This window comes from Nocardioides litoris, from assembly GCF_006346315.1.
Lineage (GTDB): Bacteria > Actinomycetota > Actinomycetes > Propionibacteriales > Nocardioidaceae > Nocardioides > Nocardioides litoris.
On the sequence record NZ_VDMR01000001.1, the window covers coordinates 733,180 to 790,209 of the forward strand.

General features: G+C 74.8%; 49 protein-coding genes and 2 tRNA genes (2 of these 51 cut by a window edge). 34 read left to right on the plus strand and 17 right to left on the minus strand.

Annotation, left to right across the window (positions count from 1 at the left end; translation table 11 throughout):
* On the plus strand, positions 1–168 hold the final stretch of the coding sequence (locus tag FJQ57_RS03640; RefSeq protein ID WP_246081570.1) for a DUF3626 domain-containing protein. The gene continues 597 nt to the left of window position 1, outside the view; 168 of the gene's 765 nt are visible here — the last part of the coding sequence; its start codon lies off the left edge, out of view; it ends in the stop codon at positions 166–168.
* A gap of 511 nt (positions 169–679) precedes the next feature.
* On the opposite strand, the gene FJQ57_RS03645 is transcribed toward FJQ57_RS03640, so the two are convergent.
* Positions 680–1,966 (minus strand): HNH endonuclease signature motif containing protein, encoded by a 1,287-nt coding sequence (locus FJQ57_RS03645; protein ID WP_139977846.1) that lies wholly within the window; start codon positions 1,964–1,966, stop codon positions 680–682.
* A gap of 107 nt (positions 1,967–2,073) precedes the next feature.
* The gene (locus tag FJQ57_RS03650; protein ID WP_139977847.1) at positions 2,074–2,343 is read right to left on the minus strand and encodes a putative quinol monooxygenase; all 270 of its coding nucleotides are present in this window, start codon (positions 2,341–2,343) and stop codon (positions 2,074–2,076) included.
* Positions 2,344–2,418: 75 nt separating this feature from the next.
* Between FJQ57_RS03650 and FJQ57_RS03655 the strand changes: the two genes are divergently transcribed.
* The gene (locus FJQ57_RS03655; RefSeq protein WP_139977848.1) at positions 2,419–3,333 is read left to right on the plus strand and encodes an alpha/beta hydrolase fold domain-containing protein; all 915 of its coding nucleotides are present in this window, start codon (positions 2,419–2,421) and stop codon (positions 3,331–3,333) included.
* On the opposite strand, the gene FJQ57_RS03660 is transcribed toward FJQ57_RS03655, so the two are convergent.
* Positions 3,321–4,637, minus strand: a complete 1,317-nt coding sequence (locus tag FJQ57_RS03660) for a gluzincin family metallopeptidase (protein WP_139977849.1) — start codon at positions 4,635–4,637, stop codon at positions 3,321–3,323. The two genes, FJQ57_RS03655 and FJQ57_RS03660, sit on opposite strands and share 13 nt — an antisense overlap.
* A gap of 56 nt (positions 4,638–4,693) precedes the next feature.
* Between FJQ57_RS03660 and FJQ57_RS03665 the strand changes: the two genes are divergently transcribed.
* The 7 genes from FJQ57_RS03665 (at position 4,694) to FJQ57_RS03695 (ending at position 10,792) form a co-directional block, all read left to right on the plus strand.
* Positions 4,694–5,206, plus strand: coding sequence for a ribose-5-phosphate isomerase (locus FJQ57_RS03665; protein ID WP_139977850.1), 513 nt, complete (start codon positions 4,694–4,696; stop codon positions 5,204–5,206).
* A gap of 16 nt (positions 5,207–5,222) precedes the next feature.
* Positions 5,223–6,077, plus strand: coding sequence for an Fpg/Nei family DNA glycosylase (locus FJQ57_RS03670; protein ID WP_139977851.1), 855 nt, complete (start codon positions 5,223–5,225; stop codon positions 6,075–6,077).
* 34 nt (positions 6,078–6,111) lie between these two features.
* Positions 6,112–7,218 carry a PP2C family protein-serine/threonine phosphatase gene (locus tag FJQ57_RS03675; protein ID WP_246081571.1) on the plus strand — a complete coding sequence of 369 codons (1,107 nt, stop codon included), beginning with the start codon at positions 6,112–6,114 and terminating at the stop codon, positions 7,216–7,218.
* 75 nt (positions 7,219–7,293) lie between these two features.
* Positions 7,294–7,367, plus strand: a tRNA-Gly gene (locus FJQ57_RS03680).
* A 47-nt stretch (positions 7,368–7,414) separates the two neighbouring features.
* A tRNA-Pro gene (locus FJQ57_RS03685) sits at positions 7,415–7,487 on the plus strand.
* A gap of 67 nt (positions 7,488–7,554) precedes the next feature.
* Complete coding sequence (gene tig / locus FJQ57_RS03690) at positions 7,555–9,024, plus strand: trigger factor (RefSeq protein WP_139977852.1); 1,470 nt, start codon at positions 7,555–7,557, stop codon at positions 9,022–9,024.
* 64 nt (positions 9,025–9,088) lie between these two features.
* A complete protein-coding gene (locus FJQ57_RS03695; protein WP_139977853.1) occupies positions 9,089–10,792 on the plus strand; it encodes a serine/threonine-protein kinase in 1,704 nt (567 codons plus the stop codon).
* 3 nt (positions 10,793–10,795) lie between these two features.
* Here the strand turns inward: FJQ57_RS03695 and FJQ57_RS22240 are convergent, their stop codons facing one another.
* The 9 genes from FJQ57_RS22240 to FJQ57_RS03740 form a co-directional block, all read right to left on the minus strand.
* Entirely contained in the window at positions 10,796–12,898 is a 2,103-nt protein-coding gene (locus FJQ57_RS22240) for a transglutaminase TgpA family protein (protein WP_170219261.1), read from the minus strand.
* A complete protein-coding gene (locus FJQ57_RS03705; protein ID WP_139977854.1) occupies positions 12,895–14,067 on the minus strand; it encodes a DUF58 domain-containing protein in 1,173 nt (390 codons plus the stop codon). Before FJQ57_RS03705 ends, FJQ57_RS22240 begins: the two co-directional genes overlap by 4 nt.
* A gap of 10 nt (positions 14,068–14,077) precedes the next feature.
* The gene (locus FJQ57_RS03710; protein ID WP_139977855.1) at positions 14,078–15,067 is read right to left on the minus strand and encodes an AAA family ATPase; all 990 of its coding nucleotides are present in this window, start codon (positions 15,065–15,067) and stop codon (positions 14,078–14,080) included.
* 21 nt (positions 15,068–15,088) lie between these two features.
* On the minus strand, positions 15,089–17,695 hold the full coding sequence (locus FJQ57_RS03715) for an NHL repeat-containing protein (protein ID WP_139977856.1): 2,607 nt from the start codon (positions 17,693–17,695) through the stop codon (positions 15,089–15,091).
* 57 nt (positions 17,696–17,752) lie between these two features.
* Entirely contained in the window at positions 17,753–22,036 is a 4,284-nt protein-coding gene (locus tag FJQ57_RS03720; protein ID WP_139977857.1) for a type VII secretion EssC family protein, read from the minus strand.
* 118 nt (positions 22,037–22,154) lie between these two features.
* On the minus strand, positions 22,155–22,418 hold the full coding sequence (locus tag FJQ57_RS03725) for a hypothetical protein (protein WP_139977858.1): 264 nt from the start codon (positions 22,416–22,418) through the stop codon (positions 22,155–22,157).
* A 53-nt stretch (positions 22,419–22,471) separates the two neighbouring features.
* Positions 22,472–24,244, minus strand: a complete 1,773-nt coding sequence (locus FJQ57_RS03730) for a peptidoglycan-binding domain-containing protein (protein WP_139977859.1) — start codon at positions 24,242–24,244, stop codon at positions 22,472–22,474.
* Between the two features lie 196 nt (positions 24,245–24,440).
* Entirely contained in the window at positions 24,441–24,710 is a 270-nt protein-coding gene (locus FJQ57_RS03735) for a hypothetical protein (protein ID WP_139977860.1), read from the minus strand.
* An 84-nt stretch (positions 24,711–24,794) separates the two neighbouring features.
* Positions 24,795–25,640, minus strand: coding sequence for a hypothetical protein (locus FJQ57_RS03740; protein ID WP_139977861.1), 846 nt, complete (start codon positions 25,638–25,640; stop codon positions 24,795–24,797).
* 123 nt (positions 25,641–25,763) lie between these two features.
* Here FJQ57_RS03740 and FJQ57_RS03745 point away from each other — a divergent pair, with 123 nt between their 5' ends.
* The 5 genes from FJQ57_RS03745 to clpX all read left to right on the plus strand — a co-directional run bounded on the left by FJQ57_RS03745 (position 25,764) and on the right by clpX (position 30,193).
* Positions 25,764–26,963 (plus strand): esterase/lipase family protein, encoded by a 1,200-nt coding sequence (locus FJQ57_RS03745; RefSeq protein WP_139977862.1) that lies wholly within the window; start codon positions 25,764–25,766, stop codon positions 26,961–26,963.
* Positions 26,960–27,433 (plus strand): SRPBCC family protein, encoded by a 474-nt coding sequence (locus FJQ57_RS03750; protein ID WP_139977863.1) that lies wholly within the window; start codon positions 26,960–26,962, stop codon positions 27,431–27,433. The genes FJQ57_RS03745 and FJQ57_RS03750 overlap by 4 nt, the downstream gene beginning before the upstream one ends.
* Before the next feature lie 82 nt (positions 27,434–27,515).
* Complete coding sequence (locus FJQ57_RS03755) at positions 27,516–28,151, plus strand: ATP-dependent Clp protease proteolytic subunit (protein WP_139977864.1); 636 nt, start codon at positions 27,516–27,518, stop codon at positions 28,149–28,151.
* 8 nt (positions 28,152–28,159) lie between these two features.
* Positions 28,160–28,765, plus strand: a complete 606-nt coding sequence (locus tag FJQ57_RS03760; RefSeq protein WP_139977865.1) for an ATP-dependent Clp protease proteolytic subunit — start codon at positions 28,160–28,162, stop codon at positions 28,763–28,765.
* Between the two features lie 135 nt (positions 28,766–28,900).
* Positions 28,901–30,193 (plus strand): ATP-dependent Clp protease ATP-binding subunit ClpX, encoded by a 1,293-nt coding sequence (gene clpX, locus FJQ57_RS03765; RefSeq protein ID WP_139977866.1) that lies wholly within the window; start codon positions 28,901–28,903, stop codon positions 30,191–30,193.
* Between the two features lie 106 nt (positions 30,194–30,299).
* Here the strand turns inward: clpX and valS are convergent, their stop codons facing one another.
* The 4 genes from valS to FJQ57_RS03785 are packed head-to-tail and all read right to left on the minus strand — an operon-like array spanning position 30,300 to position 34,560.
* Positions 30,300–32,915 carry a valine--tRNA ligase gene (valS, locus tag FJQ57_RS03770; protein ID WP_139977867.1) on the minus strand — a complete coding sequence of 872 codons (2,616 nt, stop codon included), beginning with the start codon at positions 32,913–32,915 and terminating at the stop codon, positions 30,300–30,302.
* 54 nt (positions 32,916–32,969) lie between these two features.
* Complete coding sequence (locus FJQ57_RS03775; RefSeq protein ID WP_139977868.1) at positions 32,970–33,338, minus strand: Rieske (2Fe-2S) protein; 369 nt, start codon at positions 33,336–33,338, stop codon at positions 32,970–32,972.
* Positions 33,339–33,373: 35 nt separating this feature from the next.
* Entirely contained in the window at positions 33,374–34,024 is a 651-nt protein-coding gene (locus tag FJQ57_RS03780; protein WP_139977869.1) for a hypothetical protein, read from the minus strand.
* The gene (locus tag FJQ57_RS03785; RefSeq protein WP_139977870.1) at positions 34,021–34,560 is read right to left on the minus strand and encodes a SigE family RNA polymerase sigma factor; all 540 of its coding nucleotides are present in this window, start codon (positions 34,558–34,560) and stop codon (positions 34,021–34,023) included. The genes FJQ57_RS03780 and FJQ57_RS03785 overlap by 4 nt, the downstream gene beginning before the upstream one ends.
* Before the next feature lie 92 nt (positions 34,561–34,652).
* On the opposite strand from FJQ57_RS03785, the gene folC reads away from it, so the two are divergent.
* Together folC and FJQ57_RS03795 are read left to right on the plus strand one after the other, a co-directional pair.
* The gene (gene folC, locus FJQ57_RS03790; protein ID WP_139977871.1) at positions 34,653–36,029 is read left to right on the plus strand and encodes a bifunctional tetrahydrofolate synthase/dihydrofolate synthase; all 1,377 of its coding nucleotides are present in this window, start codon (positions 34,653–34,655) and stop codon (positions 36,027–36,029) included.
* Positions 36,026–36,469, plus strand: coding sequence for a DUF4233 domain-containing protein (locus tag FJQ57_RS03795; protein ID WP_246081572.1), 444 nt, complete (start codon positions 36,026–36,028; stop codon positions 36,467–36,469). The genes folC and FJQ57_RS03795 overlap by 4 nt, the downstream gene beginning before the upstream one ends.
* 24 nt (positions 36,470–36,493) lie before the next feature.
* Here the strand turns inward: FJQ57_RS03795 and FJQ57_RS03800 are convergent, their stop codons facing one another.
* Positions 36,494–37,834, minus strand: coding sequence for an aminotransferase-like domain-containing protein (locus FJQ57_RS03800; protein ID WP_139977872.1), 1,341 nt, complete (start codon positions 37,832–37,834; stop codon positions 36,494–36,496).
* Positions 37,835–37,904: 70 nt separating this feature from the next.
* Between FJQ57_RS03800 and FJQ57_RS03805 the strand changes: the two genes are divergently transcribed.
* The 18 genes from FJQ57_RS03805 to FJQ57_RS03890 form a co-directional block, all read left to right on the plus strand.
* Positions 37,905–38,624 (plus strand): pyridoxamine 5'-phosphate oxidase family protein, encoded by a 720-nt coding sequence (locus FJQ57_RS03805; RefSeq protein WP_139977873.1) that lies wholly within the window; start codon positions 37,905–37,907, stop codon positions 38,622–38,624.
* A 10-nt stretch (positions 38,625–38,634) separates the two neighbouring features.
* On the plus strand, positions 38,635–38,841 hold the full coding sequence (locus FJQ57_RS03810) for a hypothetical protein (RefSeq protein WP_139977874.1): 207 nt from the start codon (positions 38,635–38,637) through the stop codon (positions 38,839–38,841).
* A gap of 10 nt (positions 38,842–38,851) precedes the next feature.
* Positions 38,852–39,262, plus strand: a complete 411-nt coding sequence (gene ndk, locus FJQ57_RS03815; protein ID WP_139977875.1) for a nucleoside-diphosphate kinase — start codon at positions 38,852–38,854, stop codon at positions 39,260–39,262.
* A gap of 52 nt (positions 39,263–39,314) precedes the next feature.
* Complete coding sequence (locus tag FJQ57_RS03820) at positions 39,315–39,830, plus strand: hypothetical protein (RefSeq protein WP_139977876.1); 516 nt, start codon at positions 39,315–39,317, stop codon at positions 39,828–39,830.
* On the plus strand, positions 39,830–40,129 hold the full coding sequence (locus FJQ57_RS03825) for a hypothetical protein (protein WP_139977877.1): 300 nt from the start codon (positions 39,830–39,832) through the stop codon (positions 40,127–40,129). The genes FJQ57_RS03820 and FJQ57_RS03825 overlap by 1 nt, the downstream gene beginning before the upstream one ends.
* A gap of 3 nt (positions 40,130–40,132) precedes the next feature.
* Positions 40,133–41,899: an alpha/beta hydrolase gene (locus tag FJQ57_RS03830; protein ID WP_139977878.1), complete on the plus strand. Its 1,767-nt coding sequence runs from the start codon at positions 40,133–40,135 to the stop codon at positions 41,897–41,899.
* Between the two features lie 220 nt (positions 41,900–42,119).
* Complete coding sequence (locus FJQ57_RS03835) at positions 42,120–43,166, plus strand: rod shape-determining protein (protein WP_139977879.1); 1,047 nt, start codon at positions 42,120–42,122, stop codon at positions 43,164–43,166.
* A 10-nt stretch (positions 43,167–43,176) separates the two neighbouring features.
* The gene (mreC, locus tag FJQ57_RS03840; protein ID WP_246081573.1) at positions 43,177–44,118 is read left to right on the plus strand and encodes a rod shape-determining protein MreC; all 942 of its coding nucleotides are present in this window, start codon (positions 43,177–43,179) and stop codon (positions 44,116–44,118) included.
* Complete coding sequence (mreD, locus tag FJQ57_RS03845) at positions 44,115–44,702, plus strand: rod shape-determining protein MreD (RefSeq protein ID WP_139977880.1); 588 nt, start codon at positions 44,115–44,117, stop codon at positions 44,700–44,702. The genes mreC and mreD overlap by 4 nt, the downstream gene beginning before the upstream one ends.
* The gene (gene mrdA, locus FJQ57_RS03850) at positions 44,699–46,855 is read left to right on the plus strand and encodes a penicillin-binding protein 2 (protein ID WP_139977881.1); all 2,157 of its coding nucleotides are present in this window, start codon (positions 44,699–44,701) and stop codon (positions 46,853–46,855) included. Before mreD ends, mrdA begins: the two co-directional genes overlap by 4 nt.
* 1 nt (position 46,856) lies before the next feature.
* Positions 46,857–48,041 (plus strand): rod shape-determining protein RodA, encoded by a 1,185-nt coding sequence (gene rodA, locus FJQ57_RS03855; RefSeq protein ID WP_139977882.1) that lies wholly within the window; start codon positions 46,857–46,859, stop codon positions 48,039–48,041.
* A gap of 226 nt (positions 48,042–48,267) precedes the next feature.
* Positions 48,268–48,840 carry a hypothetical protein gene (locus tag FJQ57_RS03860; RefSeq protein WP_139977883.1) on the plus strand — a complete coding sequence of 191 codons (573 nt, stop codon included), beginning with the start codon at positions 48,268–48,270 and terminating at the stop codon, positions 48,838–48,840.
* Between the two features lie 78 nt (positions 48,841–48,918).
* Positions 48,919–49,689: a YcnI family copper-binding membrane protein gene (locus FJQ57_RS03865; protein WP_139977884.1), complete on the plus strand. Its 771-nt coding sequence runs from the start codon at positions 48,919–48,921 to the stop codon at positions 49,687–49,689.
* 26 nt (positions 49,690–49,715) lie between these two features.
* Positions 49,716–51,407, plus strand: coding sequence for a copper resistance CopC/CopD family protein (locus FJQ57_RS03870; RefSeq protein ID WP_139977885.1), 1,692 nt, complete (start codon positions 49,716–49,718; stop codon positions 51,405–51,407).
* Position 51,408: 1 nt separating this feature from the next.
* Positions 51,409–52,278 (plus strand): hypothetical protein, encoded by an 870-nt coding sequence (locus tag FJQ57_RS03875; RefSeq protein WP_139977886.1) that lies wholly within the window; start codon positions 51,409–51,411, stop codon positions 52,276–52,278.
* A gap of 235 nt (positions 52,279–52,513) precedes the next feature.
* Positions 52,514–55,528 carry a Na+/H+ antiporter subunit A gene (locus FJQ57_RS03880; protein ID WP_211348731.1) on the plus strand — a complete coding sequence of 1,005 codons (3,015 nt, stop codon included), beginning with the start codon at positions 52,514–52,516 and terminating at the stop codon, positions 55,526–55,528.
* Entirely contained in the window at positions 55,528–55,962 is a 435-nt protein-coding gene (locus tag FJQ57_RS03885) for a Na(+)/H(+) antiporter subunit C (protein WP_139977887.1), read from the plus strand. The genes FJQ57_RS03880 and FJQ57_RS03885 overlap by 1 nt, the downstream gene beginning before the upstream one ends.
* Positions 55,959–57,030, plus strand: partial view of a Na+/H+ antiporter subunit D gene (locus tag FJQ57_RS03890; RefSeq protein WP_139977888.1) — the 5' portion only. 617 nt of this gene lie beyond the right edge of the window; 1,072 of the gene's 1,689 nt are visible here — the first part of the coding sequence; it begins with the start codon at positions 55,959–55,961; its stop codon lies beyond the right edge, outside the window. Before FJQ57_RS03885 ends, FJQ57_RS03890 begins: the two co-directional genes overlap by 4 nt.

The window sequence follows — 57,030 nt, forward strand, 5'->3', positions numbered from 1 at the left end:
GAGGACTACCGCGGGCCGGCGCCCCTCGCCCTCGCCCGCTCTCTCGGCGCCGTGCTCGACCCCGCCGTCCTCGGCGCCGCCGCCCGGACCGGCGACCACGACCCGCAGGTCCTGAAGCAGACCTGGCACCTCCTCGCCCGCTTCGGCCGTCGACCGCACGTCGGCTGAGGGGCCCCGGTCGGCAGGGGTCGGCCTGGACGGTGGTCGAGGAGGGACGGAGTCCCGTCTTGAGGCCACGTGGCCCGCAGCGGTGGGGCGGGTCTCGAGACAGGCCGCCGGGAGGCCTTGCCCCGCCACCGTGGGGTGCGGCCGGGCGTGCCGGAGGGTCCCACGCGCTGACGGGGGTCGGGCCGGACGGTGGTCGAGGAGGGACGGAGTCCCGTCTCGAGGCCACGTGGCCCGCAGCGGTGGGGTGCGGCCGGGCGTGCCGGGTGGTCCCGCGCGCTGACGGGGGTCGGGCCGGACGGTGGTCGAGGAGGGACGGAGTCCCGTCTCGAGGCCACGTGGCCCGCAGCGGTGGGGCGGGTCTCTAGGCAGGCCGCCGGGCGGCCTTGCCTCGCCACCGTGGGGTGCGGTGTGAGACGGGCCGCCACCCGGCGTGCCGGCCACGGCGGGGAGCGGTCGGTACGTGCCGGTGGCCCCGCGAACCGGATGGTGGCCGGGGTGTGGGGCTCGGTGGTCAGGGCTCCGCGCTGCGGTCGACGGTGTGCGTCGCGCCGGCGGGGGAGCGCCACGCGAACACGCCAGGTCTGAGTTGCTGGTAGGTCCAGGCCGAGTGGGTCTTGGCGCGATGGTGCGTCCGGCAGAGCCGGGCGAGGTTGCTGGACCTGGTCTCGCCGCCTGAGTCGTAGGCGCGGATGTGGTCACGGTCGGTGCGACGGCGGTTGCAGTAGGGGAACACGCAGCGCCGGTCGCGGAGGTCGACCTGCTCGGCCAGGCGCGGTGACGGCGTGTAGCCGCTGCTGGCGTGGTCGGCGGCGAGGTCGATGACGGGCCGGACATGGGCCTCGGCGGCCAGCCAGGCCGCGACCCGCTCAGCGAGGGCCTGAGCGGCGGCGGGGTCGCCGCCGGGGAGGTCGACGACCGGCTTGATGGTGACCGTCGTGCCGGGTGCGCGGCACCATGCTGCGAGGTGCTCGGCCGTGATCGTGGTGCCAGCGGTCTCGATGAGGTCGGAGTCCGAGCGCAGGTGCGCGTAGACAGTCACGCCACGACCGGGAGGCATCTCGAGGTCGAGGACGAGCTGTGCGCGGGCGATCTCGCCCACCGCGAGGGCCCGACGGGCGTCCCAGGACTCCGTCGACCCGAGGTCGCCGAGCTGTGCCGCGACGCCGGCGACCGCTGTGTCGAGGTCGACCGCGTCGGCCAGGTCGAGCGTCCCCGTCACCTCGACCGTGCCGTCGATCGAGCGGACGTGGTCGAGGTGGACGTCGAACCGCCGGTGCTCCAACGCCGCCAACCGCCGGCGCTCCACCTCCTCGGGACAGTGCGCGGCCAGCGCGGAGGCGACGGTGCGCTCGACCTGCGCGAACGTGCAGGAGTGCGCCGTCGGCGCCAGCGCCCGGTCCACCTCTGCCGCACCCGCGGGCGGGAGCTGCTGGGTCTGCTCAGCGATCCGGAACGCCTTCCACACCGGCACCTCCAACCCGACGACCCGGGCCCACAGGCGGGGCAGGCGGTGGCGCAGCTCGAGCGCGTTGCCGACGTACGCAGCGCACGAGTCGGGGGAGCGGCCGAGGACGCAGGCCAGGTCGTGGGTGTCGAACTCGCTGACCCACGGACACCCCGGCCCGCCGAGCTGCAGACCGGGCGTCATGGTGTGGATCGACGCCTCGGCCTCGGACACCTCGTGAGCTGTGCACCAGTCGAGCACCGCGACCAGCTCGCTCACCTCCACACGCCGCTTCTCGCGGTGCGCATCGGCCACGGCGGCGAGGGCCGGTTCGAGGAGGCGGCTGCTGGTCATGTGATCAGACTAGACGCGACCACCGACAATTATCGACGATGTGTTCGATGCCGTGGATCCTCCTCGACCCCCGGTAGGGGCCAGTGCGGGTGCTTCCTCGACGGCCGTCAGGGGACCTCGTGCTCGCCGACGTCGGCTGCGAGGATCGTGGCCTGCTGGTCGCCGGACGGCCCGGAGCCGCGGAAGGCCTCGAGCTCGGCCCGCGAGGCCCACCGCTCCAGGACGTTGACGCGGCCGGGATCGACGAGGTCGGCGCCGAGCGCGAAGTCGAGGCAGCCGGGGGCGGCGCGGGCGAGGCGGACGACCTCGACGCACCCGGCGAGGTAGGCGGTGCGAGCAGCGGGATCGACGAGGAGGTGGCCGGCGACGATGAGCATGCCGGTCAGACTGCGGTGCTGGCCACGACTCATCGCCGAGTAGCGTCGCGGGCAGCCCCGAACCCGAGGAGAGCCGTGGGCCTCTACCCCGACGCCCGCGCCGCCGTCGCGGCGTCCGCCGACGACGTGCCGGTGCACGACCCCCGCTTCGACGTGGCCGCGGCGCGCGCCGAGGGGCGGGCGCAGGCGGCGCAGGAGCCGCGCGAGGACGTCGCAGAGGTGGCCGACGTCGACCTCGGCGGCGTCCCGTGCCGCCGCTACCGTCCCGCCGGCGCCCGTCCCGGCACGGTGGTCCACCTGCACGGGGGTGGCTTCGTGCTCAACGACGTCGAGGTGCACGACGCCGCGGCCCGGCGGCTGGCCGACCGGGCCGGCCGAGCCGTCGTCTCGGTCGACTACCGGCTCGCGCCCGAGCACCCCTACCCGGCTGCCGTCCACGACGTCGACGCGGTCGTCGCCGCGCTCGGGTCCGGCGAGCCGGTGGTCCTGCACGGCGACAGCGCGGGCGCCAACCTCGCCCTCGGGGCCGCGCTGCGGCACCCGGGCCGCTTCGTCGGCCTGGCGCTGACCTACCCGTTCCTCGACCCCGCCGCCGCGGGCGCCTCCCACCGCACCGAGACCGACGGCCTCGGCGCCGCGGAGGTCGCGTGGTACTGGCGCCAGTACGCCGGCGATGCGCCCGACCTCGCCGACCCCGACCTCGCGCCCCTCGCGGCGACCGACGAGGCGCTGGCCGGCCTGCCGACGACCCTGGTCGCCACCGCCGAGCACGACCCGGCGCGCGACGAGGGCGAGCTGCTGGCGGCCCGGCTGGCCGAGGCCGGGGTGCGGGTGAGCGCGACGAGGTGGCTCGGGCAGCCCCACGGCTTCTGGCGCCACCCCCGGGCGTACGCCGCCTCGGCGCCCCTCACCGGGCTGCTGGCGGCCTTCCTCGACGACGCCCTGGCCGGTGCCCCGGTGAGCCTCGAGCCCGGCGCTCAACCCTCGTAGAGGCTCTCGACCAGGTCGAAGGACTCGCGCGCCAGCTCGTCGGGCACCAGGCCGTAGACCTCGCGCAGGACGGCGCGCACGCGGCCCTGGCCGTAGGGCTGGTCGGCGCGCTCGAAGGCGTCCATGAGGTCGTAGAAGCGGTCGAGCCCGTAGGTCTGCACGAGGTGCTCGACGCAGGCCTCGGCGAGCAGGTAGTCCAGGGACGGCTGGTCGCCCCACCGCGACTGCGGGGTGAGCTCGACCGGCCGCGCGGCCAGCTCGTCGCGCAGGTCGTCGGTGGTGGCCACGGAGGTGGCGAGGAGGCCGGGGTAGTAGGCGACGTACTCGGCGATGCCCTCGGCGACCCACAGCGGCAACGAGCGGCCGTACCCGTCGAGGAGGAAGTGCACGAGCTCGTGGCGCATGGTGCGGTCGCTGTCGACGAGCAGGTCGACGTCGTCGGGGTTGGCCTTGACCACCCCGACCGCGACCCCGCGGGAGCGCTCGCCGAGGCGGGTGCGCGACAACGCGTCGTAGGAGATCGCGGCCGCCTCCTCGGCGGACCCCTTGGCCACGGGGACGGCCTCGCCGTTGGTGGTGGCGTCGAGCAGCAGCGAGCGGTCCTCGGGCTGGCCGAGCACCTCGGCGACGTCGTCGAGGGCGGACCGGGCGGTGTCGAGGACGGCCTCGGGCCCGACGTCGGCGCCCTGATCGGTCAGCACCAGCACCCGGTCGTCGCGCGCGACCTCGAGCCGTCCGCCGTACCAGGGCCGGGTGCCGGGGAGTGCCCGCTCGGCACCGACCAGCCACTGCCCGTCGCGGTCGACGAAGGTGACGCCGACCTCGTTGGAGACCGGCTTGTCGGTGATGCCCGCGAGCTGCACGTGCTCCCACACCACCGGCCGCAAGGTGCGGTCGTCGCCGCGGACGTCGGCCGGGGGCCGGACGGTCCGGGTGAGGCCGAAGGCGAGGCGGTCGACCGGGAGCCGCTGGAGGTTGTCGAAGTAGGCCAGCTGGCTGCGCCGCAGCCGCTTGGCGCCCGGGTCGAGGGTCGCCAGGAACCCCGCGCGGTCGCCGGTGCGCAGCGTCCGGGCCCGCCGGTCGAGCAGTGCCTCGATGGCGTCGACGTCGGACTCGGTGATCGCGTCGGGGTCGGCCACCGACGTCGGCGGCTCGTCGGGCCCGCCGAGGGCACCGAGGCCGTCGACGACCGAGCAGCCGGAGGCGAGCGTCGTCGCGGACCCCAGCACGAGCAGCGCGGCCAGCCTGGCCAGCCCGGCCGGCACCGTCGCGGCGCGTCGCCACGGCCCCCGAGGTGTCTGCACGCGCACAGGGTAGGTGGCCCGAGGCCTGCCGGAGACGTTCTGCCAGACTCGCCGCCATGCGCGTGCACCTGGGCAGCGACCACGCCGGCCTCGAGCTCAAGGACCACCTCGCCCGCTGGCTCCTCGACCACGGCTACGAGCCGGTCGACCACGGCCCGTTCGTCCACGACGCCCTCGACGACTACCCCGTCTTCTGCCTCCGCGCGGCCGAGGCCGTGGTGCGCGAGCAGGCCGAGGGCCGCGACAGCCTGGGCGTCGTGATCGGCGGGTCCGGCAACGGCGAGCAGATCGCGGCCAACAAGGTCGAGGGCGTCCGCTCCGCGCTGGCCTGGTCGGAGGAGACCGCCGCGCTGGCCCGCCAGCACAACGACGCCAACGTCGTCTCGGTCGGCGGCCGGATGCACCCGATCGACGACATGGTCCGGTTCGTCGAGGTCTTCCTGACCACCGACTTCAGCGGCGACGAGCGGCACGTGCGCCGCATCGGCCAGCTCTCGACGTACGAGACGGGCGGGGGTCTGCCCCCGCTGCCCGACTCCGCCCGCGTGCCGCAGAACCCCGACGCCTGACCGCGGAGCGCCCGCGATGCCCGAGGGCCACACCCTCCACCGCCTGGCCCGTGACCTCACCGTCGCCTTCGGCGGCAGCGCGGTCGCGATCAGCAGCCCGCAGGGCCGGTTCGCCGACGGCGCCGCCCAGCTCGACGGCTCGGTGCTCGAGGACGCCGAGGCCTGGGGCAAGCAGCTGTTCGTCCGGTTCGGCGGCGACCGCTTCGTGCACGTGCACCTCGGCCTCATCGGCACCTTCGCCGTGCACCGCGACGTCGACGCCGTGCCCGACCCGGTCGGCGCCGTCCGGCTGCGCATCGCCCGGCCCGCCGGACCGACCGGCCCCGCGGCGTACGCCGACCTGCGCGGCGCCATCACCTGCGCACTCGTCACCGCCGCCGAGCGCGACGCCGTCGTGGCCCGCTCCGGGCCCGACCCGCTGCGCCCCGACGCCGACCCGGGCCGGGCCTGGGACCGCATCCGGCGCAGCCGCAAGCCCATCGGTGCGCTGCTCATGGACCAGCGCGTCCTGGCCGGCGTCGGCAACGTCTACCGCGCCGAGCTGCTCTTCCGGCACCGCCTGCACCCGCTGCGCCCCGGCAGCACCCTGCGGGTCTCGCAGTGGCAGACGATGTGGGACGACCTGGTCGAGCTGATGGCCGACGGCGTGCTCACCGGCCGCATCGACACCGTGCGCCCCGAGCACACCCCCGAGGCCATGGGGCGCGAGGCCCGCCGCGACGACCACGGCGGCGAGGTGTACGTCTACCGGCGCACCGGCCAGCCGTGCCACGTGTGCGGCCGCACGGTCCGCACCGCCGAGCTCGAGGGACGCAACCTGTTCTGGTGCTCGCGCTGCCAGCCCGTGTTCCGCTCGCGCGCCGTAGGGTGACCCTCGCTCCCCCCGACCACCCCCGAGGTCTTCTGTGACCAGCGCTCCCCAGCCGCTGCCGCGCGCGCCGCGCACCCCGCCGCTGCAGCGCGCCCTGACCCGGGTCCGGCGACCGCTGGAGTCGCTCGAGACGCGGGTGGCGATCGGCCTGGCGGTGTTCTCGGTGACCGTGGCCGTGCTCGTCTCCTACTACCCCGACCGCACGCCGTTCACGACGCTCGTGCTGCCGGTCGTGCTCGGCAGCATCCTGCTCGGGCCCCGCACCCTGCCCTGGTTCGTGGTGCTCAGCGTCGCGCTGCTCAGCTACTGCCTGACCCAGCAGGACCAGATCACCCCGCGCACGGTCGGCGCCGCCGCCGTGCAGTACGCCGTCGCGCTGGTCGTCCTGGCCAGCAGCTTCCGCCGCACGCGGCTCGGCGTCGCCGGGCTGCGGGGCGAGACGATGTTCGTCGACCTGCGCGACCGGATCCTGCGGCAGGGCACGCTGCCCGACCTGCCGGAGCCGTGGCTGGTCGAGTCGTCGCTGCGCTCGGCCGGCGGCACGGCGTTCGCCGGTGACTTCGTGGTCGCGGCCCGCAGCCCCGACCGGACCACGCTGCAGGTCGGGCTCGTCGACGTCTCGGGCAAGGGGGAGGAGGCCGGCACCCGGGCGCTGCTGCTCTCCGGCGCCTTCGGCGGCCTCCTCGGTGCGGTGCCGCCCGCGGAGTTCCTGCCCGCCTGCAACACCTACCTCATGCGTCAGGACTGGGAGGAGGGGTTCGCCACCGCCGCCCACCTGTGGCTCGACCTCGTCGGGGGGCGCTTCGAGGTCCGCACGGCCGGCCACCCGCCGGTGGTGCTGCGCACGGCCGGCGACGGGCAGTGGCGCCGGCTCGACAGCGGCGGCCCGGTCATCGGCCTGGTCGACGAGGTCGACTACCACCACGCCGAGGGCGTCCTGGGGGCCGGCGACGCGCTGCTGCTCTACACCGACGGCATGGTCGAGGAGCCGCGGCACGACATCGAGGTCGGCATCGACCGGCTGGTGGGGGAGGCCGAGGCGGCCCTGCTGCGCGGGCCGGAGGGCACGGCCGAACAACTGACCACGCTGGTCGGTTCGCGCAACGACGACCGCGCCGTCGTGCTGGTGCACCGGCGCTGACCGCTCACGAGGCGTTTGGCCCTGGCCACCGCCCCTGTGGGAGACTCCCGGGTGGTGCGGGCCTGGCCCGTGCACGCGGATGTAGCTCAATGGTAGAGCCCCAGTCTTCCAAACTGGCCACGCGGGTTCGATTCCCGTCATCCGCTCCAGGCAGGCCCCGCGGTGCACCCGACGCCGCGCGCAGGGGGCTGCTTGGCGGGGCGTAGCGTAGTGGCTAGCGCGCCTGCTTTGGGAGCAGGAGATCGCAGGTTCGAGTCCTGTCGCCCCGACCGTCCGCCCGACAGATCGAACGACACCCACCGGCCACCGGCGTGGCCACGCTGAAGGAGAACACCTGTGAAGAGCGCCGTCGAGACGCTGAGCCCCACCCGGGTCAAGCTCACCGTCGAGGTTCCCTTCGACGAGCTCAAGCCGAGCCTCGATGCGGCCTACCAGCAGATCGCCAAGCAGATCAACGTGCCCGGCTTCCGCCGCGGCAAGGTGCCCCCGATGGTCATCGACCGCCAGGTCGGGCGCGGCGCCGTCCTCGAGCAGGCGATCAACGACACCCTGCCGACCAAGTACCGCGAGGCCCTCGAGGCCAACGACCTGACCCCGATCGCACAGCCCGAGATCGACGGCCTCGAGATCGGCGACGACGAGGGCTTCGGGTTCACCGTCGAGGTCGACGTCAAGCCGGAGATCGAGCTGCCGTCGTACGAGGGGCTGACCGCCGAGGTCGCCGACGTCGAGATCACCGACGCCGACGTCGACGAGCAGGTCGAGGCGCTGCGCGAGCGGTTCGCGACGCTCAACGACGTCGAGCGCCCCGCCGCCGACGGTGACTTCGTCGTCATCGACCTCAAGGCCACCCAGGACGGCGAGGTCGTCGACGGGGCCGAGGTCACCGGCATGTCCTACAAGGTCGGCCGCGGCGGCATGATCGAGGGCCTCGACGAGGCGCTCGTCGGCCTCTCGGCCGGCGACGACACCACCTTCGACAGCGAGCTGGTCGGCGGCGACCTCGTCGGCCAGGCCGTCCAGGTCAACGTCACCGTCACCCAGGTCCAGGAGCAGGAGCTCCCCGAGCTCGACGACGAGTTCGCCCAGATGGCCTCGGAGTTCGACACCATCGAGGACCTCGTCGCCGACGTGCGCGAGCGCCTGGGCCGCGGCAAGCGGCTCGAGCAGGCCGCCGAGGCCCGCGACGCCGTCCTGGAGTCGCTGCTCGACAAGGTCGAGGTCCCGCTGCCCGAGTCGATGGTCGCCGAGGAGCTCACCGCCCGTCGCCAGAACGTCGAGCAGCAGCTCGCCATGGCCGGCATCACGATGGAGAAGTACCTCGAGGACGAGGAGCAGACCGTCGAGGAGTTCGAGGCCGACCTCGAGCGCCGCGTCCGCGACGCCGTCGCCGCGCAGTTCCTCCTCGACGAGATCGCCAAGAAGGAGGAGTTCGGCATCGACCAGGCCGAGCTCTCCCAGCACCTCGTCCGGCGCGCCCAGCAGTCCGGCCAGGACCCGCAGGAGTTCGCCAACCACATGTTCGAGCACAACCACATCCCCGACCTCGTGCAGGAGATCCTGCGCGGCAAGGCGCTGGCGGTCGTGGTCGAGTCGGCGACGGTCACCGACGCCTCCGGCAACGTGGTCGAGCTGAAGAACCTTCGCCCCGACGGCACCATCGGTGAGCCCGAGGACGAGGCCGCCGAGGCCGCCACCGACGAGCCCACCGACGAGCCCACCGACGAGGCCACCGACGAGGCCACCGACGAGGCCACCGACGAGGCTGCCGACGAGGCTGCCGACGAGGGCACCGAGAAGGACTGAGGCCACGAGGCCCGGTCGTCGTGCGCGGCGGCCGGGCCCCGTCGTCATCTCCTAGGCTGACGCCATGACCGACGGCGCGGACGACGCCGCCTGGCGTCCACCCCCCACGCCGGCCGCCCCCACCGAGCAGCTCCCGGGGTACGCCGACCTCGAGGAGATCGGCCGCGGCGGCGACTCCGTGGTCTACCGCGCCCGCGAGGTCGCGCTCGGGCGCGAGGTCGCGATCAAGGTGCTCAGCCTCGACACCGCCGGCGACCCGGCTCGCGCCGCGCGCTTCGCCCGCGAGATCGAGATCACCGTCCAGCTCGGCCGCCAGCACCCCAACATCGTCACCGTCCTGGCGACCGGCACCACGGCGTCGGGCCGCCCGGCGGTCGTCATGGACTTCTTCGACCTCGGCACGCTGCACGACCGGCTGCGCGCCCACGGTCCGCTGGCCCCCGAGGAGGTCGGCCGCATCGGGGAGGTACTGGCCGACGCGCTGTCCTTCGCCCACGAGCGGGGGGTGCTGCACCGCGACGTCAAGCCGCAGAACGTGCTCGTCCTGCCGACCTCGTGGGTCCTCGCCGACTTCGGCATCGCCCGGCTGGTCGACGCCGAGCACACCTCGTCGGCCGAGACCTTCACCTACCGCCACGCCGCCCCGCAGATCCTCGACGGCCACCCGCCGACCGCCGCCGACGACATCTGGTCGCTCGGGTCGACGCTGTTCACCCTGCTCGACGGACGGCCGCCGTTCGCCAGCGACGACCCCGACGACGACTCCGCCCTGGCCTACCTGCGCCGGGCCCGCACCGAGGAGCCGCGGCCGCTGCAGGTGCCCGGCGCCGAGCGGGTCGCGCCGGTCATCATGCGCTGCCTGAGCAAGGACGTCGCCGCCCGGTGGACCTCGGCCGCGGAGCTGCGCGACGCCCTGCACGCGCTCCGAGCCTCGGCCTGGGAGCCGAGCGGCGCGGGGAGCCCCGGTGCGGCCACCGCCGCACCGCTCACCCTCGACAAGCCCCCGACCCCGGACCCGGTCCCCTCGGCCCACACCCCCACGCCGACCCCGACGCGCGAGCAGACCCCGACGCCGCTGCAGGCGCCCTCGGCCGCCGACGCGGCCCCCGCCGAGCCCGCCCCCGTGGCCCTCTCGGCGGTCTCCCACGAGCTGCGGGGCCACGATGCCGCCCCCACCGGCACGGGCCTGCCCGACCCGACCGGACCGCCGCCCGACGCCGCCCGTCCGGCCGCGCCGGGCCCGGAGGCGCCGGCCGACGAGGCGCCGCGCCGTCGGCGACTGCCCCTGGTGCTGGGCGCCGTGGCCCTGGCCCTCGGGCTCGTGCTCGGCGTGGTCGGTGCCGCGCTGCGGGGCGGGGGCGACCCGGTGCCGGTGGCGCGGACGCTCGGGCCCACCACCACGGTCGTCGACCCGGGTGAGCAGCCGACCCTGGAGGGGCGTCCCGACCTGCCGGTCGTGCTGCAGAACATCGAGTGGGACGGCGCGACGATGGTCGTGCAGTTCACCGATCCCACCGACGGCGAGGGCCGCTTCCAGCTGCTGCTGCTCCGGGACGGCGTCGAGCTGCCGGTGCCGGTGGCGCGGTTCCCCCCGGGCTCGGGCCAGCCCGAGGAGCGCTTCCCGGTCTCCGAGCTCCCGACGGGACGCGGGTGCTTCTACGTCGTGGTCTACCTGCCCTCGGGCCGGTACGGCGTCAGCGACCGCTCCGCCCGGTGCTTCGACATCACGCCGTTCTCCCTCGACCTGCCGGCGGCTCCCGGCGGCTGACGGTCAGCGGCGCAGGACGCGCGGGTCGAGCCACCACGTCCAGCGTCGCCACCACGGCAGCTCGCGGCGCAGCCGGGACCGGACCGCGCGGACCTCGCCGCGCAGGGCCGCTCGATCGGCCTCGGAGGCGGGGTCGTCGGCCGGGCCGAACGCCGACCGCTCGGCGCGGGCCGCGACGAGCGCCGAGCGGGTGCCCAGGCGCGCGTCGAGCCGGGCTGCCACCAGGTCGGCGGGCTCGTGCCCGGCCGGGCGCAGGCCGGCGAGCCGCAGCGCGTCGACGACCTCGGCCCAGGCGCCGGGCGCCCCGCGGCGCCCGTGCCGCAGCTGCCGGGCGGCGCGCAGCGCGACCAGGGCCAGCAGGGCCAGTCCGAGCAGGGCGCCGACGAGCACGCCGGTCGGCATCGACCCGGAGCCGCCGGCGCGGGGGGGTGCGGCCGCCTCGTCGTCGCCCTCGGGTGCAGCCGTGGCGTCGTCGGTCGGCACCTCCGGCTGCGGCGAACCGGTGTCGGCCGGCTCGGGCAGCTCGTCCTGGGTGGCCTCGACGGCGCCCGACCGCGCGAACGTGTCGTCGTCGGGCGTGGGGGAGAACGGCACCCAGCCGAGGTCGTCGAAGTACACCTCGGCCCAGGCGAAGGCGTCCTGGCCGCGCACCAGCCGCACCCCGTCGTCGGTCGGCTGCCCGGGGCGGAACCCCACCACGACCCGGGTCGGCAGGCCGTTGTAGCGGGCCAGCACCGCGAACGCCGACGCGAACTGCTCGGAGGTGCCGACGCCGCCGCCGGGCGTGTCGGTGCCGCGCAGCAGGAACCGGTCGAGCCGCCACAGGGCCGAGCCCGAGATGGCCGTGGCCGACTGGTCGTACTCGTCGCGCACCAGGGCCTCGATGGCCGAGGCCCGCTGGTAGGGCGTCGCGCCGCGCTCGCCCACCCGCCGCGCGAAGTCGGCGAGGGGCTCGGGCAGCGGGGGCAGCGCGGTCCAGCGCTCGGTGTCGCGGGTCGTCTGGTCGGGCAGCCGTGCTCCGTCGAGCGCGTCGTCGGGGGGCGCGTCGAAGGCGCCGGCCACCTCGTAGACCGCGCCGGCGGTGTCGTCGGGGGAGAACAGGGTGCCGGTGCGCGGGTCGACCAGGGTGCCGTCGCGGCCCACCTCGAGGGGCAGGCCGGGGCTGGGCAGCCAGCTGCCGCCGAGCCCGTCGAGCTGCACCTGCACGGTGGCGTCGGAGCGGTAGCGGCCCGGGTCGAGCCCGGTCGTGCCGTCGCTGCGCAGCGAGCGGTACGTCGTGGCGGAGGTCCACTGGGTGCCGTCGTAGTCCTCGAGCACCACGAGCCGCAGCGGCACCGCCGGCCCCCGCACCCGCAGCAGCACCTCGTCGGGGTTGTTGGCCCACGCGCCGAGCTGCGTGAGCGGGTTGGCCGCGGCCACCTCGGTCGTCGGCGGGGTGACGAGCTCGCGCGGCTGGAAGGCGCCCGCGACCGGCAGCGTCGCCGCCGCGGCCACCAGGCCCACGCCCACCACCGCCACCGGGCCGGTGACCGACAGGCGGCGCCGGACGGGCTCGCCGTGCTCGTCGAGCAGGACCCAGCCGAGCAGGGCGACCACGAGCAGCAGGACGGCGACCAGGCCGATCGGGTCGGCCGCGCCCGCGGTGAGCAGGACGCCGGCGAGGTAGAGCACCGCGGCGCCGGCGACCGGCTCGACGCGCAGCCGGCTGTCGACGCGCAGGCCGACCAGCAGCGAGACCAGCGCGGTGAGCAGCAGCGGGCCGACGAGGAGGTCGGGCGCGGCGGCGTACGGCAGGGGGGCGGTGAGGAGGCGGGGGACGGCGTCGCGCACGGTCGCCTCGAGCGACAGGCCGGCCCCGGAGGTGGCCAGGTAGGCGCCCATGACGGCGAGCAGCACGAGCATCGAGGTGGCGAACCAGCGCGACATGCCCACGCGCAGCGCGCCCCGCAGGGCCAGCAGCGGGACGCCCGCGGCGAGGGCGAAGAGCAGCGAGACGACCCAGCCCTGCCACGCCGAGGCCAGGACGAGGGCGCCGAGGAGCACCAGGGCGAGCGGCCACACCACGCGGCCGACCCGGGCCAGCAGCGGCGCGCCCGCGGCGCTCACCGGAGCACCGCCGCGTCCCAGGTGCCGGCCAGCGAGACCGAGGTGGCGCCGCGCAGCACGAGCAGGCCCGCCTCCTGGCTGGCCCCGACGAGGGGCGCGGGGTCGACCACGGCGACGACCCGGGTGGACGCCTCGCCGAGGGCCAGCGCCAGCTCCCGCAGGTCGGCGCCGGGGCCGGTGACGGCGACCGCGACGTCGAGGTCGCGGCTGCGCAGCAGCCCGGGCCGGCCGCTCGCGGCCAGGTCGACCTCCGTGAGCAGCACCTCGAGGTCGTCGTGCTCCTGCATCGGGCGCCGGCTCACCGACGCCGGCACGACGACCTCGCGCCGGTCGCTCACGGTGTGCACCCGCAGCGGGAGGCCCTCGTCGGTGCAGCTGTGCGCGATGGCCGCCGCGACCTCGACGGCCTCCTCGAACAGGTCGGCGTCGCCGAGGTAGGCCGAGGCCCGGTCGTCGAGGAGGACGCACACGTGGGCCTGGGACGGCTCGGCGTCCTCGCGCACCATCAGGGTGCCGGTGCGGGCGCTGGTGGCCCAGTGCAGGCGCCGCAGGTCGTCGCCGACGACGTACTCGTGCAGGCCGACGAGGTCGGTGCCGCCGAGCTCCTGGGCCTCGTCGCCGCCCGCGCTGGCCCGCCGGTGGCCCGGGAGCATGCCGGCGAGCGGGACGCGTCGGGGCAGCACCCGCACGAGGTCGAGCCGTCCGGACTCCGTCGACCGGGCCGCCATGCCAGTCAGCCCGACCAGCCGCACCTGGACCGGGCCGACCTCGACCAGGCCGCGCCGCGGGGTCGGCACCGGGTAGGCGACCTCGGACGCCTCCTCGGCCGCACCCCCCGGGTCGTCGGGCAGCGCGACCGGCACGAGGCGGCCCTGCACCCGGTCGGCCACGTCGAGGCGGACGAGGCCGCGCCGTCGACGTCCGAGGACGCGGAGCCGGCCCTCGCAGCGGCCCTGGCGCACGACGACCCGGGGGGCCACCTCGCGCTCGACCTCGACCGTCGAGGCCAGCAGGACGGCGGCCAGCTCGGCCGCGACCAGCGCGACCAGGCAGGCGCCGAGGGCGGCGACGAGGGGGTAGTGCCAGGCCAGGCCGGCCCCGAGCAGCGCGACGCCGAGCACGGCCACCGCGCGGCCGCGCCCGGTCGTGCTGTGCCACCCCCGGCGCACGCGGCCCGCCTCAGCCGGCGTCGGGCTGCGGCGGCTGCACGGTCTCGAGCACCTCGTGCACCACCGTCTCGCTGGTGTGGCCGGCCAGCACCGCGTCGCGGGCCAGCACCGTGCGGTGGGCCAGCACCGGCTCGGCGAGCCGCTGGACGTCGCTGGGCACCACGTAGTGGCGGCCCCGCGCGGCGGCGTACACCTGCAGGCAGCCGACGAGGGCCTTCAGGCCGCGGGTGCTGACCCCGATGCGCACCCGCGGGTCTCGGCGGATCGTGGCCCCGACCTCGCGGACGTAGCGCAGGATCGGGTCGGCGACGTGGAGCCGGGTCAGCTGCTCGGCCACCGCGGCCACCTCCTGGGGCGTCGTCACCGCCGGGACGTCGTCGACGTGGCCGGCGCCGCTGCCCGGGCGCAGCACCTCGATCTCGTGCTCGGCGTCGGGGTAGCCGAGCGAGGTGCGCAGCAGGAACCGGTCGAGCTGGGCCTCCGGGAGCCGGTAGGTGCCCTCGAGGTCGATCGGGTTCTGGGTGGCGATGACCATGAACGGGCGGGGGACGGGGTGGCCGACGCCGTCGACGGTGACGGTCTGCTCCTGCATCACCTCGAGCAGCGCCGACTGGGTCTTGGCCGCGGCCCGGTTGATCTCGTCGGCCAGCACGACGTGGGTGAACACGGGCCCCTGGCGGAAGCGGACCTGGCCGTCGCGCGGGTCGAAGACCGTGGTGCCGGTGACGTCGGAGGGCAGCAGGTCGGGGGTGAACTGGATGCGGCCGACCGACCCGCCCACGGCCCGGGCGACCGCCCGGGCCAGGGTCGTCTTGCCGGTCCCCGGGACGTCTTCCAGCAGGACGTGGCCGCCGGCGAACAGCGCGACCAGGGTCAGGTCGACCACGGCGCGCTTGCCGTGCACCGCGGTCTCGACGGCGTCGCCGATGCGTTGCTGGAGGCGGCCGAAGGCCGCGATGTCCTGCTCACCCGGCGCGGCCGGGTTGATGAGGGCGGTCATGGGACCTTCCTGTGCTCCCGCTCAGGGGATGTCGGGGCAGACGCCGTCGGTCGGGTAGCACGGGGGCTGCTGCGGGCCCGGGTCCGGCTGCGGGTCCGGCTGGGGGTCCGGCTCCACCGGCGGCGCCTGCGGGGTCTGCTGCGTCTGGAACGTGAACGTGGCGCTGGTGACCTTGCCACGAGCGTTCTCGGCCGTGAAGACCACGGCGTGGTCACGCGTGCCGTCGTCGGGGGTGTAGATGACCTGGTTGGCGTAGGCGATGGAGACGGCGGCGGCGTTGCACGCCACCGGCGTCGGGGATCCGCCGTCGAGGACGTAGTGGCAGGTGCCGGGGAAGCGCGCCCAGTCGGCGGGCGGGCGCAGCCGCAGGTCGATCGAACCGGCACCGTCGTCGCCGGCCTGGTCGGTGCGCGGGGCGCTGCGGTCGACCACGGCCTTGCCGGCCGCGGGCAGCCGCGCCGGCGGCTGGGCGGGGGCCTTGCCCTTGGTCACCCCGGCCGCGCCCGCGCCGAGCGAGCTGCGTGGCGTGACGGTGGCCGTCCAGTCACCGCCGACCGTGCAGGCGGGGTCGACCACCACGTCGCAGGACCAGGAGAGCTGGAGGCTGGACTGGGTGCCCGCGACCTGGGCGGCCCGGGGCCCGTCGGGGGTGGTGACCGACACGTCGTAGTTGGTGATGGCCTGGCCGTTGGCGGCCGCGCCGCTCCAGGCGACCTCGACGACGAAGACGACCTCGTTGCCGCGCTCGACGTAGCCGGCGCGGCTGGTGACCTGGGGGGCACCGGGCCGCGCGGTCGAGGTCACCGGCGCCGTGCTGGCCGAGACCGCCTGCCGGTCGCCCAGCACGGCGGTGACGGTGAAGCTGGTGGCCTCGCCCGGGGTGACCTCGACGAAGCCCTGGCGGACCCAGCCCTTGAAGGCGGGGTAGGTGCGGCCGGTGCTGGCGCGCACGACGAACGCGTCGGCCGGCGGGAGCGCCGAGTGGCGCCAGGTCAGCTGCACCTGGCCCTCGGCCATGGGGGTGGCGACGACGTCGGTCGGCGCCGTCACCGGTTCGCCCGCGCTGCCGGTGCCGCCGGAGCCGGACCCACCGGAGCCCGATCCGCCGGAGCCCGACCCGCCCGAGCCCGGGGTGCACGAGGTCGTGCCGGACCCGCCGGTGCCCTTGGCGCCCTTGTCGACGCCCTTCGCGCCCTTGGCCCCCTTGCCCCCCTGGGTGCCCTGGGCACCGGGACCCGCCGAGGACGAGGTGCCGGGGTCGTCGCAGCGGTCGCCGCCGCCCCCGACGAGGCCCTGGGGGCCGGGAGGCGTGCTGCCGGGGGAGGACGGGGGCGTGGGCGTGGGCCGGTCGTCCTGCTCGTCGTCGCCGTCGAGGTCGAGCACGTCGTCGAGCAGCTGCTCGACGGGGTTGGGCGGCGGGGTGCCGGCGTCGGTCAGGCCGTTGGCGGGCACCTCGGCGTCCTCGCGGACGATGGTCGTGGTGGAGCCGTCACCGTGGACCACGAGCCCCCGCGGGGCGCCGGGGGCGTTGACGACCAGGTTGTCGTCGTCGAGCACCAGCTCGGGGTCGTCGCTGCCCGGCGTCTCGAGGTCGCGACCGGCGCGGCGGCCGTCGCCGTCGAGGCGGACCACGCGGCCCTCGCCGCGGCACGGGACGAAGACCTCGCCCCGGAACACCTCGGGCGTGCCGGGCTCGTCGCAGCCGACGGCGCCCATGTCGACCTCGCGGACCCCGCCCGGGGTCAGCAGGACGACGTAGCCGTTGTCGGCGGCCACCGGCACGAGGTCGTAGGGCGACCGCTCGGGGGCGAGCAGGTCGCCGCTGACCTTGGGGGCGTCGCTGGTGCGGTCGTCGCCGGTGCCCACCTGGGCGACCATGCCGAGGTCGGGGCCGAAGACGGTGACGCCGCGGTCGTGGGCGACCAGGACGGACCCGTCGGCGCTGCCCTCGACGGCGTCCTCCTCGTCGTCGAAGGCGAGCTCGTCGGTGGACCAGTCGAGCCGGTGCAGCGTGCCGTCGTCCTCCACGGCCCAGATGACGCCGTCGCCGTCGACGGCGGCGTCGGCGAGGCCGGAGGGGGCGACCCAGATGGTGCCGACGGCCTGCGTCGACTGCGGGTCCATCGCGGCGATCGTCGACTGCTCCCGGTCGACCAGGAACACGCCGTCGTCGTTGGTCAGGGTGTCGACCACGCCGCCGGCGCTGACCCGACGCTGGCCCGAGACCAGGATGCTGCTGAGGTCGAAGGCCACCAGGCGGCCGGTGGTGTGGTCGGTGACGTAGAGCTGGCCGTCGTGCTCGCCGCTGACCTCGATGTCGTCGCCGGGGTTGCCGACGACCTGCTTGACCTCGAGCGCGCCGGTCGCCGGGTTGACCTGGATGACCTGGCCCTGCTCGTCGTCGGAGAGCCAGGTCAGGCCGTCGACCACGTCGACCGCGGTGTCGCTGATGCCCTGGCCGAAGAAGACGCCCGCGACGAGCGAGCCGGTGACGGCGAGGACGGAGAGCTCGGCGGCCCCGCGGGAGCGGTTGCGGCCGCTGCGGCGGCGGTCGCGGGCCGCTGGGGCCCAGGCCCGCAGCCGGGCGCGCCAGCCCTCGGTCGTCGGTCGCGAGCCCTGGCTCGTCATGACACCTCCCGTGTCGTCACAGCATCGCTGTCCTCGGTCGTGCGGTGGTCGTCGTGCTCACTGGCCGTGGACCAGCTGCGCGACCCACGCGGTGCCGCCGTCGCACCACACCCCGCGTCCGGGACCGGTGAGCGGCTCGGTGGTCTTGGTCGGTACCGAGGCCCCCAGCGCGTCACCGTCGGCCCACTCCGGCTGGAGGAGGAACCCACGCCGTCCGCGGCGGGCGGTCTCGACCAGGCCCTCCGGGCCACCCCGGGCCTTCGCCTGCGTGGTCTCGGCCGTGACGACCAGCGCGATGCGGTGGGCGTGGGCGCCGAGATCACCCAGGAGACGGTCCCGCGCGGCTCGTCGTGCGTCGTCGACTCCGACCCCAGCATCCCAGAGATGGGCGTCGTCGACCATGACCAGCGCCCAACCACCTGCGGAACCTTCCGTGCCGGACCCGCTGTCCTGCTCCTCCAGCCACCGGGTGACCGCCGCCGCGGTGGCGGCGTAGTCGGCCTCGCGGACGACCGTCGGCGGCCGGTCGCTGCGGGCCACCAGGGCCTGCAGGCCGTCGAGCGCACCGGTGCGGCCCGACCGCGCCCGACCGGCCACCAGCACCGGTCCGGCGAGCAGGTCGACCTCGAGCACCGAGACCGCGTCGGCGTCGACCGCCACCGCCACCCGCGAGCCCCGGGGCGCGGGCAGGGCGGCCTGGTCGAGCCGCGACGGCATCGGCGGCACCGGTGCACCCGGCCGGCCGTCGACCCGCGGGCGCAGCCGCTGGTTGACGGTCTCGATGCGCTCGGCCTGCAGCGGGGTGCCGGCGCCGCCGGTGGTCTGCACCTGGACGCTCCGCTTGCCGAGCAGGCCGGCGCCGGGCGCGCTGTCGGCGTCGAGCACGTTCGAGGGCACGCCGAGCATGAGGTAGTCGTCGGAGGTCGTCATCCGCAGCACCAGGCGCCGTCCGAACGTCGCCCCGAGCGCCGTGGGCACGCCGGTGCGACCGGGGGCGGTGGCGACCACGTGGATGCCGACGCGGCGGCCGTTCTGCAGCACGGTCTGCAGCCTCTCCACGTGCGCCGGGGCCACACCTCCGCCCGACTCCAGGCTCTCGACGAGGGCCGGGAGGTTGTCGACGAGCACGTAGACCCGCGGCAGCGGGGCGCCCTGGCGGGCCAGGTCGTCGAGGTCGGCGCAGCCGCGGGAGGCCAGGGCCTGCGCCCGCTCGTCCATCGTGCGCTTGAGCAGCCGGACGAGCCGCATGACCCGACCGAGGTCGGCCTCGGTCACCACGGCCTCCACCGTCGGCACCCCGGCGATCGCGGCCAGCCCGCCACCGGCGTAGTCGATGCCGTAGACGTAGGGCGCGGCGGCGTAGGTGCTGGACGTGTCGCCGAGCGAGGCGCTCAGCGCGACCGTGCGCAGCAGCTCGGTCTTGCCCGACCCGGACGCGCCGTGGACGAGCAGGTGGCCGATCGTGGCCAGGTCGAAGCCGAGCTCGGGCTGGCGCTGGGCCTCGGGCTCGTCGATGCGGCCGAGCACGACGTGCCCGCTGCGCCGACCCTCGGCGGCGGCCACGGTCGCCTCCACGTCGAGCAGGAGCTCCGACGGCAGGGCCGGCAGCCACGGCCGCTTGGGGGGCTCGGCGCCCGAGACCATGAACGCCGTCGTGATCGTCTGCACGCAGCGCTCGAGGTCGGTGCTGGGGTTGAGGCGCTGCTCGGCGCCGCCGGTCGACTCCGACTCGCCCGTGACCGCGCTGAACGGGTGCACCAGCACCGGCGCCTCGGACCCGGCGACCGGCTCGCGGGCGCCCGTCCAGGCCGACTGCACCAGCTCGGCGGTGCCGTGGCCCGTGCGCCGGATCCACGCGCGGCCCGGCGTACGACGGGAGATGCGGGCGGCCTCGGGGGTGTCGATGACGTCGCGGGAGTCGTCGGGGGAGGACACGCGCAGCGAGATGCGCAGGTCGGCGTTGGCCTTGATGTTGCCGGTGACGACGCCCTGGGGGCGTTGGGTCGCCAGCAGCACGTGCATGCCGAGGGAGCGACCGCGCTGGGCGATGTTGACCATGCCGTCGACGAACTCGGGCACCTCGGCGGTCAGGGCCGCGAACTCGTCGACGCAGATGAGCAGGCTGGGCGGCGCGACCTCGGGGCGCTCGCGCTCGAGCTGGACGAGGTCCTTGACGCCGTGCTCGCCGAGCAGGTGCTCGCGGTAGGTGATCTCGGCGCCGATCGAGGTCAGCGCCCGCTGCACGAGCGCCGGGGTGAGGTCGGTGATGTAGCCGACCGTGTGGGGCAGGTCGGCGCACTCGCGGAACGCGGCACCGCCCTTGTAGTCGACGAGCAGGAAGTTCATCCGGCTCGGCGGGTTGTTGAGCGCGAGCGAGCACAGCAGTGACTGGAGGAGCTCGCTCTTGCCCGACCCGGTGGTGCCGGCGACGAGGCCGTGCGGGCCGTCCTCGCGCAGGTCGATGGTGGTCACGCCGTCGACGCCCAGGCCGATCTGGGCGCGCAGGCCGCGCGAGGCGAGCCAGCGGCGGGTGACGGCGTCGACGGCGTCGAGGTCCTCGAAGTCCGAGGACAGCTCGGGCAGGCGGACCATCGAGGGGATCGCGGTGCTCGGCGGCAGGACCGCCGCCTCGTCGACGTACGCCGTCATCAGGCGGGCCGCGCGCCAGGCCTGGTCGAGCGAGACCTGGTCGGGGTGGTCGAGGTGGGAGACGCCGCCGCGGTCGGCGCGGCCGACCTCGCCGGTGGCCAGGTCGACGCGCAGCGACGTGGCGGCGGGGACCTCGCTGGCGTTGCGGCCGAGCCAGACCAGGTGCAGGCCCCGTTCGGCGGCGGACGCGGCGACGGCCTCGACGGTGCGGCGGGCGATGCCGGCGTCCTCGTCGACGAAGCAGACGGTGTGGCCGCGGCCGGTGTCCTCGGTGACGAGGTGGTCGAGCAGCGCGGTGGCGGCGCGGGCACCGACGGCGACGGGGGGCTCGCCGCCGACCCGGGCCGTGGCGTGGGGCAACCACCGCAGCCAGGCCTCGTGGCCGGCCCGCCCGCGGCCGAAGCACCCGGCGACCGAGAGGTCGGTGGGGGAGTGGTCGAAGGCCAGGCGCAGCATCATCGAGCGCACCAGGGCGTCGACGGCGGCCGGGTCGCCGGTGATCGCGACGAGCGGGTGCTCGGCCAGGTCGGCCAGCACCGGCATGTCGGGCAGGGTGTCGCGCTCGGCGAGCTCCTCGACCACGACGCGCCGGCTGGCCCGGTCGCCGCCGTCGGTGACGGTGCCGCGCAGCATCGCCGGGACGGTGCCGATGCCGAGGCGGGTGACCAGGAAGGCCTGGCGGCTCTCGGAGCGGGCCCACAGGTAGGGGTCGCGGTTGGCGGCCCGGGTGCGGAGCACCTCGGCGTCGGGGAAGTCGTCGTGCAGCTGCTCGCGCTGGCGGCGGGCGTGGTCGTCGATCTGCGTCAGGAACCCGTCGACGTCGGTGCGCCAGTCGGCGAGGTCCTCGGCGAACTGCTTCTCGGCGGCCCGCTTCTGCTGGCGCCAGCCGAGGTAGCCGAGGATCGGCCAGGCCAGCATGTAGATGACGGCGTAGGCGCTGCGGGCCCGGGCGAACAGCGCGACGCCCATGACCATGGGCAGCATCAGCATCGCCCACGGCATCGGCGAGGGCCGGGTCTTGCTCGGCGGCGACGGGATCTCGAGGACGTCCTCGAGCAGCGGGTCGCCGAACCGCGGCGGGCGGAAGACCGAGGCCGCCGGCGGGTCGTGCGGCACCTCGCCGGGGTCGACGACGAGGGTGCTGCGGCCGAGTCGGATCGGGGTGCCCCAGTCGACCTCGCGGCCGGTCGTGATGCGCTCGCCGGCCACGACCGTGCCGTTGGCCGAGCCCTCGTCGTACACCACGGGGCGGGTGCCGAGGACGATGCGCGCGTGCTGCTGGCTGACGAGCGGGTCGGTCAGCCGCAGGGTGCACGACGGGCCACGGCCGAGGGTGAGGGAGCTGCCGCGCACGTGGAGGCGCTGCCCGCGGTCGGGGCCGTCGGTGACCCGGAGGACGGCGCGGGGCCGGGCGCTGCTGGAGACGCGGGTCAACCAGGAGGTCGGCGCGGTGACGACGTCGAGCAGGTCGCCGGTGCGCAGGCCGCACTCGGAGACGAGGCGGTCGGCCGGCCAGGGGTGCCCGCCGTCGACGGGCACCAGCAGCAGGTGCGGCTGGTCGGGCGCGACGTGGTGGCCGATGGCCCGGGCGAGGTCGGCGACGGTCGCCTCCCCGCGCGCCCGCACCGCGACGTCGACCGAGGGCAGGCCGGTCTCGGCCGCGGTGCGCAACGACAGGGTCCACGTCTGCACGGGGTGCCTCCGGATCGGTTGGGGTGGGGGCTGGGACGGTCGACGGCCGCCGAGGACGCGGAGGTCCTCAGCGGCCGTCGGGCGGCGCCGCTCGGGCGCCGGGCGCGTGGTGCGCCGGTCAGGCGCTGACGGACTCCTGCTCCTGCGCCTGGTTGTTGATCAGGGTGGAGAACTCCTGGAGCGACTGGGCGACCCGCTGGAGCTGGGTGACGAAGTCGGAGCTCCAGGTGTCGCGGGTGCGGTCGGCGTCGGGGCCGATCCAGTCGAAGCCCTGGATGACCTGCGTCATCTTGCCCGTGAGGGCCTCGAGCTCCTGCGAGCCCTGCGTGATCTGCTGGGACGCCTGGCGGCCGGCCTCGACGTCCATCCCCTTCATGGCCATGGTGCTGCTCCTTCTGTTGGGTGGTGCTCGGTGTGGGTGGTGGCGGTGGTGCGTCAGTTGCCGCCGGCGCCCATGCGGGCCCGGACGTGTGCGGTGGCCTCGGCGGCCGTGATGACGCCGTCGTGGTCGACGTCGAGCTCGCGGTTGGGCCGGTAGGCCCGCTCGCCCTGGGTGAAGAGGGCGTCGTCGCCGGAGTGGGGCCGGCCCGCGAGGATGGAGGTGTAGACCGACTCGAGGTCGCCGAGGCGGCCTCGGTGGGGCTCGAAGTAGCGCTCGACGTAGCGCAGCTGCTCGGTGGGCGACATCCGGGCGAGGTCGCCGGTGGTCGTGCCGAGCCCGCGGGCGGTCGAGTCCATGAACTGGATGAGCCCGGTGGCGCTGCTGCGCGGGTTGCGCACGTCGCTGGCGAAGGTGCCGCCGGTCTCGAAGCTCATCGCGGCCATGATGTGCTCGGGTCGCGCGCCGAGGCGCTGGCTCATGCCCTCGACCTGGCGCAGGAACTCGGGGGTGACGTTGGCGTTGCCGCGCACGCCGGTGATCTGCTGGTAGTCGTAGCCGGTGGGCGAGGTGTAGCCCTGGCCGGCCTGCACCGGCAGCGGGTGCTCGGTGCGGTAGGCGTCGTAGGCGGCCTGGGTGTCCTTGCCCCACACGCCGTCGGCGCCCTTCGTGTCGTAGCCCGCGGCGGTCAGGCGCTGCTGCAGCTCCTTGACGCCCTCGCCGCGGGAGCCGCGGCCGTTGCTGGAGGCGAGCTGGTCGATCTTGGCGTCGGTGCCGCCGCCGCGGCTCGCCAGCGCGGCGCCACCGAGCCCGAGGGCGGCCGCACCGCCCGCGATGCCCGCCGCGGCGCCGTACGACGGACCGCCGCCGGTCGAGGACTCGCCGGTGGGGGTCGCCTGGCCCATGCCGCCCGATGAGCCGAGGCTCTCCGCGCCGGGCACGGCGCCGCCCAGGCCGCCGTCGGCCACCGGCGTCGAGGAGAGCGTCGAGGAGGGCACGGGGTCGGCGCCGATGCGCGCCGCGCCGAGGCCGTCGCCCGACCCGATGCTGCTGCTGCCCAGCGGGCTGCCCGTGGAGCCGCCGGACCCGCCGCCGGTGCCGCCGCCCGAGCCGCCGCCGGTGCCGCCGCCCGAGCCGCCGCCGATGGTGCCGCTGCCGATGCCGTGGGCCGGCTGGCCGTCGGTCCTGGGGTTGAAGGGCTCGCCGGTGATCGTCGGCGTGCCGGCGCTCGACCCGGAGGCGGGGAGGCCACCGCTGAAGCTGCCCGAGCCGATGCTGCTGGTGCCGAGCGGGGTGCCGGTGTCGCCCGGAGTGACCACGGAGCCCGTGTCGCCGTCGAGGTCGATGCCGGTGTCGATCATCAGGTGGCCGTTGTCGCCGATGGTCAGGCGCGGCCCGGACTGCGTGGTGGCGGGGGCGCCGGCGCCGGCGTCGGGGACCTGCGGGGCGGTGGTGCCGGGCGTGCCGCCGAGCGGTGCGCCCTGGTAGGGCGTGATCGGCGCGGGCAGCTGCGGCGTCTGGTAGCTCGGGACCTTGCTGTAGTCGACCGAGCCGCCGTCGCTGGCGTCGTCCTGCGCCTGGGCCTGGGTCCCGAGCATCCTCGCGATCAGGCCGAGGGCCTGGGAGATCTTCTCCAGCCACGGCACCACCGTGGTCTCGAGGTAGGTGGCGTAGGCGGCGCTGGCCCCGCCGGAGAAGAAGGAGGCCGCGCGCAGGATCGCGATCAGGGCCTTGAGGTAGGTGATGACCTGGTCGGTCGTCTCCTTGCCCTCCTCGAAGGCCTGGCCGACCTCGCGCAGCTCGTCGGTGTCGGCTCCCAGAAACGCCATGGTGCTGCTCCTCGTCAGGTCGGTGCGGGTGACGGTGGGCCCGGCGGGAGCCCCGAGATGTGGTGCTGCGTCGTGCTGGCTGGTGCTGGCTGCTGCTGGCTGGTGCTGGCTCGTTGGTGCTGCGGGAGGAACCTAGGCACGGCTCCTGAGGGGGGTCGAGGGGCCGGCGGGTGGAAGGTTCCTCCCGGGCGGGCCGTCAGGAGCTCGCGGCGTCCTGCTCGTCGGCCTTGGAGCGCAGGTAGGTCGCCTGCTCGTTGATGGACTCGCAGGCGGCGTTGGCGTTGGGCAGGAAGGAGCCCTCGATGTCGCCGAGGATCCGCTCGCGGTCGGGGCCGACGAAGCCCGCGGCGCTGAAGCGCTGCAGCAGCGCCGAGCAGACCCCTGCCACGGCGCCGGCGTGCGACCCCATCTGGCCGGAGACCTCGCGGGCGTGGTCGGTGTCCATCCCCTGCATGTTGCTGGCCATGTCGTCCTCCTGGTGGCTGCGTGGCGGGCCGGGCGTCCGCCCGGCGTGGGCGGGCCGACCGTAGGCAGCGGTGGAGGCGGCGGGCTAGGAGACGGCCGGTGGAACCTTCCGGGCCGCCGCGGCCCGCTCGACGCCCTCGAGGTCCTCGACGGTCACGATGCGGACCTCGGCGGTGCGCCGACCGATGGCGAAGCGGACGTTCTGGGCCCGCCCGCGGCCGGCGTTGAACGGGTCGTCCTTGGGCCCGAAGGCCAGCGCGGAGATGGTGCGGATCGCGTCGTCGACCCGCTGCGCGCGCTCGAGGTTCCAGGCGTAGCCGTGCCAGTGCAGCACGCGCTCGTAGATCTCGCGGTTGGACGGCGGCCGGGGGTAGTCGTCGGTGCCGGTCAGCCACGGCTCGGCCAGGGCCAGGGCGACGTACCACTCGCGCGAGAGGGCGGGCAGCCGCGGGGCGGGGGCCGTGGCGGTGGCGTCGAGCTCGGCCGGGTCGTCGGCGCGCGGGCGCGCGGCCGGTGGCGGCTCGGAGGTCGCCACGTCGACGACGATCGAGAGGTCGTCGTACGTCGCGGGGCCGGTCTGGCGTCCGCGCATGACGACGAGCTGGTTCTCGCCCTCGTCGAGCAGCAGCGACATGCCCTCGGCGACGGTGACCCGGCGGGCACCGCCCGGGGCGTCGAAGAGGGAGGAGACCTGGGTCTCGCCGGAGCCGTGCCAGCGCAGCCGGGCGATCTCGTCGCCGACGACGAGCTCGCCGAGCAGGCGGCTGACGTGGGGCGCGCAGCGCGGGAGGGCGATGGCGGTGACGCGGAGGGCGTCGGCGGGGTCGTCGTCGGGGACGGCGTGGTGGGGGGAGCGGCCGAAGAGCAGGGTCTCGCCGGAGCCGAGGGTGACGGTCGGGAGCCCGGAGCCGCGCAGGGTCACCCTGAGCATCGCACCTCCGGCAGCATGCTCCGATCCAACCACAGCGACGCCCGCCGCGAGCCGCTCCGGACCAGCCGGTCCCACCCCCACGACTGAGTGCACGACCGTTCACCGAGCGCTACGATCCCGGCCATGACCACGACGGCCACCGCGACCACGCCCCCGGGCCCGACGCTGCTCGACTCGGCCAGCCTGCTCGCCCAGGTCGCCGACGAGCTCGTGGTCCGCAGCGTGCGCGACACCCACCTCGCGGTCGCCGACCGCGTCCACGGCCTGCTGCGCCGGGCCACCGGCGGCGCGAGCAGCCCGACGGTGGTGCCCGAGATGGTCCACCGGGGCGTGGCCGCCGCGGTCTACGAGGGTCTCGGCCTCGGCCTGCGCGCGGCGTCCAGGGGCCTCGACAAGGTGGCCGCCACCGGCGTCGGCCCGCGCCTGGAGGAGACGCCGCAGGGGCGGTTCGTCTCCTCGGCGGTCAACGGGCTGATCGGCGACAAGCTGCTCGAGGAGCGGCCGCACATGGCCATCCCGATGGGCATCCGCCGCGACGGCGTCGACGTCGAGCCCGACGCCGACGCCCTCGCCGCGGCGTTCCCGGCCGCCACCGGCCGGGTCGTCCTGTTCCTCCACGGCCTCTGCGAGAACGAGTCCTACTGGGACCTCCACCGCGACCGCACCGGCACGACGTACGGCGAGGCGCTGGCCGCCGACGGCTGGACCCCGGTCTTCCTGCGCGTCAACACCGGCCTGCCGCTGCGCGCCAACGGCGTCGCGCTCACCGCCCTGGTGCAGCGGCTCGTCGAGGCGTGGCCGGTCGAGGTGACCCGGATCGCGCTGGTCGGCCACTCCCTCGGGGGGCTCGTCATCCGGGCCGCGGGTGCCGTCGCCGCCGATCCCGCCGCGCCCGACTGGAACGCGATGGTCACCGACGTCGTCACCCTCGGCACGCCCCACCTGGGCGCGCCGATCGCCTGGGGGGTCGGCCAGGGCAGCCGCGGGCTGTCGGTGCTGCCGGAGACCGCGGCGTTCGGCCGCATCCTCGACTGGCGCTCGGTCGGCGTGCGCGACCTCGTGCTCGGGCTCACCGAGGACGTACCCCCGCTGCCCCACGCGCGCTACCGCCTCGTCTCGGCCACCCTCACCGAGTCCGAGCGCCACCCGGTCGGCGACGTCGTCGGCGACCTGCTGGTGCGGCCGCGCTCGGCGTACGGGCGCGACCGGCGGGGCCGCGAGCTGTTCCCCGGCGCGGAGGTGCTCCACGTCGGCCGCACCGACCACTTCGGGCTCCTCAACCACCCCGAGGTCCTGCGCCGGCTGCGAGGGTGGCTGTCATGACCTCCGCGCCCGACCGCGAGCTGCGCGTCGAGACCACCGTCGCCGCGCCGCCCGACCGGGTCTGGGCGGCGGTCATCGACTTCACCCGGATGCCGCGGTGGAGCCCCGAGCTGGTCGCGATGCGGCCCCTGCTGCCCGGCGGCCTCCGCCTCGGCCAGCAGTACGTCGGCCTCAACCGTCGCGGCGCCGTCGTCTGGCCCACGCGGTCGGTGGTGGCCGAGCTCGATCCCGGTCGCCGGGTCGCCTGGGACACCCGGTCGAGCGGGGCGCGGTGGATCTGGGAGGTCGAGCCGGCTGCCGGCGGCACCCGCGTGGTCCAGCGGCGGCCGGTGCCGCGGCGGTTGACCCGGCTCAGCGGGCTGTTCGCCGGGGTGCTCCTCGGCGGCGCGGCGGGCCACGCCGACGAGCTCGAGGCCGGCATGCGCACCACGCTGGAGCGGCTGCGCGACGAGGTCGAGCGAGGCTCCTGAACGGGTGCGAGGGGCGCTGCTTCTGCTGATGGCGAACAGCACCCCTTTGCCCCTGGAACTGTCCTCGCCCACGGCTACTGTCATGGACGTGAACCACATCAACGACCACACGATGGGTGGGGCGGCCGGGCTCAACGTGCTCGACGACCACATCTACCAGCGGCTGCTGCGCGAGCGCATCGTGTTCCTCGGCTCCGAGGTGCGCGACCAGAACGCCAACGCGATCTGCGCCCAGCTCCTCCTGCTCTCCGCGGAGGACCCCGAGGCCGACATCTTCCTCCACATCAACAGCCCCGGTGGCTCGGTCGACGCCGGCATGGCGATCTACGACACCATGAACTACATCCCCAACGACGTGGCCACGGTCGGCATGGGCCTGGCCGCCTCGATGGGCCAGTTCCTGCTGTGCGCCGGCACCAAGGGCAAGCGCTACGCCCTGCCGCACGCGCGGATCATGATGCACCAGCCGTCCTCGGGCATGGGTGGCTCGGCCTCCGACATCAAGATCCAGGCCCAGCAGTCGCTGCACATCAAGAAGGTGCTGCTCGACCTCATCGCCGAGCACACCGGCCAGCCGGTCGAGCAGGTCGTGGCCGACGCCGACCGCGACCGCTGGTTCACCGCCGACCAGGCGCTGGAGTACGGCCTGGTCGACCAGGTCATCACGAGCGCCCGCGAGGCCGCTGACGACGGCCGGCCCGCCCGGCAGAAGGACTGAGGCACACCATGACGTACCACATCCCGCAGTGGGAGGAGCGGACGTCGTACGGCTTCCGCCGCATCGACCCGTTCGGCAAGCTGTTCGAGGAGCGCATCATCTACCTCGGCACCCCGATCTCCGACGACGTGGCCAACGCCGTCATCGCCCAGTTGCTGTGCCTGCAGTCGATGAACCCCGACCAGGACATCAGCATCTACATCAACAGCCCGGGTGGCTCGTTCACCGCGCTGACGGCGATCTACGACACGATGATGTTCATCAAGCCCGAGGTGCAGACGGTGTGCGTCGGCCAGGCGGCCTCCGCGGCAGCGATCCTGCTCGCCGCCGGCGCCAAGGGCAAGCGCCTGGCGCTGCCCAACAGCCGCATCCTCATCCACCAGCCCTACACCGAGGGCACGTTCGGCCAGACCTCCGACATCGAGATCCAGGCCAACGAGATCCTCCGGATGCGCGAGCTGCTGGAGAAGATGATCAGCGAGCACTCGGGCAAGTCCATCGAGGAGGTCAGCCGCGACATCGAGCGCGACAAGATCCTCACCGCCGAGCAGGCCGTCGACTACGGCCTCATCGACTCGGTCTTCGCCTCGCTCAAGACCCCGGCCCTGGCCTGAGTCCGTCCACGGTCCGCCGTGTCCGCCCCCCGACCGGGGGCGGCACGGGGTACCGTCGGGTGTTGGCTAGCCGGCCACCCGGCTGCCCCCCCACCGTTCATCTCATGACCCGTTCCAGCTCTGGAGGACCCGCCCGTGGCACGCATCGGTGACGGAGGAGACCTGTTGAAGTGCTCCTTCTGCGGGAAGAGCCAGAAGCAGGTCAAGAAGCTCATCGCCGGCCCCGGGGTCTACATCTGCGACGAGTGCATCGACCTGTGCAACGAGATCATCGAGGAGGAGCTCAGCGAGGGCACCGAGGTCAGCCTCGACGAGCTGCCCAAGCCGCGCGAGATCTTCGAGTTCCTCAACTCCTACGTGATCGGCCAGGAGCAGGCCAAGAAGTCGCTCGCCGTCGCGGTCTACAACCACTACAAGCGGGTCCAGGCGGGCCTGCAGCCCGGCTCGAGCGGCAGTGGCAAGCACAGCAAGGACGAGGTCGTCGAGGTCGCCAAGTCCAACATCCTCGTCATCGGCCCCACCGGCTGCGGCAAGACCTACCTGGCCCAGACCCTGGCCCGCATGCTCAACGTGCCGTTCGCCATCGCCGACGCCACCGCGCTCACCGAGGCGGGCTACGTCGGCGAGGACGTCGAGAACATCCTCCTCAAGCTGATCCAGGCCGCCGACTACGACGTCAAGAAGGCCGAGACCGGCATCATCTACATCGACGAGATCGACAAGGTGGCCCGCAAGGCGGAGAACCCCTCGATCACGCGCGACGTCTCCGGTGAGGGCGTGCAGCAGGCGCTGCTGAAGATCATCGAGGGCACCACCGCCTCGGTGCCGCCGCAGGGCGGGCGCAAGCACCCGCACCAGGAGTTCATCCAGATCGACACCACCAACATCCTGTTCGTGGTAGGCGGCGCGTTCGCCGGCCTGGAGCACATCATCGAGCAGCGGGTCGGCAAGAAGACCCTCGGCTTCACCGCCGAGGTGCGCGGTGCGGAGGAGAAGGCGCAGGACGACCTGCTCGCCCTCGTCCGCCCCGAGGACCTCACCAAGTTCGGCCTGATCCCCGAGTTCATCGGCCGCCTGCCCCTGATCGCGAGCGTGACCAAGCTCGACCAGGAGGCCCTGGTGCAGATCCTCACCGAGCCCCGCAACGCGCTGACCAAGCAGTACCGCAAGCTCTTCGAGCTCGACGGCGTCGACCTCGAGTTCAGCGACGACGCCATCAAGGCGATCGCCGACAAGGCCCTCGAGCGCGGCACCGGTGCCCGCGGCCTGCGCGCCATCATCGAGGAGGTCCTCCTCCACGTGATGTACGACGTCCCCTCGCGCGGCGACGTCGCCAAGGTCGTCGTCACCGGCGACGTCGTCATGGGCGAGGCCGCCCCCGAGCTCGTCGTCCGCGAGCCCGAGGCCAAGAAGAAGAAGTCGGCCTAGCCGGCGCTGCTGCGGGGGCTTCGAGGCTCGTCGCCAGGGCTCCTCGCACCTCAGCCACCTCCACGCTGACCCGTCGTGGATCCACGACGGGTCAGCGTGTCGTTGCTCAGTCCGTGGGGGCGAGCTCGGCGGTGACCCGCAGGTCGCCGTCGGCGGGGGTGTAGACCAGGTCGCCGGTGATCCGGCCGACGGCGCGGAGATCGGCCTCGGCCCGGCGCACGGCGTCGAGGGTGGCCGCGGGGCCGGTGAGCTCGACGCGGGACAGGGCGGCCTTCATGCCGACTCCTGCCTTCGACTTGGTGCCGCGGATGCCCGAGAGGGCGGCCGCGACGGCGTCGACGAGCGAGGGGTCGGCCGCGGCGGCGGAGCCGAGCTCGGTCGGGGTCGGCCACGGGGACCGGTGGATCGAGCCCTCCTGCCACCACGACCAGACCTCCTCGGTCACGTAGGGCAGGAACGGCGCCAGCAGCCGCAGCTGCACCTGCAGGGCGAGGGTCAGGGTGGCCCGGGCGGACTCGCGCGCGGTGGAGGCGTCCTCGGCGTACGCGCGCTCCTTGACCAGCTCGAGGTAGTCGTCGCAGAACTCCCAGAAGAACTTCTCGGTGACCTCGAGGGCGGTGGTGTAGTCGTAGGCCTCGAACGCCTCGGTGGCGCGGGTGACGACGCCGGCGAGGCGGCCGAGCAGGGCGCAGTCGACCGGCTCGGTGACCCGGACCGGGTCGAGGGCGGTCGCGCCGACGTTGCCGAGCACGAACTTGGAGGCGTTGAGGACCTTCATGGCCAGCCGGCGGCCGACCTTCATCTGCGACTCGTCGAACGGCGAGTCGAGGCCCGGGCGCGCGATGGCGGCGCGCCAGCGGACGGCGTCGGCGCCGAACTTCTCCAGGATCTCGGTCGGGACGACGACGTTGCCCTTGGACTTCGACATCTTCTTGCGGTCGGGGTCGACGATGAAGCCCGAGATCAGGGCGTGCGACCACGGCGCGACGCCGTTCTCGAAGTGGGACCGCACGACCCGCGAGAACAGCCAGGTGCGGATGATGTCGTGGGCGTGGGTGCACAGGTCCATGGGGAAGACCCGGCCCCAGAGGTCCTCGTCGCCCAGCCAGCCGCCCGCGATGTGGGGCGTGAGGGACGACGTGGCCCAGGTGTCCATGACGTCGGGGTCGCCGATGAAGCCACCGGGCTTGCCGCGCTGGCCCTCGTCGTACCCGCGGGGGGCGTCGGTCGACGGGTCGACCGGCAGCTCGGCCTCGCTCGGCATGAGCGGGTGGGCGTAGTCGGGCTCGCCCTCGTCGTCGAGCGGGTACCACGCCGGGAACGGGATGCCGAAGAACCGCTGCCGCGAGATGAGCCAGTCGCCGTTGAGGCCGCCGACCCAGTTGTCGTAGCGGTGGTGCATGTGCGGCGGGTACCAGCGGACCTCGCGCCCGCGGTCGAGCATCTCGCTGCGCAGGCCGGCGTTGCGGCCGCCGTTGGTGAGGTACCACTGGCGGGTGGCCACGATCTCGAGCGGCTTGTCGCCCTTCTCGTAGAAGTTGGCCATCCGCTGGGTCGGCTTGGGCTCGCCGTCGAGGTCGCCGGACGCGCGGAGCTTCTCGACCATGGCCTCGCGGGCGGAGAACGTGGTCTTGCCCGCCAGGTCGGCGTACGCCGCCGCGGCGGTCTCGGAGGAGAGCCACTCGGGCGTCTCGCGGGTCAGTCGGCCGTCGCGGCCGATGACGGTGCGGACGGGCAGCGACAGCTCGCGCCACCAGGTGACGTCGGTCAGGTCGCCGAAGGTGCAGCACATGACCAGGCCGGAGCCCTTGTCCATCTCGGCCGCGGGGTGGGCCACGACCGGGACCTCGACGCCGAAGACGGGCGAGGTGGCGGTGGTGCCGAACAGCGGCTGGTAGCGCTCGTCGTCGGGGTGGGCGATGAGCGCGACCACGCTGGCGATCAGCTCGGGCCGGGTGGTCTCGATGTAGAGGGGTTCGCCGGACGCGCCGTGGAAGGAGACCCGGTGGTAGGCGCCGGCGTACTCGCGGGCCTCGAGCTCGGCCTGGGCGACGGCGGTCTGGAAGGTGACGTCCCACAGGGTCGGCGCCTCCTGCAGGTAGGCCTCACCGCGGGCGAAGTTGCGCAGGAACGCGGTCTGGCTGACCTTCTGGGCGTGCTTGCCGATGGTCGTGTAGGTCTGCTTCCAGTCGACCGAGAGGCCGAGGGTGCGCCACAGCTCCTCGAACTTCTGCTCGTCCTCGACGACCAGCTGGTTGCACAGCGCGATGAAGTTGGGCCGGCTGATCGGCACCTGCTTCTTGGCGTCGGGCTTCGCGGGCGGGGTGAAGTCGGGGTCGTAGGGCAGCGAGGGGTCACAGCGGACGCCGTAGTAGTTCTGCACCCGGCGCTCGGTGGGCAGGCCGTTGTCGTCCCAGCCCATCGGGTAGAAGACCGCCTTGCCGCGCATCCGCCAGAAGCGCGCGACGAGGTCGGTGTGGGTGTAGGAGAAGACGTGGCCCACGTGCAGGCTGCCGCTCACCGTGGGCGGCGGCGTGTCGATGGAGTAGACGTTGTCGCGGGGCTGGGTGCGGTCGAAGGCGTAGGTGTCGTCGGCCTTCCACCGCTCCGACCAGGTCGCCTCGAGGCCCTCGAGCTTGGGCTTGTCGGGTACGACGAGCGCGCGGTCGCCTGAGGGACCTGCGCTCGTCGTGTCCGGGGCCTGCTCGACTGTCTCGGTCATGGCTCCAAGCCTATGGCCGGGCGCGCCGGGACGACGCACCGGCAACGCCGCAGGTCAGCGGCGCTGCACCACGACCTCGGCTCCGCGGCGCACGGCGCGGGCGACCCGGAGGCGGAGCAGCTTGCTGTAGCCGAGGACGAGCTGGGTGTAGCCGGGGGTGCGGCCGTGGTAGCCCAGGAACCCCCGCGGCCCCTCGACCATCGCGCCCGTGGTGACGTCGTAGCGGGCCTGGTGCCAGGGGCAGACCAGGCACCCGTCGGCGTCGACGTGCCCGTCGGAGAGGTCGCCCAGCTGGTGGCGGCAGCGGCGGGAGACCGCGAACAGTTCACCGTCGCGGTTGCCCACCGCCCACCGGCCGGCGCGGGTGACGGCGCCGGGCGGGAGGTCGGTCGCGGGGACGGCGGGGTCGGTGCTCTCGGCCATGCCGCCCGGTGCCCAGCCGGGTGCCGGTCAGGCGGTCAGCCGGTGACGGCCTGGCCGACCAGGGCGAGGGTCGCACCCACGTCGACCGGCGTGCCGTCGACGGTGACCGAGGAGCAGGCCTGCGAACCGGAGCCGACCGAGACGGTCGAGCCGTCGGGGTAGCCGGCGACGAGGATCCACGGCTCGAGCGCGAGCGTCGTGAAGGCGCACTCCGGGTCGGACCCGGTGTACGCCGGCTGCGCGGCGACCTCGTCGAGCAGGGCGTCGACGCCGTCGGTCAGCGGCTCGGTCGGCAGCCGGAACTGCTGCGTCGTGGCGGTCGGGGCGCCGGCATCGGACCGCCCCGGGCACAGCCGCAGCGACGTGGCGCCGACCGGGAACTCGGCCTCGGTCGGCACCTCCGTGTAGACGGGTGCGGGGTCGGGGCACGCCACGGGGGCGGCGGGCGCGGGCGGGTCCTGGGCGACGGGCGCCGGGCCGTCGTCGGAGCCGCCGAGCACGGCCCACCCGACCCCGCCGGCCACCACCGCGAGCACGGCCGCGGCGGCGAGCCCCTGCCGTCGTCGTACGACGCGGGCGCGGTGGGTCACCGCGGCGACCCGCTCCGCGGGCGCGAGGTCGGGTCGGGCGGGGGCGGTGCGCTGCAGCAGGTCCTTGACCTGGTCGGTCTCGCGGTCGTCGGTCACGACGGCTCCTCCTCGGTGGCGGGGTGGTCGTGGTCGGTCAGGGCGGGGGAGGAGCGCAGGGCGGCGAGGGCGCGCGAGGCCTGGCTCTTGACGGTGCCGCGGCTGACGCCCAGCACGTCGGCGGTCTGCTGCTCGGTGAGGTCGTCGAAGTAGCGCAGCACCAGCACGGCCCGCTGGCCGCGGCTGAGGCCGGCGAGGGCGGTGAGCACGTCGCGGCGCACGTCGACCGCACCGGGCCCGTCGCGGCCGGTGGTCGGCCGCTCGGGCAGCTCGCCGGTGGGCACCTCGCCGCGCCAGCGCCGCCGCCACCAGTCGGTGTAGGTGGTCACCAGTGCGCGTCGTACGTAGGCCTCGGCCGGCTCGACGCCGCCCGTGAGCCGGTCCCACCGGCGCCAGGTCTTGACCAGCGCCACCTGCAGCAGGTCCTCGGCCTTGTGCCGGTCACCGGTCAGCAGGAAGGCGCTGCGCCACAGCGCGGTCGACCGCGCGGCCACGAAGTCGTCGAACGTGGTCCCGGCGGCGGATCGGTCGGTCATCGTCTCCACACTCGCTCACCCCTCCACCCCCACGACGAGGCGGCGGCCGCGGATGGTTGTCACCGCGCGTCGCTCCCTAGACTCGGAGGGCCATGACCGAGACCCCCGACGCGCCCCGACTCGCCCAGACCTACGACGAGGTCGAGGACGCGCTGCTCTCGCGCTGGCCCGAGACCCGGCTCGAGCCCTCGCTCGACCGCATCCAGGCCTTCTGCGAGCTGCTGGGCGACCCGCAGCGCACCTTCCGCTCGATCCACCTCACCGGCACCAACGGCAAGACGTCGACCGCGCGGATGATCGACGCGCTGCTGCGGTCGCTCGAGCTGCGCACCGGCCGGTTCACCTCCCCGCACGTGCAGCGGATGACCGAGCGCATCAGCATCGACGGCGAGCCGATGGACGACGAGGCCTTCGTGCGCGCGTTCAACGACGTCGCGCCCTACACCCACCTCGTCGACGCCGACCAGCCCCACCCGCTGAGCTTCTTCGAGACGGTCGTCGGCATGGCGTACGCCGCCTTCGCCGACGCCCCGGTCGACGTGGCCGTGGTCGAGGTCGGCATGGGCGGCAGCTGGGACGCCACCAACGTCATCGACGCCGACGTCGCGGTGCTGCTGCCGATCGCGGTCGACCACGCCCGCTACCTCGGCGAGACGCCGGCGCAGGTCGCCCGGGAGAAGGTCGGCATCATCAAGCCCGGCGCCACCGTCGTCGTGGCCCAGCAGGAGCCCGACGTGGCCGCGGTCATCGTCGAGCGGGCCGTCGAGGTCGGCGCCACCATCGCCCGGGAGGGCCTCGAGCTCGGCGTGGTCGCGCGCAGCCCCGCCGTCGGCGGCCAGCTGGTCTCGCTGCAGGGCCTGCGCGCCCGCTACGACGACCTGTTCCTGCCGCTCTTCGGGGCCCACCAGGCCCAGAACGCCGCCCTCGCGCTCGCCGCCGTCGAGGCCTTCGTGGGCGAGCTGCCGCTGGGCGACGAGGTCGTGCGCGAGGCGTTCGCCGCGGTCACCTCGCCCGGGCGGCTCGAGATCGTGCGCCGCAGCCCCACCATCGTGCTCGACGCCGCCCACAACCCGCACGGCGCCGAGGCCACGGCCGCGGCGCTCGAGGACTCCTTCCAGCTCGACCCCGTCGTGGGCGTCATCGGGGTCATGGGCGACAAGGACGCCGAGGGCCTGCTCGTCGCCTTCGAGCCCCACCTCGCCCACGTGGTGGTCACCCAGAGCTCCTCCGGCCGCGCCACCCCCGCGGCCGAGCTGGCGCGGGTCGCGGTCGAGGTCTTCGGCGAGGACCGGGTCACCGTCGAGCCCCGCCTGGCCGACGCCATCGACACCGCCGCCGCGCTCGCCGAGGCCGGCGAGGCGCTCGCCGGCAGCTCGCTGAGCTCCGGCGCCGTGCTCGTCACCGGCTCGGTCGTCACCGTCGGCGAGGCCCGCTCGCTGCTCGTCCGCCCCGGGGAGGCCGCCGGATGAGCGGCACCGCACCCGACCCGACCGCGTCCGGCCCCGGCCGGCCCGACCGGCCCGACCCCGACGAGCGCGAGCGCCAGAAGTCGCCGCGCCGCGGCATGTGCGCGGCCGTGCTCACCCTCGAGGCCATCACGCTGGCCCTGTCGACCCCGGTCATGATCGCCGTCGCCGACATCCGCCCCGCCGTCGCGCTGCCGGCGGGGCTCGGCGTCGCCCTGGTCTGCCTGCTCGCGGCCGGGACGCTCCGCTCCGAGCGCGGGTACGCCGTGGGCTGGGCCGTGCAGGTCGCGGCCGTCGCGCTGGGGTTCCTGGTCACCACGATGTTCTTCCTCGGCGCGATCTTCGCGCTGCTGTGGGGCACCGCCGACCGGCTCGGCCGCAGGATCGAGCGCGAGCGCGCCGAGGCCTTCGCCCGGTACGACGCCGAGCGCGGCGAGGCCTGAGCCGCCGGTCCGCGCCGACGCCGGTCAGCCCAGGGCCGAGACCAGCGCCGCGAGCGCCCGGTCGAGCTCGGCGTCGGTGACCCCGCCGAAGCCCACGACGAGCCCGGTCAGCCCCGCCGACCGGCTGTAGTCGGCCAGCAGCGGCACGTCGAACCCGGCCCGCCGGGCCGCGGCCCGGGCGGCCCGCGCGCGCTCGTCGTCGAGCAGCCAGGTCGAGTACATGCCCGCGCTCGGGCCCGCCGCGGTCGCGTGCGGTGACAGGGCCGCGGCCACGCGCGGCGCGCGGTCGGCGTACACCCGGCGCGCGGAGCGGACCACCTTGTCGACGTACCCGTCGCGGAGCAGGGCGAGGAACGCCCGCTGCACCGGCCAGGCCGCGGCGTCGTGGCGCACCGCGCGGTCGCGGTGGACCGCGTCGAGCAGCGCGGGTGGCGGCACCAGCCAGCCCAGCCGCAGGCTCGGGGCCACCGACTTCGAGGCGGTGCCGAGGTAGGCGACCCGGGTGCGGTCGAGCGCGGCCAGCGCCGGCACGGGCGCGACGTCCCAGCGGAACTCGCTGTCGTAGTCGTCCTCCACCACCACGCACCCCGACCGCCCGGCGGCGTCGAGCAGCGCGAGCCGCTCGGGTGCGGTCATCACGCGGCCGAGCGGGTGCTGGTGCGCCGGCGTGACGTACGCCGCCGCGAGCCCGGCCAGGTCGTCGCCGGACGGCGGGGTGGCGGCCGGCAGGTCGACCACCGCCCGGCCGGTGCCGTGCACGGTGGCGACGGCGGCCCGGTAGCCCGGGTCCTCCACGCCGACCGGGCCCGGCCGCAGGTGGGGGAGCAGCTGGCGCAGGCCGTCGGTCGTGCCGGTGGTGACCACGACCTCGTCGGGCCCGACCTCGACGCCGCGCTGGCGCGTGAGCCGCTCGGCCAGCACGACCCGGAGCTCCGGGAGGCCGCGGGGGTCGTCGTACCCGCGCGGGGGGACGGCGGCCGAGACCTCGCGCCAGGCGCGCCGCCAGCCGGCCCGGTGGCGCGGGTCGACGAACGGGGTGCCGGTGTCGAGGCGCACGAGCGGCGGCCCGTCGTCGGGCGCCGCGGCAGGAGCGCCGCGACGGGGCGCGGCCGGGAGCGCCGGCGAGGCGACGTAGGTGCCGGAGCCGTGCCGCGCGACCAGCCACCCCTCGGCCAGCAGCTGGTCGTAGGCCTGCTCGACCACGGCGCGCGAGACGCCGAGGTCGGCGGCCAGGGCGCGCGAGCTCGGCACCCGGTCGCCCAGGTGCAGGGTGCCCCCGCTGACCAGCCGCCGCACGCCGCCGGCGAGCTGGGCGTGCAGCGGCTCGGGGGCGGTGCGGTCGAGGGCGAGGGGGAGCGCGGTCACGGAGTGTCCTGTCCGACTGGGGGAGAAGTGGCCCGGGTGCGCAGGCCACTTCCGGGCCAGGCTAGTCGCCATGAGCACGTGCCAGCCCCTGTCCCCGACCGAGCGCACCACCGTCCGCCGTGGCCGCGTCCGTGCCCGCAGCGACCGGGCCGACCTGCACGCCCTGCTCGACGACGCGCTCGTCGCCCACCTCGGCGTCGTGGTCGAGGACCACCCCGTCGTGCTGCCGGTCGCGTTCGCCGTCGACCTCGACGGGCCCGACGACGGCGGCACGCTGTACGTCCACGGCTCCGTCGCCGCCCGCTGGCTGGTCCGCGCGGCCAGCCGCACCGTGTGCGTCACGGTGACCGAGCTCGACGGCCTCGTGCTGGCGCGCTCCGGGTTCCACCACTCGGTCAACTACCGCTCGGCGGTCGTCATCGGCGAGGCCCGCACGGTCACCGACCCCGACGAGCTCGCGCGCGCCCTCGACCTCACCGTCGACCACGTCGTCCCCGGCCGCTCGGCCACGCTGCGCCGGCCGACCCGCAAGGAGGTCGCGGCCACCTCGGTGCTGGCCGTGCCGCTGCGCGAGGCGTCGGTGAAGATCCGCACCGGTGACCCCGTCGACGAGCCCGACGACGTGGCCACCGGCACCTGGGCCGGGGTCGTCCCGCTGGCCCGGGTGGCCGGGTCGCCCGTCACCGCGGCCGACGCCGCGGGCGACGCCCCGCCCGACGTCGTGTGCCGGGCGGTGGGGCTGGGCGCACCGGGCGCACCGGGCGCACCGGGTGCGCCGGCGGGCCCGTAGGCTCCCGGCCGTGTCCGCCGGTGCTGTCGTCCTGACCTCGGTGCTGGTGCTGCACCTCCTGGCCATCGTCGTGCTGATGGTGCTCGTCGTCCTGGAGCGGCTGCGGGTGCCGCGGGGCGCGGTGTGGATCGCGCTGCTGCTCCTCGTGCCGGTGCTCGGCCCGCTCATGGTGCTCCTCGCCGGACGGGACCGCGGCGCGGCCGACGGCCCTGAGTAGGGTGCGCGCCATGACGCAGCGCACCCTCGTCCTCCTCAAGCCCGACACCGTCCGCCGCGGGCTGGTGGGCGCGGTGCTGGGCCGGTTCGAGGCCAAGGGCCTGACCATCGTGGCGATGGAGCACCGCCTCATCGACGGCGAGATGGCCGACCAGCACTACGCCGAGCACGTCGAGCGCGACTTCTACCCGCCGCTGCGCGCCTTCGCCACCAGCGGCCCGCTGGTGGCACTCGTGCTCGAGGGCGACGAGGCCATCGACGTCGTGCGCGCGCTCAACGGCGCCACCGACGGCCGCAAGGCCGCCCCCGGCACCATCCGGGGCGACTACTCGCTGTCCAACCGCGAGAACCTCGTGCACGCCTCCGACTCCGAGGAGTCCGCCGCGCGCGAGATCGCGCTCTGGTTCCCCGGGCTCGTCTGACCGACCCCGCGATGGCCGTTTCCCGCTCCGCGGGGCGGGCACGCTGGCCCCCATGGCTGGACCGGACCACCTGTTCGCCGAGCTGCACCGGCGCCACCCCGACGTCGACCTCGTGCTGCTCCCGCCCGAGCCCCCGCGCACCGACCCCGACGAGGCAGCCACCGACGCCGACCTCGCCGACGCCCGCTGGCGCACCGCCTCCGCGCTGCGCGGACTGTGGACCTGGCTCGCCCCCGACAGCCCCGTCGAGGCCGAGGTGCGGTGGTCCTACGCCGCCGACGACGGCTGGGTGCGCCCGCTCGCCCGGGTCGTGGAGAAGCGCCCCGACGGGGGATCGCTCCTGCTGCGGCTGGCCGACGAGCTCGACAGCGACGGCTGGGACGTCGCCCGCCCGGACGGCGGGCTGCCGCGGGTCGTCGCCGTCCTCGACGGGCTGCGGCTGGTCGGGTCGTGGGCCGAGCCGAGCGGTGCGTTGGTGCTGCAGGTCGAGGGCGACCCCTCCTTCGTGGGTCGTGACCGGGCTGCGGCGCTCGTCCGGCCCGCCGGGCGCGACGGTGAGGAGGGCTGATGGAGGTCGTCCCGGTCTCGGTCGGCCGCGCCGCGCAGGCGTGGGACGAGCAGCACCTCGACCTCGCGGCCGCGGCCGGCCAGGTCGGCAGTGCGGGCAGCAGCGGGTTCACCACCGCCGTCGCCGGCACGGCGTCACGCTTCCTCACGACCTGGCAGCGCCACGTGGAGCGGGTGGCCACCACCTGCGAGGACCGCGCCGACGGGCTGCGCCGCACGATGCAGACCTACGTCGACGCCGAGGGCACCACGACTGCCGACATCGACGCGCTGCGCCCGTACCTGGTCGAGGAGCGCTGAGCCGTGGCCGTGACGCTGCCGAGCCGCCCGCGCGCCGTACCCGCGCTGGTCTGCGACCCGGGCGCCGTCCAGGACACCGCCACCCGGCTGCTCGCCGCCTCGGCCCAGGTCGACGACCTCGGTGACTTCGCCGGCGGGCGGGCCCGCGTCGGTGACTGGGCCGGACCCGCCTCGGAGGCCTACCACGCCGAGGTCGCGCCGACGGGCGAGCAGGCCGACGCCATGTCGCTGGCCCTGCGCGCGGTGGCCCGGCGGGTCGACGACCACGCCGACGCCCTGACCGCGCTCCTGACCCGGCGCGGCGACCTCGACGACCGGCGCCAGCACCTGGCCCAGCAGGTCGCGTGGTGCGAGCGCGAGGCGGCCAAGCCGCTCACCCCCGCCCAGCAGGACGAGCTGCAGGAGGACTGCCGACGGGTGCAGGGGGCGGTCGACGTCCACGGCACCGACGTCGCCACGTGGGTCACCGACCTCGAGACCGAGGAGCGGGAGATGAAGGAGGCCTTCACCCGCGTCCTCGACCTCGACGCCGTCGACCGCCTCTACGGCGGGGTCGAGGACCCGGCCGACGCCGCGCTCGACCGCAAGCCGGGCGCTGGCGCCTCGCCGGCGGAGGTCAACGCCTGGTGGGAATCGCTCTCGCCCGAGGAGCAGCAGGCCGTCATGGCCGCCGCGCCCGGCGCGATCGGCAACCTCGACGGCATCCCGGCCGGCGCCCGCCACGAGGCCAACAGCATCGCCCTCGAGCGCGACCTGGCCGACTGGCGCCACGCCGAGGAGGCGGGCGTGATCACCGACGACGAGCGCGACTGGCTGGCCAACGCCGAGGCCGCCCAGCGGGCGATCGAGGAGATCGAGGGCCGGGTCGACCCGGTGACCGGCGACCCGATCCAGGCCCAGCTCTACCTCTACGACCCGGCCGCCTTCGACGGCGACGGCGCCGTGGCCGTCTCGGCGGGCGACCTCGACACCGCCGACAACGTGGCCGTGGTGACGCCCGGCCTCGGCACCGACGGGCAGAGCGCGCCGTACCAGGCCGACCGGGCGGCCACGCTGTACGAGTCCAGCCGCTACCTGGGGCCCGACGAGACCAACGCGACGCTTTTCTGGATCGGGTACGACGCCCCGGACAACGTGCCCTGGGAGATGGAGGGCTTCGACGCCGCCGGCGTGGCCACCGAGGGCGCCGCCGAGGCCGGCGGCGCGCGGCTGGCCGACACCGTCGACGGGCTGCGGGCCAGCCGCGACGGCGACCCGGCCCACCTGACCGCCATCGGCCACTCCTACGGCTCGACGACCACCGGCCTCGCGGCCCAGCAGCACGGCCTCGACGTCGACGACGTCGTCTTCGTGGGCAGCCCCGGGGTCGGCGGCGACACCGACCACGCCTCCGACCTCGGCATCGACCCCGACCACGTCTGGGCCGGCGCCAACAGCCGCGACACCGTCACCTGGCTCGGCAACCACGGGTGGGTGCACGGCGAGACCCTCGCCGGGGCCGGGCTCGGCGACGACCCGACCGAGGACGACTTCGGCGCCCAGCGGTTCCAGGCCGAGGACCCCTCCCGCGGCGACGGGCGCAGCTTCGACCAGCACTCGCTGTACTTCGAGCACGGCACCGAGTCGCTGGCCAACATCAGCGAGGTCGTCAACGGCGACTACGGCGACGTCACCCACGCCGACCACCGCCACGACCCCTTCCTCGGCGACCCCGAGGACCCCGAGGATGACGCCGACGTGCAGACCCCCCGCACCCAGCCCGTCGGCTGAGGCTGTCCCTTCGACTGGCCGGCCCGGTCGGCGTACGCCCGGGGGCACCTGGCCGGGCCCACCCGGTGCAGGCCCGGCCGGCCCTGCACGCGACACGCCCCACCGGCATCCCCCGTCACACGAGTCCCACTGCTTACGCTCGCTTCCGGGTAGGGCGTCACCGTGCGCGCGCACCTGCCTCCTTCCCCTGGATCGCGCACGGGGCAGTGGGGCGCGCGCAATGGCCAGCAGTTTCATCGGCCGCGACATGGCGGTCGATCTCGGCACCGCCAACACGCTGGTCTACGTCCGGCGCAAGGGCGTCGTGCTCGACGAGCCCAGCGTCGTGGCCCTCAACGACACCACCGGCGAGGTGCTGGCCGTCGGCCACGACGCCAAGCGCATGGTCGGGCGCACCCCCGACAACATCACCGCCCTGCGGCCGCTCAAGGACGGCGTCATCGCCGACTTCGAGGCGACGGAGCAGATGCTGCGGTGGTTCATCCAGCGCGTGCACCGCCGTCGCTACCTGGCCAAGCCGCGCATGGTCATCTGCGTGCCCTCGGGCATCACCGCGGTCGAGCAGCGGGCCGTCAAGGAGGCGGGCTACCAGGCCGGCGCCCGACGGGTCTACATCGTCGAGGAGCCGATGGCCGCCGCGATCGGTGCCGGCCTGCCCGTGCACCAGCCCACCGGCAACATGGTCGTGGACGTCGGCGGCGGCACCACGGAGGTCGCGGTCATCTCCCTCGGCGGCGTCGTGACCAGCCTCAGCATCCGCACGGCCGGCGACGACCTCGACCAGGCCATCGTGACCTGGATGAAGAAGGAGCACTCCCTGATGCTGGGGGAGCGCACCGCCGAGGAGGTCAAGATGACCCTCGGCTCCGCCTTCCCCGCCACCGACGAGCCCACCGCCGAGGTCCGCGGCCGCGACCTGGTCAGCGGGCTGCCGCGCACCGTCGAGGTGAGCGCCCGCGAGGTGCGCCAGGCCCTCGAGGAGCCGCTGCACGCCATCGTCGACGCCGTCCGCGTCACCCTCGACCAGACCCCGCCCGAGCTGGCCGGCGACATCATGGACCGCGGCATCGTGCTCACCGGCGGCGGCGCGCTGCTGCGCGGGCTCGACGACCGCATCCGCCACGAGACCGGCATGCCGGTCCACGTGGCCGAGGACCCGCTGCTCTCGGTGGCGCGCGGCGCCGGGCGCTGCGTGGAGGAGTTCGAGGCCCTGCAGGCCGTGCTCGTCGCCGACCAGCGCCGGTCCCCGGTCGCGGCGGCGCGGTGAGGGACGTGACGTGACCCGACGCCCCCACCTCCGCCTCACCAGCCGTGCCTACGGCCGGGCCCCCCGTGAGACCGAGGCCGGTCGCCCGGCCCGCGCGCTCGTCGTGGCCCTGCTGCTGGCCTGCGCGAGCCTGATGGTCCTCGACAGCAGCGGCGGCGGTTCCGCGCTCGACCCGGCCCGCCGGGCCGTCGGGGAGGTCGTGGGCCCCGCCCAGCGGGCCGCCGACGGCGTGGTGCGACCGGTGACCGGGCTGGGGGAGCGGTTCGAGACCCAGGACCACCTGCGCGGCCGGCTCGCGGCCCTCGAGGCCGAGAACGCCGAGCTGCGCGAGCAGGTCCGCACGGCGCCGTACCGACGGGAGAAGCTGGCCGAGCTCGAGGGCCTCACCTCCGCCGCGGTCGACCTCGGGCAGGCGCTGGTGCCGGCGCGGGTCGTCGGGGTCGGCGCCTCGCAGGGGTTCTCCAGCACCGTGACCATCGACGCCGGCTCGGAGTCGGGCATCACCCCCGACCTCACCGTCGTCAACAACGACGGGCTCGTCGGCCGGGTGTTGCGGGTGACCGCGACGACGGCCACCGTGCTGCTCGTCGTCGACCCCGACTCGACCGTGGGGGCGCGGATGGCCCGCAGCTCCGAGCTCGGCTTCCTCGAGGGCCGTGGCGAGCTCGGCGGCCAGGCCCGCCTCGACCTCGAGCTCGTCGACCAGACCGTGGTGCCGCGCCGCGGCGACGCCGTGCTCACCTGGGGCAGCCGCGAGGGCACCAGCCCGTACGTCGCCGGTGTGCCCGTGGGCGAGGTCGTCTCGGTCTACTCCAGCCTGCGTGAGACCTCCCAGCGCGCCGAGATCCAGCCCTACGTCGACTTCAGCAGCCTCGACGTCGTCGGTGTCGTGGTGCCCTCGGGCACCCGCAGCGACCGCGCCGTCGTCGAGGCCGACGGGAGCCTGCGATGACCGACCTGCACGCCCGCCCCGCCACCCGGCCCGCCCGGCCCGCCGCCCGCACCACCGCGGCCGGCACCGGCGACGCCGCCCGCTGGCTGCTCGCCGCCCTCGCCGTCGGCGTCGCGCTCGTCCTGCAGACCACGGTCGGCGCCGAGCTGGCCTGGCGCGGGGTCGGCCCCGACCTCGTCCTCCTCGTCGTGGTCGCCGGCGGGCTGGCCCGCGGTGCCCGCTTCGGCATCGTGCTCGGCTTCGTCGCCGGCCTGCTCGTCGACCTCGCCCCGCCCGCCGACCACGTCGCCGGGCGCTGGGCGCTGGCCCTGCTCGTCGTCGGGTACGTCGCCGGGCGGGTGCGCCAGGACGGGCCGGTCGGGGTCGCGGGGTCGCTGGCCACGGTCGCGGCGTGCTCGTTCCTGGGCACGTCGGTGTTCGCGCTGAGCGGGCTGGTGCTGGCCGACCGGGCCGGCGACGTACCGGGGCTGCTGACCGTGGTCGGCGTCGGGGTCGGCTGGGACCTGCTGGCCGGCGTGCTCGTGCTGCCCGCGATGGCCTGGGCCTTCGCCCGTCTCGACCCGGAGGGCGCACCCACCCGATGAGCCGCCTCGAACCGATCGGGGGCACCTCCCGCGGCGCCCTGCGCCTGGTGGTGATCCAGGCGCTGGTGTTCTCGCTGTTCGCCACGCTGTTCGTGCGCCTGTACTACCTCCAGGTCGTCAGCGGCGACGAGTACCAGGGCCGGGCCAGCGCGCAGTCGCTGCGCGAGATCGTCGTGCAGCCGACCCGTGGGCTCATCGTCGACGACCAGGGCCGACCGCTGGTCACCAACCGGCTGACCTGGGTCGTCGCGCTCGACCGCACCGTGCTCGGCAAGCTCGACCCCGAGGACCGCACCCGGCTGGTGCGCCGCGTCGGGCGGGTCGTCGACGTCAAGCCGGCCCGGCTGGAGAAGAAGCTGGTGACCTGCGGCGACGAGGGTGCCGAGCCCGGCGTGTGCTGGAACGGGTCGCCGTACCAGCCCGTGCCGGTGGCCCAGGACCTCACCCGCGCCCAGGCCCAGCGCCTCAGCGAGCAGCCGGAGGACTTCCCCGGCGTGGTCGTCGAGCAGCAGAGCGTGCGCGCCTACCCGCAGCCGTTCGGGGTCAACGCCGCGCACCTGCTCGGCTACCTCAGCCCGATCACCGAGGACGAGCTCGGTAGCGCCGAGGAGGCCGGCGACCTGTCGGTCAACGGTGCCTCGGTCGTCGGCCGCGCCGGCGTCGAGCAGGAGTACGACCAGTGGCTGCGCGGCATGCCGGGCTACCAGCAGGTCGAGGTCGACTCGATGGGCCGGGTCATGGGGGACCAGTCCCGCGTCGACGCCCAGCCCGGCGACACCCTCGTCACCTCCATCGACGCCAAGGTCCAGGGCGTCGTCGAGCAGCAGCTGGCTGACGCGATCACCACCGCGCGCGGCACCTTCGACAAGGTGACCGGGCGCAACTACGTCGCCGACTCCGGCGCCGCGGTCGTCCTCGAGGCGAAGACGGGCCGGGTCGTGGCGATGGCCAGCCAGCCGACGTACGACCCGGGCGTGTGGGTCGGCGGCATCACCAAGAAGCAGCTGGCCGCGCTCTACTCCGACGACGCCGGTACGCCGCTGCTCGGCCGGGCCTCGCAGGGCCAGTTCGCGCCGGGCTCGACCTGGAAGCCGTTCATGACCGCGGGCGCGCTGACCCACGGCTACTCCACCGACACCGCGCTGCCGTGCAGCTCGTCGTTCCAGGTCGGCAACCGTGCCTTCCACAACCACGAGTCCGCCGCCGCCGGGATCATCTCCTTCGCCGAGGCGTTGGAGATCTCCTGCAACACCTTCTTCTACCGGGTCGGGTTCGACTACTGGCAGCAGTACGGCTCCGACGCCGACGACGTCGACGCCAAGGACCCGCTGGTCGAGGAGGCCAAGACCTTCGGCTTCGGCCAGGAGACCGGCATCGACATCCCCGGCGAGGCGTCGGGCCGGATCGCCGACCGCCGCTGGAAGAAGGCCTACTACGACTCGATGAAGGACTACTACTGCGGCATCAGCGCCAAGCCGCAGAGCGACCCGGCCAACGAGGGCACCAGCGACTTCGTCTACAAGTTCGCCCGCGAGTTCTGCATCGAGGGCTGGAAGTACAAGGTCACCGACGCGGTCAACTTCTCCATCGGCCAGGGCGACACCATCGTCACCCCGCTCCAGCTGGCCCGGGCCTACGGCGCCCTGGCCAACGGCGGCACGCTGTACGCCCCCCGCGTGGCCAAGGCGGTCGTGGCCGCCGACGGCACCGTCGTGCGTCGCATCGCGCCGAAGAAGACCGGCCACGTCGAGCTGCCCGACCACGTCGTCGGCTACATCGACGAGGCCCTGCGCGGGGTCTCGCGCGAGGGCACGATGGCCTGGCGGATGGGCGGGTTCCCGCTCGACGAGGTGCCGATCCGCTCCAAGACCGGCTCGGCCGAGGTCTACGGCAAGCAGTCGACCTCGTGGGTGGCGTCGTACTCCGACGACTACGTCGTGGTGATGATGGTCAGCCAGGGCGGCACCGGCTCGGGCACCTCGGGCCCGGGCATCCGCAAGATCTGGGAGGCGCTGTACGGCGTCGACGGGGAGACCGTCGACCCGAAGCGCGCCGCCGTGCCGGGCGTCGTACCGCCGAGCGCGCTCCCGCTGTTCCGCGCCGACGGCACCATCCTGCCGCCGGCCACGCCCGCCCGCCGCGAGGAGGACTGAGATGAGCCGCGCCGCCCTGGCCAAGGTGTCCGGACCCGACCGCCTGCTCGTGCTCGCCGTCCTCGGGCTGTCGGTGATCGGCTGCCTGCTCGTCTGGTCGGCCACCAGCACCCGCGACGACCTCACCGGCGGCGACCCGCGTGCCTTCCTGGAGAAGCAGGTCCTCAACGTCGCCATCGGGCTCGCCCTGCTGGCCACGGTGGTGCTGACCGACCACCGGTGGGTGCGGATCGTCGCGCCCCTGGTCTACCTCGCCTCCATCGGCGGGCTCGTGCTGGTGTTGACCATGGGCTCGGTCGTCAACGGCTCGCGGTCGTGGCTGATGTTCGGCGGCCTGTCCGTGCAGCCCTCGGAGTTCGCCAAGCTGGCGGTCGTCATCGGGATGGCGCTGGTGGTGGCCGAACGGGCCGAGAACCGCCGGCTGCGCAGCTCGCGCGGGGCCACCGGCGGCGACGTCGCACTCATGCTCCTCATCGCCGTCGTCCCGGCCGGGTTGATCCTGGCCCAGCCCGACCTCGGCACCATGCTCGTGCTCAGCGCCACCGTGGCCGGGGTGCTGGCCGCCTCCGGCGCCGACCGGCGCTGGCTGGCCCTGCTGGGCGTCGGCGCGGTCGGGGCCGCGGTGGCCGCGGTGGCCGGCGGGCTGCTGAAGGAGTACCAGGTCGACCGGTTCCTCGCCTTCACCGACCCGACCCTCGACCCGCGCGGCGCCGGCTACAACGTCGAGCAGGCCCGGATCGCGGTCGGCAACGGCGGCTTCTTCGGCCAGGGCCTCTTCGACGGCTCCCAGACCCGGTCGGGTTTCGTGCCCGAGCAGCACACCGACTTCGTCTTCACCGTCGCCGGCGAGGAGCTCGGCCTGCTCGGCGCCGGCGTCATCATCGCCCTGCTCGGCGTCGTGCTGTGGCGGGCGCTGCGCATCGCCGCCCGCACCGACGACCTCTTCGGCCGCGTCGCGGCCTCGGGCATCGCCTGCTGGTTCGGCTTCCAGGCCTTCCAGAACATCGGCATGTGCCTGGGCATCATGCCCGTCACCGGCGTCCCGCTGCCCTTCGTGTCCTACGGCGGCAGCTCGATGTTCGCCTCGATGCTGGCCGTCGGGCTGCTGCTCAACATCTCCCGCCGCGCCGCCGAGGCCCCCGCCGCCCGCCTCCAGCCCACCTCCCGCGTCCTCGTCCGCACCTGACCCGGACCGCCCTGCGGCCGGTGGCCTCGAGACAGGCGCCAGGGCGCCTTCCTCGACCACCGTGGGTCGAGCGACCACACGGTGGTCGAGGAAGGACGAAGTCCTGTCTCGAGACCACCATCCGTGCCCGGACCAACCCCGGGGCGACGCTCTCCGTCCGGGTGTGACGGACCGCAATCTGGATTCGTTTGGTCCACTTAGGGGGTGGCCGGGCACAATGGCCTGCGTGGTGACGCTGCGAGTGCTGCCGCGACGGGGGACCACCCGCCGCGCGCTGCTCGCGACCGTCGAGGTCACCGGCGTCCTCGCCCTCGGCCACGTGCTGGCCGGCGGGTCGCTGCCGTCCCTCCCGTGGCTGGGCCTGATGGCCGCCGCGGTCCTCGGCGCCGGGCTGCTCGTGCTGCACGGCCGGGTGCGCCCGGCCGTCGCCGTGCCCGCGCTCGTCGGCACCCAGCTGCTGCTGCACGCGTGGCTGACCGCGCTCACCCCGGCCGCTGACCCCATGGCCTCGATGCAGGCCTCGATGCAGGGAGCGGGCCACGAGGCCCACGTCCACGCCGCGCTCGACCCCGCGATGCTCGCGGTCCACGTGGCCGGCGGCCTGCTGTGCGCCGTGCTGTGGGAGCTGCGGGCCCGCGCGGCCGAGGTCGTCGTGGGCTGGGTCCGCCAGCCCCTCCCGCCCGTCCCCGCCGTACGCCGCCCGGTCGCCCCGGCCGCGGCGCCCGCCGCCCTGGTCAGCCGGGTGCTGGCCTCCGCCGCGCCCCGTCGTGGCCCGCCGGCGGGCTGCTCCGCCGCCTGACCCTCCGGTTGCCGGACCCGTCAGGCGCGTCCCGCCACGCCTGACCACGGATCCACCGACCCCAGAACGGGAACCACCATGTCTCGACGCACCATCGCGCGCCTCGGCGCGTCCGCCGGCGCCGCCGGCCTCCTCGCCCTCTCGATCGCCGCCCCGGCCTCGGCCCACGTCACCGTGTCGCCGTCGACCACCGCCGCCGGTGCCTACACCGTGCTGACCTTCAGCAACGGCCACGGCTGCGAGGGCTCGCCCACCACGAAGATCACCATCTCGGTCCCCGAGGGCATCAACGCCGCCGTCCCGACCCGGCAGCCCTTCTACGACGTCACCAAGCAGATGGAGCAGCTCGACCCGCCCGTCTCCGACGGCCACGGCGGCGAGCTGACCGAGCGCGTCGACACCGTCACCTACACCGCCAAGACCGCGCTGCCCGACGGCTACCGCGACGCCTTCGAGGTGCAGGTGCAGATCCCCGAGGACGCCGAGGGCGCAGACCTGGCCTTCCCGGTGATCCAGACCTGCCAGCAGGGCGAGACCGCCTGGACCGAGATCCCGGCCGAGGGCCAGTCGGCCGACGACCTCGACAGCCCGGCGCCGGCGTTCCTGGTGACCGCGGCCGACGGCGAGGGCGGTCACTCCGACGAGGAGTCGACCACCACCGACGAGTCCGGCGAGGAGGTCAGCACCGAGACCGGCTCCAACGCGATCGCCGACACCGGTGCGGACACCCAGGAGGCCGCGGCCTCCGACGGCGGCGGCAACGCGCTGGGCATCACGGGCGTCGTCGTCGGCGTCCTCGGCCTCGCCGTGGCCGGCGTGGCGCTCGCGCGCACCCGCCGTACCTCCTGACCTCCCTGCCGAGCGTCATCACCGCCGTGCGCCGCGTCCTCGCGGCCCTGCTGCTCGCCGTCCTCACCGCGCTCGTCGTGGTGGGGACGGCGGGCCCGGCGTCCGCGCACGCCACCCTCGTCGACAGCGACCCCGCCGAGGGCGAGGTGCTCGACGCCGTGCCCGACGTCGTCACCTTCACCTTCGACGAGCCCGTCTCGCTGCCGGCCTCGGCGGTGCAGGTCTTCGACGCCGCCGGCGAGCCGGTCGAGGCCGAGGCCGCCGCCCGCGACACGACCGTCACGGCCGACCTGCCCGACGACCTCCCCGACGGCAGCTACGTCGTCGTCTGGCGGGCCATCTCGGCCGACGCCCACCCCATCGCGGGCTCGCTGACCTTCGCCATCGGCGCGCCGAGCCCCGAGGTCGCCGCGCCCCAGCTGCCCGACACCGACCCCGCCGACGTACGCCGCGCGCTCAGCGTCGCCCAGGGCCTCGGCTACGCGGGGCTGCTGCTGGCGGGCGGCCTGGTGCTGTTCGTCGCCTGGACCCTGCGGGGGGTCCGCGTCGACGACGACCGCCGCGGGCGGCTCCTGCGGGTGGCCTGGGTCGGCACGGGCGTCGCGCTCGTCGCCGGCGTGGCCGGCATCCCGCTCTCCGGCGCCTACCAGCAGGGCCTCGGCCTGACCCAGCTCGGCGAGTCGGCCGCGGTCGACCTCGGCCTCGTGGGCGACGACCTGCTCGTGCTGGCCCTGCAGGCGGTCGGCCTCGTGGCGGCGCTGGTCCTGCTGGCCCGCCCGCGCGGGCCCTGGTGGACGCCGGTCGCGCCCGCCGCGGTCGCGGTCCTCTCGCCCGCCCTGGTCGGCCACACCCGGGCCATCGAGCCGGTGTGGCTGCTGGTCACCACCGACCTGCTCCACCTGGCCGCCGGCGCGACGTGGTTCGGCGGCCTCGTCGGGCTCGCGCTCGTGCTGCGCGGCCTCAGCGGCCGCGAGCGCGACGGCGCGCTCGTGCTGAGCCGCTTCTCCGCCGTCGCCGCAGGCCTGCTCGGCGTGCTCGCCGTGACGGGCACGCTGATGGGCTGGCGCATCCTCGACGGCTGGCGGCCCCTGTTCGAGACCACCTACGGCCGGCTGCTGCTGGTCAAGGTCGGCATCGCCGCCGTCGTCGCGCTCGTCGCCGGCTGGAACCGCTGGCGGCTGCTGCCCGCGGCCAGTCCCGCCTCCGGTGCCGGGGTCGGCCACGACGCCCGCCGCGGGGCCGTGCTCAAGGTCGCCACCGCCGTCCGCGTCGAGGCGGTGCTGCTGGTCGGGCTGCTCGGGGTCACCGGGTTCCTGACCAACGAGTCGCCCCGCGAGGGGCCGACCAACCGGCCGCCGCTGGCCTCGCGAGTCGAGACCGGCGTCCTCGGCGACGGCGCCGGCAGCGGGTCGACCGAGGGTGCCGCGGCCAAGGTGCTGGCCACCATGCAGCCGCGGACCACCGGACCGACCACGATCACCGTGCAGGTGCAGGACGCCGCCGGCGAGCCGGTCGACGGCTTCGCCGAGCCCGTGGTCTCGGTCGCCTCCGCCGACGGGGCCACCGACCTGGGTCAGCAGCCGGTGGTCCCCGCAGCGGCGGGTACGTTCGTGGTCGACACCGTGATCCCGGCGCCCGGCACCTGGGAGGTCCAGGTCAGCCTCCGTGCGTCGGAGTTCGACAACCCCGTCACCATCGTCCGATTCGAGGTGTCCTGAGATGAGTGCCAAGCACGTCGCCGCCGCCCTGCTGCTCGCGCTGGGCCTGTCCGGCCTGGCCGCGTGTGGCGGCGACGACCGTCCCGTCGACCCCGACCGCCAGGTGCTCAGCCCCGGCGACGGCGCGCCGCACACGCACGCGACGTACATCGGCGACGGCACGACCTCCGACGCCGGCGGCTACCGGATGACCGACCTGCGGTTCCCGACGGCCTCCCGCGAGCCCGCCGACCTGTCGTTCACGATCGTCGACTCGGCGGGGCAGCCCGTGACGTCGTACCAGGAGGAGCAGACCAAGCTCATCCACCTGTACGTCGTGCGCGACGACCTCAGCGACTTCCGGCACCTGCACCCGACCCTGGCCGACGACGGCACCTGGACGGCACGGGTCGACCTGACCGACCCCGGCACCTACCGGGTCGTGGCCGAGATGGTGCCCGACGACGCGGGCAACCCCGACGGCGACCACGTCGTGCTCGGCGTGCGTGCGCGGGTCGAGGGCCAGGCGCCGCCGCCGGCCGAGGAGCCCGAGCGCGTCGGCACCGACGGGATGGTCACGATCGAGGCGCCGCCGACGCTGCCCGCGGGGGAGGACACCCAGTTCACGCTGACCGTCTCCGACGGCGCGCAGGGCGTGCTCAACCTCGGCACCTACCTCGGCTCCTACGCCCACCTGACCGGCTTCGACGTCGCCACCGGCGCCTTCGTGCACGCCCACCCGCTCGGCACGCCGACCGTGACCGACGAGGGCAGCGAGCTGACCTTCCACACCTCGCTCGGCACCCCCGGCACCTACCGGTTCTTCGTGCAGGTGCGGGTCGACGGGTTCGTGCACCAGGTGCCGCTGCAGACCGAGGTCGGCGCGGTCTGAGGGGCGTCCGGCCGGCCGGGGCGGTGAAACCCCGGTCGACCGGGTGTTCGTGCAGCTGGCCAGGGAGTTCCTGCGCTGGACGGGCAGTGCAACGCCTGGCAACCGCGAGAACTCCCTGGCCAGCTGCCCCGCCCGGCCCCGCGGCCCACCCCCGCAGCCAGCCCTCCACCCACCCCGAGGGCGCCCGCCCGGTCGGTAGGCTGAGGGCGCGACGTTGGACCCCGGCGTCGCTGTCGTGCGCTCCCACGCGTGCACCCGACCGGAAGGCCAGGCCCTGCTCGCACTCGTCCTCGCCCACGGCGTCGCTGCTGCCGTCGCGCCCGGGCTCGTGCGCTGGCTCGGACGGCGGGCGTTCGTGGTGCTCGCGCTGGCGCCGCTCGCCGCCGTCGTGTGGGCGGTCGTGCAGGCGCCCGAGGTCCTCGACGGCGGGGTGCTGGTCGAGTCGACCGCCTGGATCCCCGAGCTCGGGGTCACCCTCGACCTGACCCTCGACGCGCTGCGCTGGCTGATGGTGCTCGTCGTCGCGGGCGTCGGCGTCGTCGTCCTGGCCTACTGCGCGTGGTACTTCGACGACCCGCCCCGCCGTACGCCGGGCACCCGCGGCAGCGACGAGCCGCTCGGCTCGGGCACCAGCCTGGTCGGGTTCTCCAGCAGCTTCATCGCCTTCGTCGGCGCGATGCTCGGGCTCGTCCTGGCCGACGACCTGCTGCTGCTGTTCGTCTTCTGGGAGCTGACGACGATCTCGTCGTTCCTGCTCATCGGCTTCAACCCGGTGCAGCGCAAGAGCCGCCGGGCCGCGGTGCAGGCGCTGCTGGTGACGACGTTCGGCGGCCTGGCCATGCTCGTCGGCGTCATCGTGCTCGGCGAGGAGGCCGGCTCCTATTCGCTGGCCGCCATCGTGGCCGACCCGCCGAGCGGCACCGCCACCACCGTCGCGGTCTGGCTGGTGCTGCTGGGGGCGCTGACCAAGTCGGCGATCGTGCCCTTCCAGTTCTGGCTGCCGGGCGCGATGGCCGCGCCCACCCCGGTCAGCGCCTACCTGCACGCCGCCTCGATGGTCAAGGCCGGCCTGCTGCTGGTCGCGCTGCTGGTGCCGGCCTTCGCCGACACCCCGGGCTGGCGGCCGGTGCTGCTGACCCTCGGCGTCGTCACCATGGTCTCGGGCGGCTGGCGGGCCCTGCGCCAGATCGACATCAAGCTGCTGCTGGCCCACGGCACCGTGAGCCAGCTCGGGTTCCTGCTCGTCATGCTGGCCGCCGGCACCCGCACCGCCGCGCTGGCCGGCGCCGGCCTGGTGCTCGCCCACGCCTTGTTCAAGTCGACCCTGTTCCTCTCCGTCGGCGTCGTCGACAAGCTCGCCGGCACCCGCGACCTCCACCAGCTCAGCGGCGTCGGCCGCCGGCTGCCCGTGGTCGCGGTCGCCGCGACCCTGGCCGGGCTCTCGATGGCCGGGCTGCCGCCCCTGGTCGGGTTCCTGGCAAAGGAGACCATGTGGGCCGGGCTGCTGGAGCTGACCGAGGCCGGCAACACCGCCGGCGTCGCCCCCTGGGCGGGCTGGCTGCTCGTCGTCGGCGTGCTCGTCGGCTCGACCTTCACCGTCGGCTACACCGCCCGCTTCCTGTGGGGCGCGTTCGCGGCCAAGCCGGGCGTCGCCGCCACCGAGGTCAAGCCCCTGGCGGCGCCGTTCGCGGCCGGGCCCGCGCTGCTGGCCCTCGCCGGTCTCGGGCTCGGCTTCGCCGGCCACGCCCTCACCTCCGCCCTCACGCCGTACGCCGACCAGCTGGCCGAGGCGCCCGGGCCCGACGCCAAGGGCGAGTACCTCGCGCTGTGGCACGGCCTCGAGCTGCCGCTCGCGCTGTCGGCGGCCACGGTCGTGGCCGGGCTGGCGCTGTTCGCGGTGCGTGAGCCGTTCTGCCGCTTCCAGCAGCGCGTGGAGCTGCCGGTCTCGGGCACCCAGGCCTACCGCGAGGTCCTGCGCGTCGTCGACCGCACCGCCGTCGAGGTCACCGGCACGGTGCAGCGCGGCTCGGCCTCGGCCTACCTCGCGATCATCCTGCTCGTCGTGGCGGCCGGCCCCGGCACCGCGCTCGTCCTGGCCCTGGTCGACGGCCCCGAGCTGCGCGTCTACGCCTGGGACTCCTGGGGCCAGCCGGTGGTCGGGCTCGTGATGGCCGCGGCGGCGCTGTTCACCGTGCGCTCGCGCCGCCGCCTGCGGGCCTTCGTGCTGGCCGGCATCACCGGCTACGGCTGCGCCCTGCTCTTCGTGCTGCACGGCGCCCCCGACATCGCGCTCACCCAGGTGCTGGTCGAGACCGTGACCCTCGTGGTCATCGTGCTCGTGCTGCGCCGGCTGCCCGACTACTTCACCGACCGCCGCCTGCGCCCCACCCGCTACCTGCGGATGGCGCTGGCCGCGGTCATCGGCGCGGCCACCACGGGCTTCCTGGTCGTCGCCGGCAGCTCGCGGTCGGTGGAGTCGATCTCCGCGCGCTTCGCCCAGGCCGCCTACGACTTCGGCTACGGCAAGAACGTCGTCAACGTGACCCTGGTCGACATCCGCGCCTGGGACACCTTCGGCGAGATCTCGGTCGTCGTCGTCGCGGCCACCGGCGTGGCCAGCCTGATCTTCCTCGACACCCGCAGCGCCGGCGTACGCCGCCTGGCCGACGCCGACCCGCGCACCACCGAGATGCACACCGCCGAGCGGGAGCGGCCGACCCGGTCGTGGCTGCCGGCGCCGGCGACCATGAGCCCCGACCGCCGCTCGATCGTCTTCGAGGTCGTCACCCGGCTGGTCTTCCACAGCATCCTGGTCTTCTCGCTCTACCTGCTGCTCGCGGGCCACAACCTGCCCGGCGGCGGCTTCGCGGCCGGCATGGTCGCGGGCCTGGCGCTGATGGTGCGCTACCTCGCCGGCGGCCGCTACGAGCTGGCCGAGGCCCTGCCCGTCGACGCGGGCGTGCTCATCGGGGCGGGCCTGTTCGTGGCCGCGGTGTCGGGACTGGGGCCGACGGCGTTCGGTGGCGAGGTGCTCCAGACCGCCGACGTGTACGTCGGCATCCCGCTGCTGGGCGAGCTGCACCTGGTGTCCTCGGTCGGGTTCGACATCGGGGTCTACCTCGTGGTCGTCGGCCTCGTGCTCGACCTGCTGCGCACCTTCGGGGCGCGGCTCGACCGTCAGCTCCTCCGCGCCCAGCGCGGCGACGACGAGGGCGCCGAGATGGGCGTGACCGAGGAGGTGCGGGCCTGATGGAGGTCAACCTCACCCTCGCGGTGGTCGCCGGCGGCCTGGTCGGCTGCGGCGCCTACCTGCTGCTCGAGCGCAGCCTGACCCGCGTGCTGGCCGGTCTGGTCCTGCTCGGCAACGGCGTCAACGTCGCCATCCTCTCCACCGGGGGCGGCGCCGGCGAGGCGGCGTTCTACGGGTCGGCGGCGCCGGAGGACATGTCCGACCCGCTGCCCCAGGCGATGGTGCTCACCGCCATCGTGATCACCCTCGGCACGGTGGCCTTCCTGCTGGCCATGGCCCACCGCAGCTGGCAGCTCACCGGCCACGACGACGTCCAGGACGACACCGAGGACGCCCGCATCCGCCGGCTCGCGGTCGACGACGCCAGCTCGGAGAGCTACGGCCTGACCACCGACGGCCAAGACGACGACGACGAACGGGAGGAGGGGGAGTGACGACCGCCAGCCTGCTCGTGCCGCTGCCCGTGATCCTGCCCCTGCTGGGCTCCGGCGCGGCGCTGATGCTGTTCCGCTACCCCCGCGCCCAGCGCGCGGTGAGCGTGGTCGTGCTGGTCGCCGTGGTGGCGGTCGCGGCCGTGCTGCTCGTCGTGGCCGACCGCGAGGGCCCGCAGGTGGTCTGGCTCGGGGGCTGGGTCGACCTCGGCGTCGCCCTCGTCGCCGACCGCCTCGCCGCGCTCATGCTGCTCGTCTCGGCGGTCGTGACCCTGGCGGTGCTCCTGTACTCCCTCGGGCAGGGCATCTCCGACAGCGACCGCTCCGCGCCCGTCTCGATCTACCACCCGACGTTCCTCACCCTGGTCGCGGGCGTGAGCAACGCCTTCCTGGCCGGCGACCTGTTCAACCTGTTCGTCAGCTTCGAGATCCTGCTCTTCGCCAGCTACGTGCTGCTCACGCTGGGTGGCACCGAGGGCCGCATCCGGGCCGGCACGATCTACGTGGTCGTCAACGTGCTGTCCTCGATGCTGTTCCTGGTCTCGATCGCCGCCGTGTACGCCGCGGTCGGCACCCTCAACCTGGCCCAGATCGCCACCCGGCTCGACGACCTGCCCGCCTCGACGTCGTTGATGCTGCACCTGCTGCTGCTGGTGACGTTCTCGATCAAGGCGGCGGTCTTCCCGCTCTCGCTGTGGCTGCCCGACAGCTACCCGACCGCGCCCGCGCCGGTCACCGCCGTCTTCGCGGGCCTGCTCACCAAGGTCGGCGTCTACGCGATCATCCGCACCGAGACGCTGCTCTTCCCCGGCGGCGACCTCGCGCTGCTGCTCATGGTCGTCGCGGGGGTCTCGATGGTCATCGGCATCCTGGGCGCGATCGCCCAGTCCGACGTCAAGCGGCTGCTGTCGTTCACCCTGGTCAGCCACATCGGCTACATGATCTTCGGCATCGGCCTCGGCACCGTCGGGGGCTACTCCGGCGCGATCTTCTACGTCGCCCACCACATCACCATCCAGACCGCGCTCTTCCTGGTCATCGGGATGGTCGAGCGCCAGGCCGGCAGCACCG

Bases quoted from the DNA above. Each gene is read 5' to 3' on its own strand.
- FJQ57_RS03820 (WP_139977876.1), top strand. From the start codon at position 39,315: ATGGCTGGACCGGACCACCTGTTCGCCGAGCTGCACCGGCGCCACCCC.
- FJQ57_RS03750 (WP_139977863.1), top strand. From the start codon at position 26,960: ATGACCTCCGCGCCCGACCGCGAGCTGCGCGTCGAGACCACCGTCGCC.
- FJQ57_RS03885 (WP_139977887.1), top strand. From the start codon at position 55,528: ATGGAGGTCAACCTCACCCTCGCGGTGGTCGCCGGCGGCCTGGTCGGC.
- FJQ57_RS03875 (WP_139977886.1), top strand. From the start codon at position 51,409: ATGAGTGCCAAGCACGTCGCCGCCGCCCTGCTGCTCGCGCTGGGCCTG.
- FJQ57_RS03785 (WP_139977870.1), bottom strand. From the start codon at position 34,560: ATGACCGACCGATCCGCCGCCGGGACCACGTTCGACGACTTCGTGGCC.
- folC (WP_139977871.1), top strand. From the start codon at position 34,653: ATGACCGAGACCCCCGACGCGCCCCGACTCGCCCAGACCTACGACGAG.
- ndk (WP_139977875.1), top strand. From the start codon at position 38,852: ATGACGCAGCGCACCCTCGTCCTCCTCAAGCCCGACACCGTCCGCCGC.
- FJQ57_RS03710 (WP_139977855.1), bottom strand. From the start codon at position 15,067: ATGACCGCCCTCATCAACCCGGCCGCGCCGGGTGAGCAGGACATCGCG.
- FJQ57_RS03735 (WP_139977860.1), bottom strand. From the start codon at position 24,710: ATGGCCAGCAACATGCAGGGGATGGACACCGACCACGCCCGCGAGGTC.
- mrdA (WP_139977881.1), top strand. From the start codon at position 44,699: ATGAGCCGCCTCGAACCGATCGGGGGCACCTCCCGCGGCGCCCTGCGC.
- FJQ57_RS03730 (WP_139977859.1), bottom strand. From the start codon at position 24,244: ATGGCGTTTCTGGGAGCCGACACCGACGAGCTGCGCGAGGTCGGCCAG.
- FJQ57_RS03695 (WP_139977853.1), top strand. From the start codon at position 9,089: ATGACCGACGGCGCGGACGACGCCGCCTGGCGTCCACCCCCCACGCCG.
- FJQ57_RS03645 (WP_139977846.1), bottom strand. From the start codon at position 1,966: ATGACCAGCAGCCGCCTCCTCGAACCGGCCCTCGCCGCCGTGGCCGAT.
- FJQ57_RS03745 (WP_139977862.1), top strand. From the start codon at position 25,764: ATGACCACGACGGCCACCGCGACCACGCCCCCGGGCCCGACGCTGCTC.
- FJQ57_RS03755 (WP_139977864.1), top strand. From the start codon at position 27,516: ATGGACGTGAACCACATCAACGACCACACGATGGGTGGGGCGGCCGGG.
- FJQ57_RS03740 (WP_139977861.1), bottom strand. From the start codon at position 25,640: ATGCTCAGGGTGACCCTGCGCGGCTCCGGGCTCCCGACCGTCACCCTC.
- FJQ57_RS03650 (WP_139977847.1), bottom strand. From the start codon at position 2,343: ATGCTCATCGTCGCCGGCCACCTCCTCGTCGATCCCGCTGCTCGCACC.
- FJQ57_RS03725 (WP_139977858.1), bottom strand. From the start codon at position 22,418: ATGGCCATGAAGGGGATGGACGTCGAGGCCGGCCGCCAGGCGTCCCAG.
- rodA (WP_139977882.1), top strand. From the start codon at position 46,857: ATGAGCCGCGCCGCCCTGGCCAAGGTGTCCGGACCCGACCGCCTGCTC.
- FJQ57_RS03835 (WP_139977879.1), top strand. From the start codon at position 42,120: ATGGCCAGCAGTTTCATCGGCCGCGACATGGCGGTCGATCTCGGCACC.
- valS (WP_139977867.1), bottom strand. From the start codon at position 32,915: ATGACCGAGACAGTCGAGCAGGCCCCGGACACGACGAGCGCAGGTCCC.
- FJQ57_RS03665 (WP_139977850.1), top strand. From the start codon at position 4,694: ATGCGCGTGCACCTGGGCAGCGACCACGCCGGCCTCGAGCTCAAGGAC.
- FJQ57_RS03865 (WP_139977884.1), top strand. From the start codon at position 48,919: ATGTCTCGACGCACCATCGCGCGCCTCGGCGCGTCCGCCGGCGCCGCC.
- FJQ57_RS03775 (WP_139977868.1), bottom strand. From the start codon at position 33,338: ATGGCCGAGAGCACCGACCCCGCCGTCCCCGCGACCGACCTCCCGCCC.
- FJQ57_RS03760 (WP_139977865.1), top strand. From the start codon at position 28,160: ATGACGTACCACATCCCGCAGTGGGAGGAGCGGACGTCGTACGGCTTC.
- FJQ57_RS03805 (WP_139977873.1), top strand. From the start codon at position 37,905: ATGAGCACGTGCCAGCCCCTGTCCCCGACCGAGCGCACCACCGTCCGC.
- FJQ57_RS03825 (WP_139977877.1), top strand. From the start codon at position 39,830: ATGGAGGTCGTCCCGGTCTCGGTCGGCCGCGCCGCGCAGGCGTGGGAC.
- FJQ57_RS03670 (WP_139977851.1), top strand. From the start codon at position 5,223: ATGCCCGAGGGCCACACCCTCCACCGCCTGGCCCGTGACCTCACCGTC.
- mreD (WP_139977880.1), top strand. From the start codon at position 44,115: ATGACCGACCTGCACGCCCGCCCCGCCACCCGGCCCGCCCGGCCCGCC.
- FJQ57_RS03795 (WP_246081572.1), top strand. From the start codon at position 36,026: ATGAGCGGCACCGCACCCGACCCGACCGCGTCCGGCCCCGGCCGGCCC.
- FJQ57_RS03715 (WP_139977856.1), bottom strand. From the start codon at position 17,695: ATGACGAGCCAGGGCTCGCGACCGACGACCGAGGGCTGGCGCGCCCGG.